This is a genomic window from Proteiniphilum sp. UBA5463 (assembly GCF_002427225.1).
Lineage (GTDB): Bacteria > Bacteroidota > Bacteroidia > Bacteroidales > Dysgonomonadaceae > Proteiniphilum > Proteiniphilum propionicum.
In genome coordinates, this window is sequence record NZ_DIQL01000025.1 from 52397 (window position 1) to 110067 (window position 57671).

Sequence of the window (57671 nt, forward strand, 5' to 3'; positions counted from 1 at the left end):
TTTTTTTATAAGCCAAAAAAACAGTTTGATATTGTTTTTCATCCTTTACAAGAAAAGATTTTCTCAATAATACCACTATTTATAAATATAATGATTACTTTTGCAGTCCGATGAAAATGTTATTTAAACATACACACTTCCGTAAAGCAACAGACTTAGTCCGACGATGCTTTTAAATTATACAGGCAATATCTTGTCTGTATCCTCTCCTTTTATCTTTTTTCGCCAAAAGGTTACTTGTAACAACAAATATCAATTTATTTTATTATTATTATTATTGTTTTAGGATGAATGTAGAAATTCATATAGCAAACAGCAACTTCATAGGTTATGCGCAGGAGATTTGCGATTTAATTTATGAATCGGCACAAGCCCGGGGTACAGGCATTGCAAAACGCAGTGCAGAATATGTTGCTGAAAAGATTGAAGCAGGCAAGGCAGTAATCGCCCTCGATGGCGATAAACTGGTGGGATTCTCATACATTGAGACGTTTAGCCACAAACGGTTTGTGGCAAATTCGGGGTTGGTGGTGCATCCCGACTACCGTAATCAGGGGCTGGCAAAGAGGATCAAACGTAAAATCTTCGATCTATCACGAAGGCTTTATCCAAACGCCAAAATATTCAGTATAACCACCGGCCTGGCGGTGATGAAAATGAATACCGAGCTGGGATTCAAACCAGTCACTTTCTCAGAACTAACCGACGATGAAGAGTTTTGGAAAGGATGCCAGGGTTGCAGGAACTACGATATCCTGCAACGCAACAACTATAAAATGTGCCTTTGTACCGGACTTCTTTACGATTCGAAGACACAGCCGGCGGTGCAGGCGAGCCCCTTCGCAAAAAAAGTGGTGAAACCGGTTATTAAGAGAAGAAAAGCAAATAAAATGTTTAAAAAATGAAACAAAAAGTAGTTTTAGCATTCAGCGGCGGCCTGGACACGTCGTTCTGTGTACCATGGCTCATTAACGAAAAAGGGCTGGAAGTACATACGGTAATAGTTAATACCGGAGGCTTCTCCGATGATGAGTCGAAACGCATTGAAGAGCGTGCTCTCACACTGGGTGCCACATCACACACATGCATTGATGCTGTTGATGATTATTATGCAAAAGGCATCAGGTACCTGATATTCGGGAATGTGTTAAAAAACAACACTTATCCTTTGTCTGTAAGCTCGGAGCGATTCTTTCAGGCTATGGCAGTAATGGAGCATGTAAAAAAACTGAATGCCGATTTCGTTGCACACGGGAGTACCGGTGCCGGAAACGACCAGATACGTTTCGACCTGGTGTTTGAAGTGCTTGCACCTGAAGTAAAAATAATTGCTCCCATCAGAGAGCTGGCACTTTCGCGCCAGCAGGAGATAGATTATCTGAAAGAGAAGGGATTCGACTTCTCCTGGGAGAAATCTAAATACTCAATCAACCAGGGTATATGGGGAACAAGCGTAGGAGGTGTGGAGACTCTTAAATCGTCGGGAGTACTGCCCGAAGAGGCCTACCCGTCGCAGGTTACCGACTGGGGTACTGAACGAATTACAATTGGTTTTGAAAAGGGAGAGCCTCTCATTCTGAACGGAGAGAAGATGAATCCCGTAAATCTGATACACGCCTTGCATCAGAAAGCTTCGAAATATGGTATCGGTCGCGATGTGCATGTGGGCGACACCATTATTGGAACAAAAGGGCGCGTAGCCTTCGAAGCGCCGGCACCACTGATTATTGTAAAGGCTCATCACCTGCTCGAGAAGCATGTTCTTACCAAGCAGCAGCTCTACTGGAAAGATCAGCTTTCCAACTGGTATGGCCAGCTGATGCATGAAGCTCAGTACCTGGAGCCGGTTATGCGTAATATTGAAACATTCCTCAACGATACACAGAAATTTGTCTCGGGTGAAGTGGAGGTGGAACTGCGCCCCTATCATTTCGCGGTTTTAGGCTGCTCAAGTGATTATGATCTTATGAGCCCAAGATTCGGTGAGTACGGAGAGACAAACAAATCGTTTTCGGGAGAGGATGTAGTGGGATTTACGAAAGTTACTGCCAATCCGTTAAAAATATATTATACCATTCACGACAATGATTAATGTAAGTATTGCAGGAGGAACTGGTTATACGGCAGGTGAACTGCTGCGTATCCTGCTGCGCCACCCTGAAGCGAACATAGAATCGGTTATAAGCACCACCTCGGCGGGTATGCAGGTTGCGGAGATCCACCGCGACCTGCTAGGTGAAACCGATATGGTGTTCAGCCATACTTTTATCAACCCAGATCTAATTTTTCTATGCCTGGGACATGGATTGTCGCGAAACTTCTTGGAAATGAACAATGTACCTAAACGGTGCAAGATTATTGACCTTGGAAACGATTTTCGCAACAAGCCACTGTTTAAAGACAGGGAGTTCGTTTTCGGGCTGTGTGAACTGAACAGGGAGAAACTGCGCAAAGCAGGCAATGTTGCCAACCCAGGTTGTTTTGCTACGTCAATCATGCTAGCTTTATTGCCGCTAGCATCAAAGCAGCTGTTAACAGACGAAATTCATGTACATGCCATCACTGGCTCTACAGGCGCTGGCAAAAGGCCAGGTGAAACAACCCACTTTAGTTATCGGGATAGCAATATTTCTGTTTACAAACCTTTTACTCACCAGCATCTGGAAGAGATCAGAAACACGTTGATTAACGCCGGCAGCCAAGGATTGCCACAGATCAACTTCGTACCCATGAGGGGAGATTTTGCCAGAGGCATCTTTGCCAGTGTTTACACAAAATTCAACAGCACAACAACTGAATCAGAAGTAATCAGGTTGTACAAAGAGTTTTACAAAACATCTCCCTTTGTGTTCGTTTCTGATGTGCCGGTTTCTCTCAAAGAGGTTGTAAATACCAATAAGGGGCTGTTACATATTGAGTTTCACAACGGATATATCCATATCACCTCCATAATTGACAATCTGGTTAAGGGTGCTTCGGGACAAGCGGTACAGAATATGAACCTGATGTTCGGATTGGAAGAGACAATGGGGCTGAAGTTGAAAGGAAGCGCATTTTAATATGCCAGCATAATTATTTGCTTTTTAGTGCAAAATTGTAATATCTATTTTATGAGTCTCCTCCTGAAAGTCTCTTTCATTGTAAGAAGGCAAAAGATGATACTGTTATTCAATGTGATATAAATAATCATTTCTGATTTTCAGTTTTTTGGGAGCATACTCTTATTATTATAAAACGAAATGAACTTATTTAACGTATATAGTTTGTGGGATATTGAGCCTGTACGGGCGCAAGGATGCCGTGTATGGGACAATGAGGGAACAGAGTATCTCGATTTTTACGGAGGCCATGCGGTCATTTCAATCGGACACTCCCACCCGAAGTATGTAAAAGCCATCAGTAGCCAGGTTGAGAAGATAGGCTTCTATTCTAACTCCGTACAAAACTCATTGCAGCAGGAGCTAGCTGATAAGCTGGGAGAGATATGCGGATATCCCGGCTATTCACTATTTCTCTGCAACTCAGGTGCCGAAGCTAATGAAAATGCACTGAAGCTGGCATCTTTTCACACAGGTAAAAAGCGCGTGATAGCTTTCAACGATGCTTTCCACGGCCGTACCTCGGGTGCAGTTGCAGTAACCCAGAACACAGCTATTCAGTCCCCGTTCAATTCCGGCCATGAAGTCACTTTTGTCCCGCTTAACAATATTGAAGCGGTAGAGACAGAATTGATAAAGGGCGATGCAGCAGCTGTAATTATTGAAGGGATACAGGGTGTAGCTGGCATCTATACACCTGAGGACTCTTTTCTCAAGGGGCTGCGTGAACTCTGCAACCGGTACAACACCCCGCTGGTGCTCGATGAGATTCAGTCAGGCTACGGCCGTACCGGAGATTTTTTTGCTCATCAGTCATCGGGTATCCGGCCCGACCTTATCACCATGGCAAAAGGTATGGCAAACGGATTCCCGATAGGAGGAGTACTTGTCTCCCCGGCGTTTGAAGCAAAGAAAGGGATGTTAGGAACTACCTTCGGTGGAAACCACCTTGCCTGTGCAGCTGCAATAGCTGTGCTGGATGTAATAAAAGAGGAATCGTTAGTGCGAAATGCCGAAGAGATGGGTAGTTATCTGAAAAAAGAGCTTTCTGCAATTGATGGTATAAAAGAGATCCGTGGACGTGGGCTGATGCTGGGCGTTGATATGCAGCCGCAATATTCCAACGTTCGCAACCGGCTACTGTTCGAAAGCCATATCTTTACAGGCGGTGCCAGGAATAACGTTATGAGGTTATTGCCGCCCTTGACGATATCGAAACCAGAGATTGATATTTTTATTACTGAACTAAAAAGTTATTTATATAAAAACTAATGTCATCACTACTTTCCAAATCACGTGAAAATGGGATTGGACAGACACGGCAGAAGTTAAAAAAATATTCATAAAATGAGAAACTTTACATCTGTTCACGACGTCGGCGACCTTACTGTGGCGCTCCGAAAAGCAAAGCAGGTAAAGGGAAGTCCTTTTGCCGACCAGGAGCTTGGCAAAAATAAAACCCTTCTGATGATCTTTTTCAACTCAAGCCTGCGCACGCGCCTGAGCACACAAAAGGCAGGGTTGAACCTTGGCATGAATGTGATAGTGCTCGACATCAACCAGGGTGCATGGAAACTCGAGACCGGAAAAGGAGTAGTCATGGATGGCGACAAGCCTGAACATATTCTTGAAGCGATACCTGTAATGGGTTCCTACTGCGATGTGATAGGAGTGCGCTCGTTTGCCCGTTTCGAAAACAAGGCAGATGATTACAACGAAATAATATTGAATCAGTTTATTAAATATTCAGGAAAGCCGGTTTTCAGTATGGAAGCAGCCACACGCCATCCACTGCAGAGCTTTGCCGACCTGATTACGATAGAGGAGTACAAAAAGAGAGAGCGCCCAAAAGTGGTACTTACCTGGGCCCCTCATCCACGTGCCCTTCCACAGGCCGTTCCCAACTCGTTCGCCGAATGGATGAACGCTGCCGGTTATGATTTTGTAATTACTCATCCCGAAGGATATGAACTTGATGAGAAGTTCACCGGCAATGCAGTAATAGAATACGACAAGGAGAAAGCTTACAAGAATGCCGACTTTATATATGCGAAAAACTGGGCAGCTTACCGTGATCCCAACTATGGCAGGGTTTTAAGCACCAACCGTGAGTGGACTGTGGACAGCCGGAAGATGGCGCTGACCAACAATGCTTATTTCATGCACTGTCTGCCGGTACGCCGCAACATGATTGTAAGTGACGAGGTAATAGACAGCCCACAGTCTATTGTCATTCCCGAAGCAGCCAACAGGGTGGTTTCGGCACAGGTGGTATTGAAAGAGATATTGCTGGGAATGCTATAAGCTATGCGTGCAGACTAAATTTGCAATGCGATTGAATATCAATACTTATTCTCAAAATATGACGGAAGATAAAAGAGCACCCCTTTCAATAGTTAAGATAGGGGGAAATATTGTTGATAATCCTGAATCGCTGGAAGCGTTTTTGTATGACTTCAACCGGTTGGAGGGACGGAAAGCTCTTGTACACGGTGGTGGCGTGATGGCTTCAAAGATGGCAGAACAACTTGGCATTGAGACGAAAATGGTTCAAGGGCGCCGTATTACTGATGAAGAGACTCTAAAGCTGGTTATCATGGTCTATGCAGGATGGATAAATAAGAATATTGTAGCATCACTGCAAAAGATTGGATGCAACGCCATCGGTCTGTCAGGCGCTGATGGAAATAGTATCCCTTCCGTCAAACGTTCTCCTGTACCGATCGACTTCGGCTTTGTGGGTGATCCGGATCCCGAAAAGGCCAATGCTGAATTTATTTCGCAACTGATCGAAAGCGCCGTCACCCCCGTTTTTTGTGCAATCACACACGACGGGAACGGCTCACTCTTAAACACCAATGCCGACACTGTTGCCTATACTGTAGCAACAGCCCTCTCCAAAAAATACCGCACCACGCTCTATTACTGCTTCGAGAAAGAGGGAGTTCTGCGTGACGTGGACGATCCGGCAAGCCTTGTTAAATCTATGAACAGAGCTGAATGCGAAGCATATAAGCGACAGGGAATAATTGCAGACGGCATGATACCAAAACTTGACAACTCATTCAAAGCAATAGAGGATGGCGTTTTGGAAGTGGTTATTCTGCATGCGAAAAATCTGCTTTCAAAAAAGGGAACAATACTCCTGGGATAAAATAATAGAATGTAACAAATTGCAACCGTAATAAATTTAACTCAAGCTGAATTATGCAGGGTGACTATATACAACATGCGACGGAACTGTTGAGAAAGCTGGTTTCGATACAATCTTTTTCGGGTGAAGAGCATCGGCGAAGCAATTTCCTGACAAAGCTTTTCAGCGAAAAAGGGATAGTACCCGAACGGGCCGGCAACAATCTGGTTGTACGTCAGCCCTTTCATGACAGGTCGAAACCGACCTTAATGCTGAATTCACATATCGATACTGTACGCCCTGGTGCCGGGTACACATTCAACCCTTTCACCCCTCCCCACTCTATCACTCACATTTACGGCCTGGGAAGTAATGATGCGGGTGCAAGCGTTGTATCAATGATTTATACTTTTCTCCATTTTTATGAAATATCGCTACCGTTCAACCTTCTGCTTGCCCTTTCCACGGAAGAGGAAAATTCAGGTTCCAATGGCATGCGGTTACTCTGGCAAAAGCTCTCGGACGAGGTGGATATGGCTATCATAGGAGAGCCCACCGGTATGAGGGCTGCAGTTGCAGAACGGGGACTACTGGTTATTGATGGCGAGGCGACGGGAATAAGCGGACATGCCGCACGGAATGAAGGGATAAATGCCCTGTATATTGCTCTGGATGATATCACCACACTGAAATCTGTTAAATTCGAGAAGGTTTCCCCCTCAATGGGAGAGGTAAAGCTAACCGTAACTCAAATAAGCGCGGGCACACAACACAATGTAATTCCTGGCAAGTGCAGCTTTGTAGTGGACATACGCCCCACAGAGATGTACACCAACCAGGAGATCATGGAAATATTGCAACCGAAAGTGAAAAGCGTACTTCAGGCACGCTCCCTTACCAACAGGAGCTCGGCAACCCCTTCCGGTCATCTTTTGCTGCAGTGCGCTAATAAGCTGGGCATTGAAACATACACCTCACCAACCACATCGGACTGGATGCGCATCTCCTGTCCTGCCCTGAAAATGGGACCGGGAGAATCGGAACGATCACACAAGGCCGATGAGTTTGTTTTGATCGAGGAGCTGGGAGATGGAATCAACGGATATATCAGTTTTATTGAAAACTTAATGGTGTAACATTTACAGTTTTCTACCTTTTTTTAAAAGGGAGGATAAATTCACTACTATACGAAACAGACAATATTGATGTAAATAAGCGATAAAAAAATAAAGGGAGATGGCAAAAATATGGAACAAAGGCTTCGATGCCAATCAGAGAGTAGAAGATTTCACAGTGGGTAATGACAGGGAGCTCGACCTCCGCCTGGCAAAACATGACATCCTTGGATCGATGGCACATATCAAAATGCTTGTGAAGATTGGACTCCTGGAAGCTGGTGAGGAGAAAGTTCTCCGCAATGAACTGCAGAATATATTATCAGAGGTTGATAAAGGAGAGTTCCGCCTCGATGATGATGCCGAAGATATCCATTCACAGATTGAAGCTATGCTTACCCAACGGCTGGGAGATACAGGCAAAAAAATTCACTCGGGACGTTCACGCAACGATCAGGTACTGGTGGATATCAAGCTTTTTCTTAAAGAGGAGATTTTTCATATAAAAGAGGAGGTGATTCAGCTGTTTGAACTTTTGCAATCGCTAAGTGAAAAGCATAAAGATACACTTTTGCCGGGGTATACCCACGCACAAATAGCTATGCCTTCTTCTTTCGGTCTATGGTTCGGTGCATATGCAGAGACATTGGTTGATGACATGCATACGCTTGCAGCAGCATGGCAGGTAGCTGATCAGAACCCTCTGGGATCGGCAGCAGGCTATGGCAGTTCCTTTCCTCTGGACCGTGAAATGACTACCCGTGAACTGGGCTTTGCCACCATGAGCTTCAATGTGGTCGCCGCCCAGATGGGGCGCGGCAAAACAGAACGAATAGTTGCCCAAAGCATTGCGAATATTGCTTCCACACTTAACAAACTTGCCTCTGATAATTGTATGTACCTTTCAGGTAACTATGGTTTTATCTCATACCCTGATGAGTTTACTACTGGATCGAGTATTATGCCTCATAAAAAGAATCCCGATGTGTGGGAACTAATACGGGGACACAGCAATCGCCTGCAGAGCCTGCCCAATGAAATAACATTGATGACAACTAATATGCCGCACGGATATCATCGCGACTATCAACTGCTGAAAGAGGTGCTATTCCCGGCACTGGAAACCCTGCACAAGCTCCTGCAGATGACCTGCTTTATGCTTGATCATATCTCGGTTAACGAGGATATCCTTTCCGATCCACGGTATGAATACCTCTTCACCGTAGAAGAGGTAAACAAACGCGTATTGCAGGGTGTCCCTTTCAGAGAAGCCTATCAGCAGGTAGGAAAAGAAGTACAGGAGGGTTCCTTCCAGGCTCCTAAAAAAGTACATCATACCCATGCCGGGAGCATCGGCAACCTATGCACTAAAGAGATCAGGACAAAGATGGAGAGAGCTGCACAGGCCATAAATTGTGATCCGGGAATTATCTCTTGACCCTATTCAATAAAAGAATTGTATCACATTAAATAATCCGACAAAACTCAGGATTTCAACAATAAAAATGGTTTTCTCCCAACCCTGCTCCCTTAAGGGAGAATGCCAAAATCGGTAACTGCTGCAGCCGTCGGCAGGGACCATAAAACTGTTGCTGATAACATTTATTTAATCCATACACCAGCCTTTATTTATGACACCAAAAACAACTATCCTGTGGATGTTATTGCAGCATAAACATCTGTTTTACTGAAAATATCAAAAGAGGTAACGATCGCGCACTCAGCTGGCCGAATATTTTGGTGTACAGCAACAATCGCTAGCCCGTTCACTTAAAGTGATGGAAGATGAGGAAATAATCCGGCTGAAAGGGCGTGTTGTGAAAGTACTAGAAAGAAACAGGCTTATTGGGGAGTGACAATATGCTGATTCTGTTTTTAAACTATTTTAATATATTTGGTGTGATTTTCTAAACTTCTCGTAACAGCAACTCTTTTGCCTTACAAAATGCCACTTTATCTGCTCTTTTTTTCGTACTTTTGCGGAGATTACATTTTATTTTGAAACGAGGATAAGAATCACTTACAAGCGGATGTTCCATGAGTGTATTTGAAAATAAATAGCTTTAATTGTATGAAATTATATCCTGATCATAATTTGAAAACCAAAACAAATATTAATCTATTTAGTTAAGCAATACAAACAGAGGACAAACATGCTTGAATGTTTTCGACAAACAAAGTGCAGAAAGCAAATTTACCTGTATTTATACCGTTGCCGGGATTTATGCGTTATTCAGTTCAAACAAAGAAGAAGCATGCCGCTATTTTGACTCAGCAGGTTAAAATTGAACTAAATTCAAAACAAACAAGTTTGCTCACAACATTGCAGAGCGCTGATTATTTATTAAAATAGCATACTGCAAACAAGTTTGCATTATTGCCGATAGAATTCTTTTCAGATAGGCGATAAACGAAAAAAGAGTTTAATAGAAAAATGTTATTGCGAAAATCAGGTTGAAAGAAATAGTCAAATATTAATAAACAATGAACTTACTAGAGAGCATGATCGAAAAGGCAAAAACGAATAAACAAAGAATCGTATTGCCTGAAGGGGCCGAAGAACGAACTTTAACGGCGGCCAATCAATTAATTCGTGACGGTATTGCGGAAATCATTCTTCTGGGAGCCCCCGGAGAGATTCAGATACTTGCAAAAAAACTCGGACTTGAAAATATTGACAAAGCTGTTGTCATAGATCCGAAAAAGCACGACAAAAAAGAGTCGTATGCAAACCTGCTGCTGGAACTGCGCAAAAAGAAAGGGATGACACCCGGACAGGCTGCCATGCTGGTAGAAGACCCACTTTACCTTGCATGCCTTATGATAAAGAACGGTGATGCCGACGGAGAAATTGCGGGAGCACAAAACACTACCGGCGATGTACTTCGCCCCGCACTGCAGATTATCAAAACCTCCCCTGGAGTGAAAGTGGTCTCTGGTGCTTTCATCATGTTTACTCAGACTCCGCAATACGGAGAGAACGGAGTCCTGCTGTTTGCCGATTGTGCAGTTGTGCCAAATCCAACTGCCGAAGAGCTGGCTTCAATTGCTGTTGCATCGGCACAGACAATGAAGAGCCTCACTGGAGTTGAGCCACGTGTAGCGATGCTTAGCTTTTCCACCAGGGGAAGTGCTGAACATGAGATGATCGATAAAGTACGCGAAGCAACACGGATAGCCCGGGAGACTGACCCGCGGCTTCTTATTGACGGTGAACTACAAGCCGATGCTGCGCTTGTCCCAGACGTTGGCTCGACAAAAGCACCTGGAAGCCTCATCGCAGGTAAAGCCAATGTGTTGGTATTTCCAACACTTGAGTCAGGTAATATAGGATATAAACTGGTGCAGCGGCTTGGCAACGCAGAAGCTGTAGGGCCCATACTTCAGGGAATGGCTGCTCCGGTGAACGACCTTTCACGAGGCTGCTCGGTGGAAGATATTTACAAAATGGTGGTTATAGCTTCCAATCAGGCAATTGGAATGAAAAACAACATATAAAACCAAACGACAAGCAATCAGTTAAAATGAATCTAGGACTTTACTCTTGCATGTCTGATATTATATAACTAAAGAAATTTACAAAACATATGAATGAAATGATTATAGAACCTATCGAAGAGTACGGGCTTACTATCACTGCAGAAAGCAAAAATAAGCCATTATTCTCAAAGATAGGGGTTGTTGGAGCCGGCAAGGAGGGAAGAACAATTATCGACAAGGCTGCAACAGCAGGAATGGAAGTGGTTTTCCTTGATGAATCTCCTGAAAGGATAGATTATGTGATAAACGAGATAGGGAAAATAATGGATCATAAGATCAGCAGCTGGGGGTTGACACCTTCTGAAAAAAAGATTATTATGAACCGAATCACACCGACTCTGGTATATGAAGACTTTGCCGGATGCGACCTGGTGATTGAATGTACCCGGCATTCGGAAAGCGGCCGCAGGAGTACACCACTACGAAAAAACATTTTTAAAAAACTGGAAGATGTACTCGACACCGATGCCATCATCGCAACCAACGGCTCCACAGTAATCATCAGCGAGCTGGCCGCCGACCTTGATCACAAAGAGCGCTGTGTAAGCCTGTACTTCCCTGTCTTACACCCTGACGCACGAATACTGGAAATTTCGAAGGGGATGTACACATCTGAAGAGGTTTATCAGAAGATGGAGATCTTTGCCAAACTCATTAACTACAAGCCACACCGCATTAACGAAAGCAATGGGAACGTGAGCCTGCGCCTTTTAGTGACAATGCTGAACGAAGCTTGTCAGACTCTCCTTGAGAGAATCAGCTCCATGGAAGATATTGAAGAAACATTTACCATCATTTACGGGCAACGTTACGGAATTTTCCGCATTGCGGACATTGTTGGCATAGAGCGGCTGGTCACGCTAATGGAAGCCATGTTCAGCGATTTTGGCGAAAAGCATTACAAGCCCAACCCTCTTCTTTGGAAACTATACCGCTCCAATCAGCTAGGCGTACGTACAGGAAAGGGCTTTTATATATACGATGAAAACGGGAATCCGGTTTCAACAAATAAAACGGTATTTAATTAAGGAGAATTACAGACATTATGAAGATATTAGTTTTAAATTGCGGAAGCTCATCAATAAAGTACAAGCTTTTTGAGATGGAAAGCAAAAAGGTGGTTGCACAGGGAGGTATTGAAAAAATCGGGATGAAAGGATCCTTCCTCAAACTAACATTACCGGACGGACAGAAAGTAATGCTCGAAGGAGAGATACTGGAACATCGTGCAGGAATTGAATATATACTTGGGGTATTACTCAGCGAGAAATATGGATGCATCAAATCATTGAAAGAAATAAATGCCGTTGGGCACAGAGTGGTTCACGGTGGCGAGCGTTTCAACTCAAGTGTACTCATTACCGACGAAGTGATTGAGATGCTTAACGAGTGCATTGAACTGGCACCGCTCCACAATCCGCCCAACCTGAAAGGTATCTATGCAATTCAGGAGCTGATGCCCGACACGCCACAGGTAAGTGTTTTCGATACTGCTTTTCACCAGACTATGCCAGACTATGCCTATACGTATGGTATCCCCTACTCTCTTTACGAAAAATACAGTATCCGTCGTTACGGTTTTCACGGTACCAGCCACCGTTACGTATCTAAACGAGCGTGCGAATTTCTTGGCGTTCCATACGAGGAGCAGCGCATAATAACAGCCCATATTGGAAATGGAGGATCTATAACAGCTATCAGAAACGGGAAATCCATTGATACAAGTATGGGAATGACCCCCGTGGAAGGATTGATAATGGGTACACGCTCAGGTGATGTTGATCCTGGTGTGATCTCATACATTATGGAAAAAGAAAATATGGGTACGAAGGGTATATCCACACTATTGAACAAATTTTCTGGAGTACTTGGCATTTCAGGCATATCCTCAGATATGCGCGAGATTGAAGAAGCTATTAACAGCGGGAACAAAAGGGCTATCCTGGCAATGAATACTTACAATTACCGCATCAAAAAATATATAGGATCTTATGCCGCCATTCTTGGAGGTGTTGATATACTCGTGTTCACTGGCGGTGTTGGCGAGAATCAGGCTGTTACCCGAAGTTATGCATGCAAAAACATGGAATTCATGGGCATTGAACTCGATGAAAAACTAAATGCCTCAGTACGTGCAAAAGAGGTAATCATCAGCAAACCATCTTCAAAGGTAAAAGTGGTAATCATCCCCACTGATGAGGAGCTTACAATCGCTAGAGACACATTGGAAATCCTTCAAAATAAAAATTAAAGCAGAATAAATACCGTCCCGTGAGATCGCCTCAGGGACGGTGTTTTTTCTATTTGAAATAAATAATCACATAATCAATACTTCGGTAATTATTTTTCAAACACCTTGCAATCAGCTAAAAGTACTACTGGGTTTCGAACAGGCCTATCTTGTTGTTAATTATTTGATTATGCGACCTATGGATGCTTTTTTACCGGACTGTTGATATAATAGTACGCTAAAATTATCTTAATTCCCATATAGTACGGTATTTTTTTAATTTTCTCCGAAAACTAATCAGATGTATAGCCTCTTTCCGGTATCTTTTTAAATCTAAAGCCTGCTTATCTATTATGAAAGAACTATTAACATCATCTTGGTAAACGGCGGTATTGAGAAGGAGTGACGTTTGTTAATTTTTTAAAGGTACGCGAAAAATAGGCCATGTCATAGAAACCGCACTCCTCGGCAATCTGACCGATTGATTTATCCTCTGTTACCAGCTTCTTTTTTGCATGCTCAACTCGAAGTCTGAGAATAAACATCGATGGTGTACAACCTGCAACTGCGCTAAGCTTTCTGTTAAGCTGCGAACTGCTGATGCAGAGTTTTTCAGCAAGCGAAGTTGAAGTAAAACCAGAATTATTAATATCTTTAAAAACAATATCAGTCGCTTTTTTAAGAAAATTAATATTTATGTCGTTTATATTCAAATCATCGCCTTTGAATAAGGATTGCATATATTTCTCCTTAAGCAAGCGCCTGTTTTCAAGCAGAGCTTCTATCTGAATTAATAACTCTTCGTAGTGAAACGGTTTTTTTATATATGCATCGGCGCCACATTTCATACCTTTAAGGCGATCGTCAATTGTTGTTTTTGCCGTTAATAAAATTATCGGGATATGGTTCAGTAGAGCGGATTTGCGAATTTCACGACATAGAGCAAAACCATCCTTATTAGGCATCATTACATCTGAAATAATAATGTCGGGTATCAACTCGTTTGCAAGTTCCAGCCCCTCTGTACCATCCCTAGCCGTAACGGAATTGTATTCAGCAGGCAGCAATGCTTTTATATATAGTACTACGTCATCGTTGTCTTCTATCAGCAAAACTGTAGGGGAAATATCTGATCTTCGCCTGTTGATAATTTTACCTTTAACATCCTGAGACTCTAAAAAGATATTCAAACCTGTATTGACTTTCATGGAAGAGGGTATCCGTTCATTCTCTTTTGGAGTCCACACAGATATATTATTCGTTTCGGACTGTTGCAAAGGAAGTGAAACGATAAAAACTGTCCCTTTTTGTTCTGCACTCTCTACCTCAATTTTTCCGTTCATTATTTCAACCAATTGACGTGTATAACTGAGCCCGATACCACTGCCATTATTTCTTTCGGAATTATTACCCTGATAAAAAAGATCAAAAATATATTCCAGATCCGATTTAGGTATACCATCTCCAAAATCCTGCACCTTAAGGACCGCTTCTTTGTTTTTTATTTTTGATATTACCACGTGAATCTCTTTCCCCGGGCCACTGAATTTTATTGCATTCGACAACAGGTTCTGCAGGATATCATCAACATAATGTGGAATAAAATCCATCTCAATAAGAGGATCACTGCTCGTAAACAACAATTTTATATCTTTTTCTTTTGCGTAGAGGCGAAAAGAATCTATAACCATGTTCAGATAGACAACAATATTGCCTTTTTGCCATTTGGGATTATCAGAGCCTGAATTTATTTTCGACATACTCAGCAATTGATTTGTCAGTGTAAGCAGATGCGCTCCCTGCCTGTCAATCGCCTTCAAATATGCTTTCGATTCATGTTGTGTAAGATTACTCTCCGACTGCATATGATTGCTAAGTCCGAGGATAACGGTCAGCGGAGTGCGGAATTGATGAGTTATATTGGTAAAGAAACTTGTTCGTGCACTATACATGTCCCTGAGTATTTTGTTGCTCCTGGTACGCTCCATATAGGAATAAAAAAGGGCTATAAGCAAAAAGACAAGCAATATTAACGATATTCCTGAAGCGTATATAATGGTCCTCTTTTGTCGCGCTACCATCTCGTTACGAAGATTCAGGCCCGATATGTATTGCATGTTTTTATCACTTTCGTAATTTTGACGTACATCAATCACCTTATTATATTTCTGCATATTCTGAATACTGTCCTGAAATTGTTGGCTTTTCTTATAATTGCTTAATGCTGTAGCGTAATTACCACGTTTAATATTATACTCATGGAGCAAATTATAAACTTCTGCGAGATGTTTTGGCGACTGAATGGCTTTGGCTGCCTTATCAGCAATTCTTATATACCTTATAGACTCAACAGAATCATTTTTAAGCAGCATTATACGAGCAATGGCTAAGGTTGAATTCAGCCAGTGCCATGTATCTGAAATATCGCTCAGTATATTATATGCCATCAGATATTCACGTTCTGCCTTATCATACTCGTTCTTTAGCTCGTAAATATGTCCTAAGTGAATATAACACAAGCCTATTCCCAACTGCGATTTAGCTAGCATGTTCTTTTCCAAGGAACGTTGATAATATGCAAACGCTGAATCATACATCAGCTTTTTTTCAATAACAGTACCAATATTTGCATAATTCATGGCCTGACCAAGATTGCTGCCCAATGTTATTTCCTCCGCCAGTGCTTCCTTGAACATCCTCTCGGCTTCATCAAGATTTCCAAATGAGAGGTGAACATTACCGATTCCATTAATTGCCATGGCACGGCTTTTACGACCAACATATTCATTTTTAGCCGAGAAGGACTCGGCCATCTGAAGTGCCTGATAATGATAATCGGAAGCTTCGGGCAGAGCCTCTATTCTCCTAAAGTTGGTCCCGATATTATTGAGAGCCTGAATAATGCCGATTGTATCATTTATCTTGTAAGCTGCAACTAGACCTTGCTGGTGATATGAAATAGCTTTAGAAAAATCTGAAGCTTCCCGCATCCTTTCCCCCAGCACCTTACAGAGCACGGATACTGCCAAGTTATCACGATCGATAACGCTTTTCCCCAAAAGCAGCCTGATTGAATCTGTAGGAAAACTATCGTCCGAAATCTTCTCTTCCCAGATTTTTTTCTGATCATACATGAGTTGCTGCTGTTTTTCATTTTCCGAACAGAAAAAAAACAAGGAAGCTATCAGCAGGAAAAATCCTGCATTGATAAACAGTTTACACCACACAGCACGTGGGTTTTCCGAACAGTTAATTGTCCTAATTTTCAGCACTGTGACTTTATTTTATTGCAAAAATAACATATAATCAGGAATAACAAAATATCTTAAAATAATGTGAATTTGAAATTAAGCACCCTTCTTAAATATCTCTTATATTATAAATAATTATTTTTTATATTCAGGGTTATCGGGGTAGGCTCAAATTAATATTGTTTAAAGATATGGATCCCTATTTTTTAAGGGATGTCAAGATGGTATAACCTATAAGATTCTCCTTTTTATCATAGCTCTCTGATTTTACCATACCTACTCCGGCAGCATACCATTGAATGTTTTTTCCAGAAGTGGATATTCCCATTGCTTTGCCAGAAACATCTCCCGAAATCTTCATGCAGGAAAATGTACCCGCCGGCACAGTAATATCTTCAACTGCTTCTATGCGGCGATTGGTTATTTTTGTTGCCATTTTCATGGAAATAAATCCCATCTCGGCAGTTATTGTAATGTCAGCATCAGGCAAGGTTTGACTGGCTTCGCCAATTACAGGTATCTCCATGCCATTTCCTTCAATTATAACGGAAGCAGGTATCTCTCCATCCTGTTGAAAAGCAGCCTTATTCACGAAACTGCTCATATCAAAATACATTTTGTCTCCAACCTGTTCCATTGTGATGCGATCTGAAAATGTAAGTTTATCCTTTTCATCGTAAGATGAAACCAAATAAGTGACTGAAATTTTATTACCGGAGTCAGCTATTGATTCAAGCAGATAAACGTTCTTCCCTACAGACTTACCCTTTTTGTCGAAGTTCTGATAAGTCATCACTGTTCCCTGAGCAGGGAACAGTCCCTTTTGAGCTGACAGTACAAAACTAATACAAAGCACAATGTTTAAAACAACTATTCGTTTCATAATTTATTTCAATTATATGTTATGACGGTTCAGAATATTTAAACTGTAAAAACTAAAATTCATATAGTTCGGTAATATTATATGAATTGTAGTCATATATTTTCATCAACTCACCAGTATGCATCATGATGTAATCTAGCCAGAGTCCGTAGCTGGTTTTAACATTATATGACTGATAAGCAATTCTGTTTGCCTCGTCCTGAAGCTCATTAATCTTTACTCCACAGGAAACAAGTTCACCAAGCATGTTACGATATTTGACAAGGAATTCTCTGCATATCATTCCCAACTCCAGGCACCTTTCTGCTACAAGGTTCTTAATCTTATCCCTAACATTGCTAGTGTCCTTTCCCTGGGCAATAGCATTTCTAAGCTCATTATTCAACGGTTCTAATATTTGCTGGTACTTGGTTTCCACCGAAATTATGTTTTTAGACTTATCCAAAAGTATCTCATTCAGTTTGGATTCGGCCTGCCTCTCTGTAAGTTCAATCTCTTTCAATAATCCAAAGTACTTCCTCTGAAGTTCACCACCTGATGGTTCAAACAAAGCCATGTTCGACTTAGCATCTTTAAGAGCATCATCTTTTTCCCATTTTTCTTTGACCTGAAGTTCCACCATCCTGTCCTTCAGTGCAGACAGTCTTTCTACCCATTTTGCAGCAACATCAAGCCTCTCACCGCATATATTCACAGGGATGGGAGGCAACTCTTTAATAAATGACCAGGGATCATCGCCTGCATCAGCGTAACCGGGAACCATCATAAATGCACATAACATCAATATGTTAACTATCTTTAATTTATACGGTAAAATGCTATTCTTCATATGATTAATTTATTTATTTCGCAACGGTTTAAGAAACATTTTCATTATTAAAACAACAATTGCAAAAACGGATTAATGACCATATTAATCATTTTATTATCAAAAAATTCTGTAACTCACGGAAATTTTAAGATACAGGAATTTTGATGCTCTCAGTAATGGCTGTTGTCTGTATCAACGCCAATAACTGCCAGTGCCAATCAGCTGAGCAAGAATTAAACCCAAAACCAGCGAAATAACTATCATCGCCAATAGTGAAACAACAAAATAGGTGGTAGCCTTTTCATCAGTTACCTTCATCATGGGTTTAACACCAAAGTATAAAAGAAACAGTCCGTAAATTCCCGCCACTCCTGCCAACATGCTCAAGCTGTAGTGAATATAAAATATTCCGCCAACACAAACCGGGGTATAGCAGTAAGCAGCAAGCTGAAATGCTCTATTAAAATCTTTTACACCACCGTATTTAGGAGCCATAAAATTAAATACAGCTGCAGTAAGGTATGCTCCTCCTATTACTGAAATAAAATGCTGTATTGCATATCTAACTCCCCAGAAGATACCTCCCCCCACTCTAACTCCAAGAAAGTGGTAACCGATCAGTCCATAACCTATAAAAGATGCGACCACAGGAATTAAAGACAGCCAGATCAAATATGTCATCAACACTTTAGTATGGGAGTCATTTTCAGATTCAATCACGCTCCATTCATCTTTGGGAGTGAACAAAATTTTTCTTGCTCTTTCAATCTGATTCATATTTTTATTAATTTTAAATAAATTATTTTCGATTTCTTTTTTTCGAGTCCCCTCCATAAAATCTCTTTTATTAAATATGGACCAAAGCAGATGTTGATTTTCAATGAAATATGAATAATCATTTCTGATATTTTGGATTATATGAGCAGGCTCTTTTCTGATAATTCAATATAATAATCAAGTTAAATACCCAGAGCCAACTCTGTTGGCAAGCAAGTTAAATGTCAGGAATCAACTCTGCCGGCAAGCAAGATGTTGGCTACGAAAGATTCATGACTACTCCATGAATTTAATATCACCTGGTATCTCAAACTTTTCAGCCGGCGGCGCTACCTCTTCAACCGATATCACCCTGGTGTTAGACTTAACTCCCATAGCCTCACCTTCCATACTCATCATCACATTACCGAACATAATATATTCCATCTCGGTACCCTTGTCGCTTTTTATCCTCATCTTTTGACACTTGTACCCAAGATAGTCCACATCGCCCAATTTCTCAATATTCATCTTACCCGATAACTCAGCTGACATACCCTCTACATCAACACCCATTGGATTTACTGATCTAGTCATTACATAATGCTCACCGGTTCCTTGGTCGAGATCTATTCTCCAATGTTCGTCACCTTTAATGATCTCAAGGGTGTGTGAGGAGTAGTCCTCTCCCATTATCTCCATTGGAACTGTTGTCTCGATAGCTTCCCAGTCACCCCATTTATCGAAATAGGTAACGGTATTAACCTCAACACCCATTGTTTCAGAAGTTGAATGAATTATTCCCTGTGCCAAGGGGTATCTCTTTTTGGAAGCGTCCCCTGCAAGCTCTTTCATTGTTGTTTCATCCTCCGGCTTGCTTTTTCTGTCGCCTCCGCATGCTCCCAACAACAGAGAAAACATTATTACAAAAATTATCTTTCTCATGCGTAAATAATTTAAATATTAAAATTCTCAATAACAGTTCGGTAAAAATTCATTTAATATCAATATAATCTAACAACTACGCTGTTCGCATTAAAAAGCATATTAAACACCAATAATAAATTAACAATCTGCATTCTGTCAGCCCTTCTGCAAATTAAATAATTTTATATCTTTACAAACTCAACACGTCTGTTTTTAGCCTTATTCTCAGGTGAGTCATTAGGAGCAATTGGCTCTCCCTCTCCAGCTCCTGACGTTTCCAGCCTGGCTGGCTCAACGCCGAAAGATGTAACCAGTTCATTTTTAACCGACTCTGCCCTTTTGGCTGATAGTGTCTTGTTGAGATTATCATCGCCGTCACTGTCGGTATGGCCAATAATTCTAACCCTTACTCCGGGATTATCACTTAGGACACCGGCAATACTCTTCATGGTGGCATAAGACTCTGGTTTTACTTCGGCCTTGTTCACATCAAAATAAATACCGTAACTCACCAATTTACCTTCAGTAATAAGTTTACTGCGCGTATCGGGAGAAGCTGTAGTTATCTTAAGATTGGTAATATACGGAAAGCTGTATGAATCCCAGGCTGAAAAGCGGAAGCGGTTAAAAAGGGTACCCTCGTAAATGTTGGTAGGTATGTCCAGTACTTTCTGACCTTCGTGATAGATGCGAACACGACGCTTTTGTATCCACACAATCACATGGTTCACTCTTTCAAGTCTTACCGGTTTAATTGTCGATTTCCCATTTATCCACTCTTTGTCATCACTGTATCCTTTGGTCTCCCAACAATCACTCATCAGCCTGATATGCAAACCTCCAATACCGGGATAAAGATCATCGTTCATCTCTTTGTGCTCTTGCTGATCCTCCTGATAAAATGTGAGCTGTGTCCCATATTTGTATTCATTGTCAGGAATAATGTCGAATTCCATAATAAAATTATCAGGGAATTTAACGGAATGCATATAACAATAGGTGGCATCCTCTCCATACATATGAAACCAATGGCCATCGGCTATATTAACCGTTTTTACCTCACCACCACTATTGGAAGTCCAAGTTGCAGGAAAATCTCCGATAGCATCACTGGAAAAATCTTCAAAATATAAAATCTGATCGCCCGGAACAAAATCATAACTAGAAAAAGATTGCAACACCGTAGATCCTTTTTCATCGGAACCAGATACTGTCTGATCATGCTCAGATGCATCATCGTTTTCATCCGATTCCCGTTTACGTACATCCGTGTTATCCTCATCACCTTTCTTAGTGACAGACTCTTCAGCCCTGTCCATCACCTTGTTAGTCACTTCATCTGATTTTCTTTCCACCTTCTCCTCTACAGCACGCTGAGCAGCATCTTTGGCAGTATTGCCCAGTTTCTTGATCCAGCTCTGTGCATTTGAAGTAAATGATAGCATAAATATCATGCTAAGGAATAAAAGTAATTTTCTCATGACGCTCATTTTTTGTTATAAAGTAAATGTATTTACAAAAATATATGGTTATGTGTCTGATAAATACCCCCAAAAAGGGGTATTTTAAAATATGTTACTTAATTTAAATTTGTATTCATTAAATTTCCCTATTTTTGGAGAAAAATTGAATTACTATGAAACCAAAAAGGAAAATTCCGGCTTGCATTGCTCATCTTATCCTGATATTATTGTTATCAACAGGATGCAACTTAAAAAATGGCTCTTATCTAAAAGCAACAGATCCGGAACACAATCCCGATACACTTCTTTCACATTCACAAAATCTACTTTATACTTATCCCGACAGTGCTTATATGCTTGCAGTAAAAGCCGGGGAGCTGGCAAAAAGCCACCAAAACCCCCTTGCATTAGCCAGGGCTTACAAGTTACAGGGAAGTTTTTATTCTGATATCAAACAGGATTTTGAGATGGCAACAAAGAGTTGTGAGCGTGCCGACAGCATTTACCGGAAGCATTCAGGTAGCGATTTTGTCCTTGGGAGAGGTACTATATACCATAACCTGGGTACAATAGAGCTGCGCAAGGGTAATTACCTGTCCGCCATCGAGCTGTATATAAATGCGATGCGACTTTTTGATACTGTAAAAGACACTAAAATCCTCCCACGAACTTTAAATAACTTATCCACTCTCTACTCTTTTCTAAAGGATGACAAAAAATCGGAAGAATATGCACGAGCATGTTATGCCATGGCAAAGAAAAATAGGGATGAGTATCTGCTCTCGGTGAGCAGTACCACACTTGCGGCATCATTGATTAACCAGAGAAAATATGATGAAGTCCCGCAAATGCTTGAAGAAGCCAAAGCCATTGCTTTAAAAAGAAAAGATTATTACATTTTAGACCTGGTACATTTGAACTACGGAGGATATTACAGGTATTATAAAAATGATTACGGGCAGTCGGTTAAGCATCTTCTTAGTGCATCTGCCTTTGCCGACAGCCTGAGTAACGAATATGAACAAATGCGCGTTTCAATCAATCTTTCTGAGGCATATTTCTCAAATAATCAACTCATGGAATCGCGTAATGAAGTTCAAAAGGCATTAGCGTGGGCAGAAAAATTCCAAACCGGAGATATAGTACAGCGAGCATTGTGGCTTCTATCAAAAATTGAAGAGCAAAACGATAGTTTTGCCACAGCATACAATTACCTGGATTTATCATACAGTATGCGTGACAGCATACTTAATGAGAACAACAGGCAACATCTGAACTTACTGGAAGCCACCTTCCAGAATGAAAAAAAAGAGATGAAAATCAATTCATTGCAAAAAGATCAGAAAAATTACCAAATTATTGTTTTGTTAATTGTAATTTCACTGTTATCAATGATTTTACTTCTACACCTCCGCAATAAAAACACCAAAGCAAAAAAACAGCTAGCCGACAACAAAGTTATTCAGCTCGAACAAGAGAAGCAGCTTGTAGCCACTCAGTCAGTGCTGGAGGGAGAGACAGCCGAACGCACACGCTTGGCCAGGGATCTTCACGATGGATTGGGAGGAATGCTTTCTGCAGTAAAACTAAACCTTTTTGATATGAAAAAAGATGTTATCATTGAAGAAGAAGATGTGTTCCGATTCAACAAAGTGCTGGAGATGTTAGATAAGTCTATGCGGGAACTGCGTCGCGTGGCACACAATATGATGCCAGAATCATTGTCACGCTACGGATTGAACATAGCACTGTCTGATTTTTGCGATAGCCTCCCCAACGTAAAATTCCATCGTTTCGGCAACAATGAACGTTTGAATCAAAAACTGGAAATAATTGTTTACCGTACGGTTCACGAACTGGTAAATAACGCCCTTAAACATGCTGAGGCGACTGAAATAAATGTCCAGTTATTGCAGGAAGAAGACCGGGTTTCCGTTACCGTTCAGGACAACGGAAAGGGTTTTGACCCTACTGTAAAGACAGATGGGATAGGTTTGATAAGTATTCAGAACAGAGTCACCTCATTTAATGGCACAATGAACATCTGTTCAAAAACAGGTGAGGGGACAGAGGTAAATGTTGACTTTAAAGTATAAAACATTATGATACAGGTACTGATTGTAGATGATCACAAAATACTGGTCGAGGGGTTAAAAAAGCTGATAGATGAATCAGAATTTGCCACTGTTTGCAGTACAGCCTACACAGGCAAAGAGTGTTTACAACAGCTCACCCTGAAAAAGGCAGATGTAGTATTGCTGGATATAAACCTGCCTGATATCAGTGGTATCGACCTCTGCAAGGAGATTCACCAACGCTATCCCGACCTTAAGATTGTCGCGTTGACCAGTTATGGTGAATACGCAATGGTGCGCCGTACACTGGAGAACGGCGCCATGGGCTATGTTATAAAAAACGCTATGCCCGAAGAGATTCTCCTGGGCATCAGAACAGTAATGGACGGAGAGCGTTTTCTGAGTGAAGAAATAGATATGCTTATGCGCAAACGATCACGCAACCCAGTGTGGCTCACACCACGGGAAAAAGAACTTTTACAATTCATTGTTGAAGGTTACACAAACCCTGAGATTGCCGATAAGATGTGCCTGGGGAACCAGACCATCAACAGTTATCGAAAAAACTTACTGCTCAAGTTGGGCGCCAAAAACACAGCAGTGTTAGTGCGAATGGCGCTTGAAGAAAAACTTGTATGAGAACAATGCAAAAACCCCAGGCTTTTACCCGAGGTTTTTGCATATCATGTTGCGTAAAAATCTTATTCGGCAACTACATCAAACGGAATTTCAACAGAAACCTCTTTATGCAGTTTTACTGTTGCCACGTAGTTACCAACCTCTTTTACCTGTCCTTTTATCACAATTAACTTTCTGTCCACTTCAAAGCCTTTTTCCTGAAGTGCATCAGCAATCTGAATGTTGGTAACAGAACCGAAAATGGTACCGGTAGTACTGGTTTTGGCTCCTATGGTCAAAGTAACGCCTTCCATCTTGTCAGCTAGAGCCTGTGCATCGGCTTTAATCTGTGCAAGCTTGTGGGCACGCTGCTTTTGATTCTCAGCCAGCACTTTCTTTGCTGATTCACTGGCAATAACAGCTTTTCCCTGAGGAATAAGGAAATTACGTGCATATCCTTTTTTTACATTCACTACATCATCTTTGTAGCCTAAATTCTGTACGTCTTCTTTTAAAATTACTTCCATCTCCTATTCCTCCTTTTATTTCATTAAATCGGTTACGTATGGAAGCATGGCAATATGACGTGCTCTCTTTACTGCCTGTGCAATACGTCGTTGAAACTTCAATGATGTACCGGTAATTCTCCTCGGTAAAATTTTCCCTTGTTCGTTAAGAAACTTTTTCAAAAACTCAGGATCTTTATAGTCAATATATTTGATACCGTTCTTTTTGAAGCGGCAATATTTTTTCTTCTTCACATCCACCGACAGTGGTGTCAAATATCTGATTTCTGTTTGCTTAGCCATCTCTTAATCCTCCTTTTCGTTTAATTCTACATCTTCAACCGCCACAGCAGTCTCTGTCTTTCTGGTCTTTACAGTTTCAGAAGCCTGGGGACGGGCTTCATGCCTTTTGCCTCCTTTGTTGTTTCTTCTTTTTTCGGCATACTCCAGCGCAAATCTGTCTTGTTTAACTGTCAGGAAACGGATAACCCGTTCATCACGACGGAAATTAACTTCCAATCGTTCAATCATCGAAGGATCTGCTTTGAATTCCAGAAATGCATAAAATCCGGTAGTTTTCTTGTCAATAGGGTAAGCCAGTTTGCGCAAACCCCAATCCTCTTCGTTTACAATTTCAGCTCCTTGGTCCGTAAGGAGTTTCTTGAATTTTTCAACCGCTTCCTTCATCTGTACATCAGACAAAACGGGAGTCAAAATGAAAACGGTTTCGTAATTATTCATACTAAATTAATTATTAAAGCGTTAATTGGAAAAAATATTTTTCGAGCGGCAAAGATACAACAAATTATAATACATTCAAAACGACAACAATGATTACTTTCTATTGGCAGTCGATTTTTTCTTTGAGAGCTGTAGATTCAACTTTTTTGCTCTACATTTGTTGCATATTTATCTTAACTGCTAACTCAATTTTTAAAATGAAAAAAATATCCAATCAGGCGCTGGTAATTTTCGGCGCCTCAGGAGACCTGACATATCGCAAACTTATTCCTGCCGTATTCGACCTGTATATGAACGATTCTCTGCCTGAAGGATACGCCATTCTTGGAGTAAGCCGGTCGGAATTAACCAATACCCGGTTTAGAAAAAAAATGAAAGAGGGGATCTTGCAGTTCTCACACTATAAGGATGCAGCCTCAGATAAGATAGAGAGCTTCCTTTCCATGGTCTTCTACATGAGCATCGATACCGGAAGGGGAGAAGAGTATATACATGTGAAAAATAAACTAGGAGAGTTGAATAAACAGTTTGTCCTCGGATCTAACTATATTTTCTACCTATCCACACCACCTTCTCTATACACCATAATACCTAAGTTTTTATACGGACAGGGACTCACGATGCAACAAAAAGGGTTCAGAAGAATTATTATCGAAAAACCCTTCGGACATGATTTTTTTTCGGCTGTTGAGCTTAACAAGCTGCTGCTTGAGTTTTTCAGTGAAGATCAGATCTACCGCATCGATCACTATCTGGGCAAAGAGACCGTGCAGAATCTAATGGTTACACGCTTCGCCAATGGCATTTACGAGCCGCTATGGAACAGAAACTACATCCAGCATGTGGAGATTACTGCCGCGGAAAGTATAGGTGTTGAGGACCGAGGTGGGTATTACGACCAATCGGGAGCACTTCGCGACATGGTGCAAAACCACCTTTTGCAGGTATTGTCATTGGTAGCGATGGAACCACCAAGCAAAATAACACCGGAAGAGATTCGCTACGAAAAGATGAAGGTTTTCCGTTCATTGCGCCCTTTTAGTGAAACAGATCTTAAAAACAACGTAATACGCGGGCAGTACACTGAAGCCACTGTACGGGGCAAACATTACAAAAGTTATCGCGATGAGAATAATGTGGATAAAAACTCCCGAACCGAGACCTATGCAGCGATAAAAGTATATATCGACAACTGGCGCTGGGAGGGCGTACCATTTTATATACGTACAGGTAAACGGCTTCCCACACACGTATCGGAGGTAGTAATTCACTTCAGGCCATCGCCCCAAAAACTATTCAGATCGGCCGACATGATGGATCAGTCTGACAATCAACTTATACTGAGAATTCAACCCGATGAGGGTATACTGCTAAAAACAGGTATGAAGGTTCCCGGCAGTGGATACGAAGTAAAAACTGTCAATATGGATTTTCACTACTCTGAACTGAACGACCATTATATACCAAGCGCATACGAGCGGTTGATTCTCGATTGTATGGCCGGCGACAACATGCTCTTCATGCAGGGTGAGGCTGCCGAAGAAACGTGGAAATTTGTGCAGCCTATCCTCGATTACTGGGCGAATGACAAGAATATACCTCTTCATGGATATCCTTCCGGTTCATGGGGGCCCGATGTAGCTGATGACCTTATTGAGGGAAAAGAGAACACATGGCGATACCCATGCAAAAATCTGGCGGAAGACGGAATATATTGTGAACTATAGAACTACAAAAAAATCATTTACTTGCATGAGAAAAATTAGAATTTATAATACTGCTGAAGAATTAAACATATCATTTACCGGGTGGCTTACAGATATATTAGCTGAAAAGGAGCTTGCAACAATAGCTCTCTCTGGTGGTTCCACACCCAGGTCGCTGTTTGATTATTGGGCCAGACTGCCCGAGGGTGCAATAGATTGGACAAAGGTCAAATTTTTCTGGGGAGACGAACGCTGCGTTCCTCACACAGATGTTGAAAGCAATTACGGGATGACGAAAGAGCATCTGTTTAACTTTATACATCTGGCTGACAAAAATATTTTTCCTGTTCAGGGGGATAACGACCCTGAAGCTGAAGCCAAAAGATATGGCGAACTGCTGAATAGAGAGCTGGAATCAAAAAATGGGATACCCGTTTTTGACATAATGATGTTGGGTATGGGCGACGACGGCCATACGGCCTCCATCTTCCCTCATGAAATGAAACTCTGGTACAGCGACGAAAATTGTGTTGCTGCGACTCACCCCGTAAGCGGCCAAAAGCGTATCTCTCTCACTGGAAAAGTGATCAACGCCTCTAGCAACATAGCTTTCCTTATAACCGGCGAAAATAAGGCACAAAAGGTGAAGGAGATAATTGAACAATCAGAAAATGCAGAGGATAAGTATCCAGCCGCTCTTGTGCAGCCTGATTCGGGAAATCTTTTCTGGTTTCTGGACAATAAGGCAGCGGCCAGGCTCACCAAAGGAGAGTGATAGCAGAACTATATCACTTTACGGTTCTGATCTTATATTCGCAAGCAACCTTTCCCTTTTCCATGTTTGAGAGCTTACCCTTCACCATACGCTTACGCAGCGGTGATATTCTGTCGACAAACATTATCCCGTCCAAATGATCATACTCATGCTGGATGACCCGTGCCATAAAACCCGAGAATGTAATATCTTGCTGAACAAGGTTTTCATCAAGATACTTTATGCGTATCTCTCCTTCACGGGGTACTTTTTCATGAATCCCCGGGATACTCAGGCATCCCTCTTCAACAGCCTCAATTTCACCGCCGCGCTCAGTGATATGAGCATTTATAAATACCTTTTTAAAATCTTTGAATCCGTTATGTTCCTCACTCGCAAGCGGAGAAAGGTCCACTACAAAAATCCTATCCTCTAGCCCCACCTGCGGAGCGGCAAGCCCAACTCCATCAGCATTATACATGGTTTCAAACATGTTCTCAACAAGCTCACTCAAATTGGAATAATTAAGGGGATCGATATCTTTTGATACCTTGCGCAACACAGGGTGTCCGTATATATATATTGGTAAAATCATAATCTAATCTTCAGCTTACCCGGCCTTGTCGCACTGCCGGGTATAAAAGCCTCGGGTACACTTCTCTCAACTGCGTAATAAAACTGATAAACTTATTTTATTCTTTTGCTTTCCATGTATCCCTGCAGGATAATGGTAGCGCTTATTTCATCTACTAACTCTTTATTCTGACGGCTCTTCTTTTTGAGTCCCGCATCTCTCATTGTCTGTTGTGCCATTCTGGATGAAAACCGCTCATCGTAATACTCCACGGGAATATCAGGGTATAGCTTTCTAAGACGATTCACAAACGGCTCTACTCTTTTCATATTTTCCGAAGGTTCGTAATTCATCTGCCTGGGGAGGCCAACAACGATACATGAGACATCCTCTTTTTGAAGATATTCACTCAGAAAATCGAAAAGTTTTGAGGTCTCCACTGTCGTCACCCCGTTGGCAATGATCTGCAGCGGATCGCTCGCAGCTATTCCGGTACGTTTTTTGCCGTAATCTATAGAAAGGATTCTTGCCATACAGCGTTTATAAAGTTTCGAATACACGTTTTCTGAGTTCAAAATCACGTCCCAGGTATTTTTCACGCACGATTGTATTGGCTGCCAGCTCTTCAGCTGTGCCCTGAAACAACACCTTCCCTTCAAAGAGGAGATATGCGCGATCGGTGATACTTAATGTTTCATCTACATTGTGGTCTGTGATAAGAATTCCAATATTTCTATATTTTAATTGAGCTACAACAGATTGAATATCCTGCACTGCAATAGGATCAATTCCGGCAAAAGGTTCGTCCAGCATAATAAATTTCGGGTCAATAGCCAGGCAACGTGCAATCTCTGCACGGCGCCGCTCTCCACCCGAAAGACGATCACCCGGATTTTTACGCACTTTCTCCAGCCCAAACTCATTAATCAGTGACTCCAGCTTGTCGAGCTGCTCTTCGGGCGACTTATCAGTAAATTCCAATACCGATTTGATATTATCCTCTACCGTCATCTTTCGAAAAATAGATGCCTCCTGTGCAAGATAACCGATACCACTCTGGGCGCGTTTGTAAACAGGATAACGTGTAATATTCCGGTTACCGATAAATATTTCACCTTCATTCGGAACAATCAGCCCCACCGTCATATAAAAAGTGGTAGTTTTACCAGCTCCATTAGGTCCCAGCAGTCCTACTATCTCTCCCTGCTTCACATTTATGGAGACATGGTTTACCACTGTGCGCTTACCGTATTTTTTAACAAGATTTTCGGTGCGCAACATCAGCGGCCCGTCCTGTTGCTCAACAGGGCCGGCATTTTGTAAAGTGGTGTCATCTTCTGCAACGGCAGTTAATGTTATTTCATCTAAGCGCTGGTCCATTTATAAATAATTTATGCAAAGGTAGAAAAAAGTTGCGAGATAAGCAGGATGGTTGCAATGAGATCTGTCTCATCACTCCATAAAAAACATTAGCAGGTTATTATAACCTCAGCACTTTCCATCTCACCATTGACAGGGGGATGCATCTTTTTCACACTCACCTCCACTGCAGATAGCACAGGGTAATATTCCCTTATCTTTCTGCATATTCTGCAGGCAACATGCTCAATAAGGTTTGAAGGGATTTTCATTTCCTTGTTTACCAGATCATACACATCTGAATAGTTAACGGTATCTGATACATCATCAGACATGCTGGCTGCCTCAAGATCTGCTTTAAGAGTAATATTCACTTCAAATTCATTACCTATAACCTTTTCCTGCTGCATCACTCCGTGAAATGCATAAAAATGCATCTTGTTAAGTCTTATTTTTGTTTCCATTTTTATTCTCAATTAGCTGACACATTGATGAATATCTGCCCAAGTCTTTACTTAATATCAATATCATCATGCGATTATGCTGTTAACTTTAAAAAAGGGCATTTGATACAACAATTAATTATGAGTGATCGACTGAAAAAAATACCGGAATACAGGAATACATGATAAACCAACTTCATAATTGATTTATATTGTCCTGATCTGTTTTCAAGATCACCGGATAATAGATTGCCAGTTTTTTATCGTTCCTATCATCCATGCCAGTTTGACATTTAACAGAACAGTAATTTTATTATGCACTGTTTACTCTTTATCCTGTTTTGAAGCCCAAAAATAAGAACAAATTATTATATTTGTTGTTTAAAAAATAAATTCATATTGTAAATATAATGAAAACAAACGAAATTCCCGAAAGGCTCGCTGCCCTGAGACATTTCATGGAGGCAAAAAAGCTTGATGCCTTCATCATCCCAACTACCGATGCTCATTTGAGTGAATATCCGCCCAAACATTGGGAATCCAGAAAATGGATAAGCGGTTTCACCGGATCAGCCGGCACAGCGGTAGTTACCAAAGAAAAAGCAGGAGTGTGGACCGATTCGAGGTATTTTCTGCAAGCGGCAGATGAATTGAAAGATACGGGATTCGAACTTTTCAAAATGGGGCAGCCCGGCACTCCGGATATGACGGACTGGATTATTGAACAGACGGGTCAGAGCGCCACTGTAGGCATAGATGGAATGGTATATGCCGCTTCTGATGCAATAGCACTGAAGAACAGACTCAATGCAAAAGGGATTAGTCTTGATTCATCATTCGACCCTTTTACTGAAATAAGGGCCGATCGTCCCGAGATTCCCAAAAACCGCATTTTCATACTTCCTGATGATATTACCGGAGAATCTGTGACAAGCAAGATCGGCCGAATCAATGCCAGGCTGAAGAAGCTGGATGCGGACGGTCTAATAATTGCCACGCTCGACACCATTGCATGGACTTTCAACCTGCGGGGAAACGATGTTGAATACAATCCCGTGGCAGTTGCCTATGCATACGTTTCAGAAAATGAGACGGTACTGTTCATCGATCAGGTAAAATTGACCGGTGAAGTGGCGGGCTTTTATAAGGAACGGGGAATCAAGATTGACGATTATCACAAAATCTTTGAATATGTATCCAGGCTACCGGAGAACAGTTCTGTTTGTGTTACAGGCAACAAAATTAATTACAATCTGCTTCTGACAATTCCTGCTTCATGCAAAATTGTGGATGTTCCATCACCGGTAGACCTGATGAAGAGCGTAAAGAATGAAACCGAACTTAAGGGCTTCCGCAATGCAATGGTAAAAGACGGGGTGGCACTCGTGAAATTTTATATGTGGCTTGAAAAAGCAGTCCCTACAGGGGAGGTAGCCGAAACAGACATCGAAAAAAAGTTGCGAGAATACCGCTCCCGGCAGGACCTGTTTGTTGGAGAAAGCTTCGGAACTATTGCAGGATATGGTACTAATGGTGCCATCATTCACTACCATGCTTCGCCGGAGACATGCCTGAAATTGCAGCCTGAAGGATTGTTGCTGATAGATTCCGGCGCCCAGTACAAAGACGGCACCACCGATATCACCCGCACGATAGCATTAGGGGAGGTAAGCAAACAGATGAAGGAAGATTATACCAATGTGCTTAAGGGTCATATCGCTCTTGCTACAGCCATATTCCCAGAAGGCACGCGTGGTTCCCAACTCGATATTCTTGCCAGAAAAACTTTGTGGAACAACGGCCTTACCTACTGGCACGGAACCGGTCACGGCATCGGACATTTTCTCAACGTACACGAAGGTCCCCAGAACATCCGCCTTGAAGAAAATCCGACCCCACTACAACCTGGAATGGTCACTTCAAACGAACCCGGGGTATATCGTGCCAATCAATATGGCATACGAATTGAGAACATGATTGTGACCCGGGAGTACAATAAAACTGAAGAGTTTGGCACATTCTATAATTTCGAGACCATCACTCTTTGTCCCATCGACACCAGGCCTATAGCCGTTGAACTCCTTACCGCAGAAGAGATTAAATGGATAAATAACTATCATAAGATGGTGTACGATAAGCTAAATAATCATCTTGATAAGGATGAAAAAATTTGGTTGAAAGATAAGACAAAACCCATTTAAGAAATGGTATTACAGATAATTGAGCTGTCGCATATATTGTGATGACAGTACCAATACAAGCAATTGTTAAATAAATAATTCAGGGCACGTGTACCTTCTCGTGTACCTTCTATTCCAAAAGCGATACCTGCCCTTGAATTATAAATATAAAGCCTCAAATTCAAAAGATCAGATCCAAATAAAGACAATGGCCCTTATAAAATCAGTTCGCGGCTTCACTCCCGTGATCGGCGAAGATACATACCTGGCAGATAACGCCACCATCATCGGTGATGTGGTTATCGGCCGCAATTGCAGCATCTGGTTCAATGCGGTGCTTCGTGGCGATGTAAACTCCATCCGTATTGGCGACCGTGTGAACATTCAGGACGGCACTGTTCTTCACACTCTCTACCAGAAATCCGTATCAGTCATTGGAAACGATGTCTCCATTGGGCACAACGTGGTTATTCACGGTGCTGAGATAAAAGATGGCGCACTTATTGGGATGGGGGCAATAGTCCTCGATCATGCAGTGATTGGTGAAGGGGCAATCATTGCAGCGGGCTCAGTAGTGCTGAGTGGCACTCAGGTGGAGCCTGGCAGCATCTATGCCGGTGTGCCCGCCAAATTTGTAAAAAAGGTAGATCCTGAACAATCCAAAGGGATGAATCAGAAGATTGCCAACAACTACCTTATGTATTCCAGCTGGTTCAAGGAGGAGGGATAAATAAGTTGATTCTTTCAATTTACTTCAGCAAAGTACCATTCCGTACACTGATTCAGCGTTCATGCGACGTTCCCTTTCTGTTGGCAGCAACCATTTTGTAGAGCTGGTCGTTGGGGCGGATCTTTTCGTTGACTTTAATGGAAAAATGATCTCCCTTGAACGCCTCCGGCACAGTGGCCAGATCCACGCGAATATCGTCGGCCGTGACAAAGACAGCTCCGGTGGTAGGGCCTGTGATCAACAGTTCGTCACCCTGTCTGACCGATTGTGTCTCTACCAGAAACTCTGTCACGCCAAGGTTTCCAAAATGCTTGATGGCTTTACCCACATACACCTTCCTCTTTGTGGCGCCTGATCCGTAGCGGTGTGTCCACTCACCCAGCCGTTGTCCAAGATAATAACCGTTCCAGAATCCGCGGTTAAACACGGTTGAAAGGCGTTCGTTCCAGTCGCTTATCTTCTCTTCCGTATATATGTCACTGCAATAAGCCTGTACCGCTTCCTTGTAGCACGACGTTACAATACGTACATATTCGGGGCCCCTTGCACGCCCTTCAATTTTAAACACCTGCACACCAGCATCCATCATCTTGTTCATAAAATGAATGGTTTTAAGGTCTTTGGGTGACATAATATACTCATTGTCTATTTCCAGTTCTATCTCGCTATCTTTATCCTTCACTATATATCCTCTACGGCATATCTGGTTACATGCCCCCCGGTTGGCGGAAAGATTTTTTTCGTGCAGGCTCAGGTAACATTTTCCGGATACGGCCATGCACAAGGCACCGTGTGCAAACATCTCTATTCGAATCAGCTCTCCCGAGGGCCCTATAATCTGCTGCTCCACAATATCGCGATGGATGGAAGCCACCTGTTCGAGGGTGAGCTCCCGTGCCAGAACCACCACATCGGCAAACTGTGCGTAGAACTTCAGCGACTCGGTATTGGTTATATTCAGCTGGGTGGAGAGATGCACCTCAACGCCGATGCTGCGGGCGTACATCAACACCGCCACATCGGCTGCTATGATGGCTGACAGGTTTGCCTCCCTTGCCGCATCCACAATCTTGCGCATCAATGTCATGTCATTATTGTAAATGATCGTGTTCACCGTGAGATAACTTTTCAGGTTGTTCTCCCGGCAGATGCGGGCAATGTTGTGCAGATCGGCTATTGTGAAGTTATTGGAGGATTTGGCTCGCATATTCAGCCCTTCAATACCGAAGTAGATTGAATCTGCCCCTCCCTGTATGGCAGCCGTCAGTGACTCATAAGACCCTGCCGGCGCCATTATCTCGTAATCTTGTATCGAATTCATTATCCAGCTGTAATTTGGAAGTACAAATGTACAAAAAATCGGGTAATAGAACGAGGGTGAAATCACGTTGTGATACACCCTCGTTCCTTATAACAAATAATAATTGTAACAATTATTGTTCCTTTACTATTTTCTCTACAAATTTTTCGGCATCGCTGTACGCACCAGACATTACATCCAGCACCGGGCCTCCTATATGCGAGGCGGGAATTGCCGGGTTCATACGCGACACATAGGTGCCTCCATCGTCTTTTTCATAAACAGCAATACGGCAGGGCATCATGTTTGAATAGAGCCGCAAATGATCGTCCGACAATAAGCGATAGGCATGATCGGGTTTGCACAGCTCTATCACTTTCACAGGAACAACATCTTTCCCGTTTTTTCTCATTGTCTCCTGCAAGTCGTGAATATGTAAAACTCTCCACCCACCCTCTACAATGATTTCAGATAGTCTGTCCACAGTCTCTTCAAACCCGAATCTGCTCCTGTTTTCAAAAAAAATCTGTTCCATAGCCTCTCTTATAAATTTATATTAATTTTTCAGCAGCACCTCATCTATTGCTTGTTTAAAAGCATCTTTCGGAAGAGCTCCCTGAGCCATTTGCGGGGATTCCCCCATAGGACAGAATAGCAATGAAGGAATACTCCTGATACCGAATTCAGCGGCAAGCTGCTGCTCTGCCTCCGTATCTACTTTGTAAATATAAATATCATCCTCATATTCAACTGCCAGCTCTTCCAGGATAGGAGCAATCATTTTGCATGGCCCGCACCAGTCTGCATAGAAGTCGATGATACAAGGTTTGTCTCCAAGATAAACCCATTTATCGGGGTTCTCTTCTAAATTTGCCACTTTCTCCATAAAGTCGGCTCTTGTCAAATGAATCGTTTTCATACTATTTTCAGTTTTAATTGTGTTTGTTTCCTGTTTTGTTTCTGTTATGGTTGCAGCTGATTTTTGTTTCATGTTATTGCATGAAACAATAGCAACAGTCAAAGCAGAAGCAAATAAGATTTTTTTTATAATCATAATTTTTGATTTATATCATTTTTTTTTGAAACCTCTTTATATTTTTTACGTGAACTGTCTCCGGTAAACAGCTCGAAAAGGAGATAACCTACCACTGCTCCATAAAGCATCATTCTGTAGGGATTGGAGGTTATCGGACATGTCCCCTGCAGACATCCTACGTAATGGTAATAAAGGTATCCGCCAAGTGTTCCTGTTGCTATTCCGGCTATTTTAAGCCAGTGCTTTATAAAAAAATCACTTATCTTTTGCATTGTCATCATATCTAAATTACAAAGATGTTATTTTACTTAATTGTTATTGCTACGGCCGCAACCCATCACACATTTCAACACATTGGAAATTCGTTTATCTTTAATAGAGTAGAAGCTGTTTTTACCGCTTCTTCGGCAATTAAGAATTCCTTTTGCCCTCATATCTGTGAGATGATGAGATAAGAGTGATTGCTCGCAATCCATATTTTCCAGTAACTCCGAAACAGACTTCTCATCAGTCTGCGAGAGCTGTAATATAACGCATAAACGAGTTTCATTAGCTAGCGACCTCAATAGATAAGCAGCTTCTTCAAATTGTGATTTATCAATTTTCTGATCTTTACCTATTTCTATTTCTAAATCTTCCATATTTTACCAGCTTTCAAATTAATGAATCTATATATGAACATGTATTCATCTAAATTTGTTCAAAAGTAGTACATTTTTCTTTATGTACAAAATTTTTTATCTGATTTTTACGTAATAGGTCAGCTTTGCCTCAATTGCACGATGCGCTGACCGTGAGAAGAAGGCATTTTCGCTTCTACGGCTGGTAAAGAGGTCACCCAAACCAAAATAATAACGCCCTTCAAGATCGAAATCGCCAATGGGAGTTTTCAGAGCAACTCCTGCTCCTCCAATCAGGCCATAATCCACAACACTCATTTCACTTCGCGGACTGTACTGAACACCGATACGGGCATCGGGGCTGGCCGACCTGCGGGCTTCAAGGTCATCGGCAAGTGCCTGGCTCATTTTCTGTTTATCCCCAATAAGAAAACTTATTTGCGGACCGACATTAATTATAAAACGGAAGCTATTACCAAAATAGATATGAGTCATAAAAGGCACCTCAACATAGTTTAGCGTTCTGGAATAATCAAACCCTGATTCCGGGTCGAACTCCTCTTTCCATCCTCTTTGTGCAAAATTCAACTCTCCAATCAATCCCAAATGTTTTTCAGAGATCAGTTTAGCAGCAATGCCACCATGAAAACCGATATTCAATTTCTGCTGAATGCCTGGCACGAAGTCCATGCTTGATGAAGCAACGCCTCCACCGGCTCCAATATAAAGCTCACTTTTAAAAGTCTCCTTTTGCGCATAGATAAAACTACTGCACATTAAAATAACAGAGACAATGGAGAAGAAACGTTTCATCTGCTTTTGTCAGTTTTAATAATCCTTCCGTTCGTGTCATATAGAACCAGATACTGTCCGGTATTAATGAAACCGCCCCAATTGTTTGGTCTTTCGAAATTGAAAGTAAACTGAAGGGGGGCTAAACGCACCTGCCTCATATTTTGCTCAAAACTAGATCCGTACCGGTGCATAGCGGTCAGAAAAAACAGTGCTGTATCGTACCCCCACATAGCATAATTAGGATAGGTATCCATCAGTTTTCTGTCATACCATCTTCGGAAATCATCAATGAAAGCCTTTGTACCGGGATCACTATCATCAATAAAGAATGGTGTAAAGATATAGGTGCCGAAAAGATGGTAGTCATCTTTCAGGTTCGAATATGTCTGCCACTCAGGATACCCGTACAGACGTGTCATAAATGCTGAATCTGAATCACGCACCTTTTTCAGTTCATCCATTATCTGGCGGATGGTACCTGCATCACCGCTAACAGGCACAATAACATTCTCCCTGTCGCTGCTCAACAATGAAAGGATAGAACTGCTGAGTGTGCTTGTCAAAGCAATAGTTTCGTATTTTATTTTATTACTCCGTAGATTATTCTGCAACATTGAAACGAACTCAATTTTATCGTTCAGCCCGCCATTTACAAAAATAATATTTGAATTTCTGAATGTCTGCAAAAAAGCTGAAGATGCTTTGTTGTATGATGAACTCAGCATCGGATTTACCTGAAAGATATTCCCGTTGTTCAATACTTCGCCGTTGCTTTGAGAGAATGGTACTACATACTTTATATTAAAGGCTTTTGAAAAATCGGATAAGACCTTTATCTGTGCATCGTTTACTCCTCCTACGATAAGGTTAAGCGACTGCATCTCCATTGTTCCCAGCAAGCTTTGCAGTTTTTTTGTGTCATTATCTTTTCCGATCTCAAAAACATATAACTCTATATTGGCACCAATGTTTTTCATTTTTTCAACTGCAAGCAGAAACCCTTCATAGTACTCCTGCAATCGTAGATGCGCCCTACCAGTTTCATCCAAAAATGGTAACAGCAACCCCACCCTGATCATATCTACCCTTTGTGAGCGGACACTCTGTGACAGAAGCCGGTTAGCTTCGTTGATTGCAGACCGTGAATTTTCGTCTAAAGCACTTTTTTTCACTGGTACAATAATCTCCATATTGGTTTTCAAGCCCCTTTGAAGAGATGAATTATAACGTTCAATATCCTCAATGTCAACACCGTAAAGAATTGAAATACTGTACAGAGTTTCTCCTTTCTGAACCTTATGTACTATGTTGGTAGTCTGATTCTCATATGGAGTGATCACCTCATACGACTCGAAGAAAGGTATCCGTATTGTTTTACCTATCTGAAATGTCTCTACAGACAAACCGGGGTTGGCTCTCATTACATCTTCCGGTTTGAGAGAGTAGGTTCTGGAAACAGAATAAAGCGTCTCTTTCGGGAGGATGGTATGATAACGATAGTTATCTTCTTTAACCTCGCTAATGACCCTTCTCTGAGGGATTGTAAGAATCTGGCCTTCAGAGATTGTTTGGCTGGAACCTGGATTTAGCCGGTATATCTCATCAACTGTAGTATTGTACATTTTAGAGATACTATACATGGTTTCCCCACTCACAACAGTATGGCTGAAGGTTGAATTCTGATCTACAGGGCGTGACGGCCCTGAGCTTATTTCGTTGGTGCCGGCAGACAACAGCCCTGAATTATCCTTAGTGACCGGGATAAGCAACTTCTGGCCTCTTTGCAAGCCGCTGCTTGCCGAGGGATTGTTACGAATAATCTCTGCAACAGAAACCGAGAAGGTGCGCGAAACAGCATATAGGCCCTCACCGGGTTGTACACTGTACTCGTAGTACTTCTGACCGTTAACGGTAACGGTTTGGTAATGCAGATTCTGCGCCAGAAGTGAAATGAGTCCTGTGTTCAAAAAAAGAACAATAGCAATAATTTTGCTTATCCTAAGCATGTTACCCATCTTTATCTGTTTTTAATGTGAGGTCACTTATACAACTTTTAACGGACAAAAGTACGAATATTATTTTGAATTGTACCTTATAACATCATGAGCGGCCTGTAGTTTGACAGTAATTAAAACAATTTAAACACAATTATAGTTATAATCTTTTATTTACTCTTTACACGTAACTGTTTCACAGGATTATACAGGAAAACTTCAGTGTTAACATATTAAGTTTAATAACTGTATGAAAACAGTATGACACAGAATCTATAATGCAGTCACACTTTCTATTAGAACGGGAGAGGATCTTTATTTTGTGAAATAAAATCGGATGAAGAGAACGATGATTCACCCGAAGGTTCTGCCTGTTTTGAATTTTTATTCATCTTTGAAGGGCGTTCCACATATCTCTTACCTACAGCATACTCGTCAAGATTCTGAAAACGCGCGTATTCACTATCGAATCTCATGTTGGCTATGCCCGTAGGACCGTTACGATGTTTCGCTACAATGATCTCCGCAATACCAACCAAAGAGTTTCCGCGATCATCTTCAGTGATACGGTAATATTCCGGCCGGTGGATAAAGCATACTATATCGGCATCCTGCTCAATTGCTCCAGATTCGCGAAGATCGGCAAGCTGCGGCCTCTTCCCTTCGGTCCCCTGGCGTGTTTCCACACCCCTGTTAAGCTGTGAAAGAGCAATAACAGGAATATTAAGCTCTTTTGCCAGCCCCTTCAACGATCGCGATATCATGCTCACCTCCTGTTCGCGGCTGCCAAAACTCATTCCACTGGCATTCATAAGCTGCAAGTAGTCGATTATAAGCACTTTCACATCATGCTCACGTATCAGGCGGCGCGCTTTTGTACGCAACTCAAACACCGACAGGCTGGGTGTATCATCTATATATATGGGTGCATTATATAAAAACTTGTGATTTTTGTCAAGCCTCTCCCACTCGTCTTCCGAGAGTCGCCCACTTTTAATGCTCTCACCTTTTATCTGGCATACATTAACAATTAAACGATTCACCAACTGCACATTAGACATTTCCAAAGAAAAGATGCCGACAGGCTGTTCATAATCGAGTGCAATATTTTTTGCCATTGAAAGGACAAAAGCCGTCTTTCCCATAGCAGGCCTCGCAGCGATAATAACAAGATCAGACTTCTGCCAGCCTGAAGTAAGCTTATCCAACTCCTTAAAACCGGTAGGCAAGCCACTCATACCATCCTTCCGGTTTGCAGCCAGCTGAATATTCTGCATCGCCTCCTTGATAATAGGATTGATCTGTATTACGTCTTTCTTTACGTTCCTTTGCGAAATTTCAAACAGCCGCCCTTCGGTTTCTTGCATCAAGTCATCCACATCAACAGTTTCATCAAAAGCCTGTTGTGAAATCTCAGAGGAGAAAGAGATAAGTTCTCTAGCCAGATATTTCTGGGCAATGATGCGAGAATGATACTCGATATGCGCTGCAGATGCAACTTTTTCTGACAGCTCGGCAATATAAACTGCGCCACCTACCGTCTCAAGTTCTCCTCTCCTCTTCAGCTCCTCTACCACCGTAAGCACGTCCACAGGCTTCTGTTGCATGGCGAGTCCCTGAACTGAACCGTAAATAAGCTGATGAGCAGGGTCATAGAAACTTTCAGGTTTCAATATCTCACTAACTACCGAATAGGCATCCTTTTCGAGCATCAGCGCACCAAGCACTGCCTCTTCTAGTTCTTTGGCCTGTGGAGGCAATTTACCTATATCAGGGGCAACAACTGTTTTTTCTACTACTTTTACAGAGGGTCTTCTTTTTTGTTTTTCCATTTCAACAAATATTTACTTAATGAGTGTAAAGTTAGGGAGTAATTTATTCCTTTGAGAATTTTGTGCTCCATTCTTCCCCAAAAGTTATTAACAAGGTGTGTTGAAAACTTTTCTTCAATACAGTTAAACAAATAAGGCATGCTAAAATAAAATTTACCTGCCAATCATTAAAGCATAGACAAGCACCATTGCAACGGCAACAATTAACCATCGTTTCAATTCTTTCAGGAAAGCATTTAAAAGATTGGCCAAGTTTACGTATCTTTGCCGTTAGGTAACAAAAAAAATCGACAAAGTGCTTTCATATGAAGAGAGACTGCAAATCAGACTACTGATGCAGCAAGAAATTATTCCGGCTATAGGGTGCACAGAACCTATTTCAGTGTCGTTATGTACTGCCAAAGCGACTGAGATTTTAGGTGAAAAGCCAGAGAGAATAGTTGTACATCTAAGTGCGAACGTTTTAAAAAATGCCATGGGCGTCGGCATTCCCGGTACCGGGATGAACGGGCTCCCTATAGCAATAGCTTTGGGTGCGATTCGAGGTAAATCTGCTGATTGTCTGGAACTGCTTAAAGATTTAACACCTGATGAAGTTGAAAGCGGAAAGAGTTATATTAACGAGAAGAGGATAAATGTAAGATTAAAGGAAGATGTCTCCGATAAATTATTCATCGAAGTGCATTGCAGTAGAGGCAACAATTATGCCAAAGCAATCATCAGCGGAAACCACACGGCTTTTTCTTATCTCGAGAAAAACGGAGAAGTACTCCTGGATAAGAAAACAGATGGCCCGGAAGTATCAGATATCGCCGTTCAGCTCTCTTTCAGAAAATTATATGATTATGCAACAGAATCCCCTATTACAGAATTAAACTTTATACTCGATGCAGCTGAGATGAATAAAAGAGCAGCTGAGATTTCTGGTAAAAGGCACTTTGGACACAACGTTTCAAAAAATATTAAGGGAGCAAAAGGGAAAAAAATTTTTGGGGATAATCTGCACAGTAGAATGGTAGCCTCAACTGCAGGAGCCTGCGATGTTAGAATGGCAGGTGCTGCTGTTCCGGTCATGAGCAATAGCGGCAGCGGAAATCAGGGAATTGCAGCAACACTTCCGGTACTGACATATGCCGAGAACGAAAATTGTTCTAAGGAACAGCTTGTCCGGGCACTTATATTAAGTAATCTGTCAATGATTTACATTAAACAGCATCTGGGACGACTATCTGCACTTTGTGGTTGCGTGGTTGCTTCTACCGGTGCCAGTTGCGGAATTACCTACCTCATGGGAGGGAATTATGAACAGGTTACTTATGCTGCGAAAAATATGATAGCCAACATCACCGGCATGATTTGCGATGGTGCCAAACCCAGCTGTGCACTTAAAATTGCGAGCGGTGTCTCTACCGCAACACTTTCCGCATTAATGGCAATTGAAAATGAAGTTGTTACCTCGCAAGAAGGAATAATAGATGACGGGATTGACAAAACAATTAAAAATCTGGCATTGATTGGAACAATTGGAATGACAGAGGCTGACAAGATTGTGCTAGATATACTAACAAGCAAATAGTTTCAAGCTACAATGGTGTACAACCTGTCAACAAAAAATCACATATTCAACTATACCCTCATAGAGTTGATACATGTAAAAAGCTCAACAATCTACAATTTAACCGTAAAACAGTAACTGTTTATTTAATGATGAAAAAAGAGTTTTAACTCAACAAAATTGTTTATAACCGATATTAACCTAAGATATTAAGTTCCGTTTATTAACTTTGCCGATTAAACTCAGAAAAATCATTTTAAATATGAAATCAGTAACCACCCTCTTTGGCTTTCTGTTTCTTTTTACCTCCCTCATATTAGCCCAGGACGAGGTGAAATGGAACTTTTATCTTGAAGATAAAGGAAACGGAGAAATAGATCTGGTTGCCGAAGCAAAAATTAAAAAAGGATGGTATCTTTATGATACAGATATACCGGACGGAGGCCCTACACCCACTCAACTCAGCATCGATAAAATTACTGGAGCGGAGCCTTCGGGTAAATTTCATGCCGATGGTAAGCATGCAACGGTAAAGTACGATGCCATCTTTGGTATGGAAATAGGTAAATTTCAGGATAATGCAAGGTTTGCACAGCGACTGAGAGTAACTGATAAGGACAACTTCTCTATTCAGGGCGATGTCCGTGCTCAGGCGTGTGACGACTCAAGCTGCACTCCTCCCCTACCTCACGATTTTTCGTTTACTTCTGCTCAACTGCCGGTAACATTTACAGAAGCCCGCTCTCCCGTAAAAGAGAACAGTGACGCAACATTTTTTCCGGGATTGTCACCAGTTTTGGTTAATGATGCTCTGAAAGAATCTACGGCTGACACCTTAACGTCAACGAAGTCGGCTGAGATTGATAGTGATATTTTGTGGGCTCCTGTTATTGAAGAGTTACAAAATTTCGGGATGAAGGGCAGCACTGCAGGAATGTCGTTGCTCTGGATATTTTTTGCCGGTTTCATCGGCGGCCTAATTGCTTTGGTTACACCCTGCGTATGGCCAATGATCCCTATGACGGTAAGTTTTTTCCTTAAACGTAATAAAGCAGAGAAGAAAAATGCTATCACCGAAGCAATGGTATATGGAAGCGCCATAATTGTTATATATTTAATCCTGGGACTTCTAATTACCGGAATATTTGGCGCCAGTGCGCTGAATAATCTGGCTACCGGCGCACTGTTCAATCTGATCTTCTTTGCCCTTCTGGTTTTTTTTGCCATCGCCTTTTTTGGCGGCTTTGAGCTGGTGCTGCCATCAAAATGGACAAACAGGATGGATGAAAAAGCAGATAAGACATCAGGTGCTATAAGCATATTCTTCATGGCTTTTACATTGGTATTGGTGTCATTTTCCTGCACAGGGCCCATCATAGGAACGCTACTGGTGGAAGCTGCAGTATCGGGCAGCATACTTGGGCCGGCTATCGGTATGCTTGGATTTGCCATTGCCCTTGCAATTCCTTTTGTGCTTTTTGCCATATTCCCTTCATGGCTGGCCAATATGCCGAAATCAGGAGGTTGGCTCAACTCTGTGAAGGTTGTACTGGGATTCCTTGAGCTGGCACTGGCACTGAAGTTTTTGTCTGTTGCCGACCTGGCTTATGGATGGGGGATTCTCGACCGGGAGGTATTCCTTGTGTTGTGGATTGTAATCTTTTTTATGCTTGGGATCTACCTTCTTGGGAAGATAAGGTTCCCCGGCGACAGTGAACCGCAGCATGTAACCATACCACGACTTTTCCTTTCCATAATATCAATCGCATTTGCCATTTATATGATCCCCGGGTTATGGGGCGCTCCATTAAAGGCTATCAGCGCCTTCTCGCCTCCTTTGTACACCCAGGACTTTAATCTCTACAAAGGGGAGGTACATGCCAAGACTTTGGATTATGAAACCGGCATAAAAATGGCAAAGGAACAGGATAAGCCAGTTCTTATAGATTTTTCCGGTTATGGATGTGTAAATTGCCGCAAAATGGAGGCATCGGTATGGACCGACCCGCGTGTAAAAAATATCCTTGACAATAAATATATACTCATTACTTTAATGGTAGATGATAAAGCCCGCCTTCCGGAAATCATTGAAGTGAATGAAAACGAAAGGAATACGCGACTGAAAACTATTGGCGATAAATGGAGTTACCTGCAGCGGCACAAGTTCGGAGCCAATGCGCAACCATATTATATAGCACTTGATCATGAGGGCAAACCGCTAAGCCCTTCATATGCCTACGATGAAAATGTAGAGAAATATTTAGAATTCTTGCAGACAGGATTGACAAACTTTAAAAAATAGTTTATCTGCATAGGCGCCTCCAAGGCGTCTATGCCGTTTCAATTATGAACAGAAGAGAACAAAAACTGGAGGCATTCGGCCGATTGTTGGATATTATGGATGAGCTTCGCGAAAAATGCCCATGGGACAGGGTACAGACCAATGAAAGCTTACGGGCAAACACAATAGAGGAAACCTATGAACTGGCTGAAGCAATTATCAACAATAATAACAACGAAATAAGAGAGGAGCTTGGCGACCTGCTCCTGCATGTTGTCTTTTACTCTAAGATTGGAGAGGAAAAGAAAGCTTTTGATGTTGCCGATGTTTGTAACGCCATATGCGACAAGTTGGTCTTCCGCCATCCGCACGTTTTCGGAGATAAGAATGCCGATTCTCCCGTCACTGTAGAAAAATCGTGGGAGCAAATAAAACTTAAAGAAAACGGGGGAAACAAAACTGTTCTGGAGGGCGTCCCATCGTCACTTCCTTCATTGGTGAAAGCCTACAGGATACAGGACAAAGCCAGAAACGCCGGATTCGACTGGAACCGGCGCCATGATGTATGGGACAAAGTGAAAGAAGAGATAGGAGAGCTGGAAGTTGAAATCGAAAATATGGACCACGACAGGATGGAAGATGAATTCGGCGACATGCTCTTCAGCATCATCAACGCAGCCCGTTTGTATAAGGTGAATCCCGACAATGCACTGGAACGTACCAATCAAAAATTCATCTACCGGTTTAACTACATGGAGAAGAAGGTGAAGGCATCAGGACGTTCACTCAAGGATATGTCACTTGAAGAGATGGAGTCTATCTGGCAGGAAGCTAAAAGATGAATTACTTGCCAATACGCCAGCGCGAAAGAATAGTTTTTCTTTTCGGAAATATCCCGTTCTGTTTGGTACGTACATCCTCCACCACATAGAATATGTTGTTGTCGAAATCGGTTAGCAACTGCTCCAGATTTTTCATCTCTTTGCGGTCGACAACAGTTTCAATAATATCCACCTCTTTGGTTGAACCCACTCCATGAGTCAACGTTGCTCCAAAGTCGAGCTTATTAAGTGATTGAACCAGTTCTTTGCCATTCTTCTGAGTATAGATACGACATAATACAATACCGTATGCAATTCTGTTCTCAATCAAAATACCTACATAATTCCCCGTCGCATAACCGGCAGCATACGATAAATAAGATACCAGATCGTTTGCACGGGTAAGTATCTGAGAGATTACAACAATCCAGATAAACACTTCAATAAAACCGATGACAGGAGCTATATTTTTTGCACCTTTCGATACAAAGATTATACGCAGTGTGCCCAGTGTCACATCAATAATGCGACCGAAAAAAATGATGACAGGCAATAGCCAGGGATAAACGTCTAAAAAATCGAACATTATATTATATATTTATGATAATCAGGAGAAAGTATTTCAATTGAAAGGGGACATTCCCTTATGCTTTTTTTAAATCAGCAAGTTGTTTCAGATAACTGACAAACTGCTCAATATCCTCATCAGTGGTATCCCATGAACATACAAGTCGCATTTCATTGCGGCTCTCATCCCAGTCGTAGAAAAAGTAGCGCTCCCTGAGCTTGTCTGTTATCTCTTTAGGAAGAATAAAGAACAGGGCATTCGATTGTACCGGTTGTGTAATTTCTATTCCCTCAATTCTGCTCATTTCGCCATGTAGCTTCTGTGCTGCATTATTTGATCTCTTAGCATTATCCAGCCAGATGTTTTCATTCAAATATGGAATAAACTGTGCAGAAATAAATCGCATCTTGGAATAAAGTTGAGTAGTTTGCTTCCGGTAATATTTTAGATTCTCCGCCAACTCTTTACGCAATGGCACCAAGGCTTCACCAAACATCAACCCGTTTTTGGTACCTCCCAAAGTGAAAATATCAACACCGCAATCTACAGTTATCTCCTTAAGTGAAATATTTAACCAGGCACATGCATTGGCAATTCGAGTTCCGTCAACAAAGAGATACATATCATGCCGGTGAGCCAGATCAGCAAGTGCCTTCACTTCCTGCGGTGTATAAGCGGTACCCAGCTCTGTAGTTTGAGAGATAGCTATCACTTTCGGCTGAGAGTGATGTTCAAATCCAAAACCATGCAAATATGGAAGAACCAGGCTGGGGGTCAGCTTGCCGTCAGGCGTTGGAATCTCTTTGAGAGATGCCCCTGTAATCTTAACGGGCGCACCGCATTCGTCCACGGCAATATGGGCAGTCGAAGCACATAGGATAGAATGGAATGGCATTGTACAAGCCTGTAATGCAACAACATTAGCTCCCGTTCCATTAAACACAAAACAGGAAGCCACCTTTTTATCCCCAAGGATAGAGCAGATAATCCTTTCTGCTTCACAAGTCCACTCATCATCGCCATAGGCAATTGCGTGTCCTGTGTTCACATCTGCCAAAGCCTCCATTATTCGCGGATGAACACCTGAATTATTGTCGCTTCCAAAGCTTCTCATAATAGTCTTTCCATTTTTGATCCAAATATTTTTGGATAATTCGTTTAAATAATTTTTATACGAGCCCACTTAAAAGAAGTCGTTTTTCAATAAAACAGCCCTGAATAACTGTCAGTTGAATTTTAAAAACTCTTATTCCTACATTTTTTCAAGTAGGCTCTTATATTATATTTTGAAATGAAAGCGTTTTCATTTACAAAATCATGCGTTTACAATTTATATGTTGTTTACCTCAGGTTTTTTCTCGTTCATCATCGCTATATAACAGATTAGCTTACAATTTATATGTTGTTTACCTCAGGTTGGCAAGCAGGAACTTCCTAATCTCTTCCGGCTTCATTCCTTTACGTTGTGCATAGTCGGCCACCTGCTCTTCCGATATCTCACCTATTGCAAAATATTTCGAGCAGGGATGTGCGAAAAAGAACCCGCTAACCGAAGCATTGGGATACATTACGCCATTCCCGGTGAGAGAGATGCCAATATCAGCTGTTGAAAGCATATCATGCAGCTTAAAATTCACCGTCTGATCAGGTATGGACGGGTACCCCACCGCGGGGCGAATACCATTATACTTACAAGCAAACATCTCCGCGATGGATAGTTCCTCATCAGCTGCATACCCCCAGTAATAGCGTCGTACTTTTGCATGCAACCATTCTGTTGCCGCTTCCGCCAGACGGTCTAACAGCGACTTCATAAGCAGAGAAGAGTACTCATCTCCATCGTCCTTATATCTGAGCAGCAGATCATCAGCACCGCAGCCGGCCGTAACCGCGAAAGCACCAACGTAATCTTTCTTACCCGAACTGTATGGAGCAATAAAATCGCTTAAGCAAAGATACTCATTTTTTTCATTCTTCTTTTGTTGCCGCAGAAATGGGAACTGCACCCCGCCAATATTAATAGTGTCATTTTTGCTGTAAGCTTCATAAATACCAAAAACAGCTCTTATATAATCCACATTATCCGACACAAACCTTTGCAGCATTTCCAGGGCATCGTAATACAGCTTCGCGGCTTCCTGCCCTTTCTCGCGATCATCGTCACGATACGACTCAAGCCACATGGCACGAGCATTAATGCTGTTATTAATTTTGGTTATAGTATGAAATTTTGCCGGCAGATTCCATGCATGAAAGAAAAATTTCCAGTCTATATAGGGAATAACCCATGCAATCTTTATATCATCAAGCTTCACTCGCCCCAAGGTAACCGGGGCAACCGCTTTAAAATTGCTCCAGTCCATAGAACAGGCATTGAGCCTTGCCTCATCAAGAGAGACCAGCTCAGAAACTTTACGGGACTGGTTTTCACGAAGCAATGTATACTCATTGCGTACCTTATGAATATAATCGCTCCTGTTTTCCTCACTCATCAGATTGGCAACTGCCAAAGGGCTCTGCGATGCATCTTTCACGTAAACGACCGCACCCTGTGTATATCTGGGTTCAATCTTGAGTGCCGTGTGAAGCTTAGAGGTGGTAGCTCCTCCTATCAACAGAGGGATGGTAAATCCGGCTTTTTCCATCTCTTCGGCTACAATCGCCATCTCTTCAAGAGAGGGTGTGATCAGTCCGCTTAACCCTACAATATCAGGCTTTTCCTTGATCACTGCCTCAATGATTTTACCGGGAGGGACCATGACGCCCAGGTCGATGATCTCGTAATTGTTGCATGCAAGTACAATAGAGACAATATTTTTACCAATATCATGCACATCTCCTTTTACAGTAGCAAGCATTACAGTACCTGCTTTACGCGCCTTGCCACCGGACGATTTTTCAGCTTCAATGGCTGGTTGCAGGATGGCTACGGCATTTTTCATTGTACGTGCAGCTTTCACCACCTGGGGCAGGAACATTTTACCTTCCCCGAAAAGATCTCCCACACGATTCATACCTGCCATTAGCGGTTTATCAATAATATCCACCGCTCGAGGGTATTTCTTCAGTGCTTCGTCAAGATCCTCTTCCAGATAATCCCCTACTCCTTTTACCAACGCATATTTCAACCGTTCTTCTATCGGTAGGATACGCCACTCCTCTGTTCTTGATTGTTCCGGGTTAAATGTCTTTTCACTCTTTATCTTCTCTGCATAGGCCATTAGCCGGTCAGTGGCATCATCACACCTATTCAGCACCACATCCTCCACCAGCTCTTTTACATCATAAGGAATATCTTCGTAGATAACCGATTGAGAAGGATTCACAATCCCCATATCCAATCCCGCATTGATGGCATGATAAAGAAAAACTGAGTGCATTATCTCCCGTACATTTTCATTGCCACGGAATGAAAATGAGAGATTGCTAACCCCTCCGCTCACTTTGGCATAAGGCAAATTATCTTTAATCCATTTAACAGTATTAATGAAGTCAACCGCGTAGTTCCTGTGTTCATCAATGCCGGTAGCGACAGAAAGGACATTGGGATCGAAGATTATATCTTTTGCATCGAATCCGTGCTCCGTAAGCAATTTGTACGCACGGCTACAAATCCCGATACGTCGTTCAAAGTTATCTGCCTGGCCCGTTTCATCGAAAGCCATCACAACAACTGCCGCACCATATCTCTGCACAAGCCCGGCCTGTCTCAGAAACTCCGCCTCACCATTCTTCAGAGAGATGGAGTTGACAATCGCCTTGCCCTGAATACATTTCAGGCCGGCTTCAAGCACCTCCCATTTTGAAGAGTCAATCATTACAGGTACTCGAGACACATCGGGGTCGGAAGCAAGCATGTTGAGAAAACTCGTCATCTCCTGCACTCCATCAAGCAGTCCATCGTCCATATTGACATCCAGCACCTGTGCTCCATCCTCCACCTGCTTTCGGGCTATATGCAGGGCTTCATCATATTTCTTCTGCTGAATAAGCCTCAGGAATTTTCTTGATCCTGCCACATTGCATCGCTCTCCTATATTCAAAAACCTGATCTGTGGCGACACCTCCAGCATTTCCAAACCCGACAGTTGTAAATATTTCGGCGGGGCCGATTTCCGGTGCGGCACGGCTCCCTCTACCAATTGCACATACTCTGCAATATGAGCGGGAGTGGTACCGCAACATCCACCCACAATATTTACAAGACCCTCATCAATAAACTCTTTAATCTGTGCTGCCATCTTTTCAGGTGTCTCATCATATTCACCTAACTGATTTGGCAGCCCGGCATTGGGATAGGTAGAGATATAACATGGTGCAATACGTCCCAACTCTTTCACATACGGCTTTAGTTCAACTGCACCGAATGAACAGTTCAGGCCTAATGCCAGAGGTTTGGCATGACTCACGGAAGTAACAAAAGCATTCAGTGTTTGGCCTGAGAGGGTACGCCCTGCCTTGTCAGAGAGAGTTGCGGAGAGAATGAGTGGTATTTTCCTGCCTGTCTCAGCAGCAGCCTCTTCGGCAGCAAAGATTGCGGCTTTAGCATTAAGAGTATCAAAAATGGTCTCTATCATCAGCAGATCCACACCTCCCTCAACAAGTGCCAAGATCTGCTCTTTATATGCAGCTTTGAAGCCGTCGAACGTAACAGAGCGATACATTGGGTTCTCCACCTGCGGACTCATTGATGCTGTCTTGTTGGTAGGCCCGATGGAGCCGGCAACAAAACGGGGCTTGTCTGGCGTTTTCAGTGTATATTCATCTGCAGCTTCTCGCGCAAGCCTGGCAGCAGAGAGATTTATTTCGGTAGCCAGGTGGCTCATATGGTAATCGTGCAAAGATATCGCAGTTGCGTTAAACGTATTAGTCTCTATGATATCGGCTCCTGCAGCAAGGTATTCCCTGTGAATCTCGCCAATTATATCGGGACGAGTGATCGAAAGCAGGTCGTTATTGCCTTTAAGCAGCGATTGAGATCCTTTAAAACGTTCACCACGAAAATCTGCTTCAGTTAGTTTGTAGCACTGTATCATTGTACCCATTGCACCATCGAGAATCAGGATGCGATCGGATAATATTTCTTCAATATTCATTGATTTTGTTTATTCTTGTTTTTAATAAACGCAAAATTAATTGTTATCTGCCATCCGGCACATAGAAATCGGCACAAACTGCCTTAAATGTCCAGATCTCTTTGTTAATACCAGATCTCTTTGTTAATAACTGTAATCTGTTGTTCGGCAAAATACAATCATCGCTATAAAACAGCACAACCAAACAGTTGTCAGACTCTTATAGTTTCAAAATTAAACATTAAAACTGATATTCAAACACCTTCAATCTTTATGCCAATATCCCCATACCTTAATTTCATGATAACCCTTCTTATCCATACTACCAGCCAGGCAGCCACAAATCTGACTCCAAGTATCCACCAGATTGAAACACCAAGTGCAACGAACAAAAGATTGTCTTCCAGAACAGAGTGAGATACAGCAAGGTGATAATTCAGCAGGCTTGCATCGGTTCTTGTCACCTTTCCCTCCCTCATCTGATCCATCATCAGCGCCCCGCCATAAGCCAGACCCACTATATAGCCGATAAGCCACAGGAATCCTGTACTCTCCGGCAATCCAAAAAACTTCAATATGGGTGCTATTCCCCTGCTTAGTTTGGGAATAAGTTTATAAGCCTCTAGAATGTTATACAGCAGATTCAACATAAACACTATAGAGGTTATAAGCAGCGCAATACTCATCGAACTCTTCAGCCACGCAAGCAACACATCTGCCACGGAGTTCATGGCTTTTACGCCGACATGTGAGAAAACAGGCATACCCATGTTTTGAGGGAGAATAAGGTTCAGCACCACACCGGTAATTATACTCATTGCAATCCGCAATATTGACATAGACCAGAACGAAGTACCTGTCTTTGCCTGAATAGCACTCTCCACGGGAAGGTTATGAGATATCTGGCACATCAGCGCAAGTATGGTCAGTTCCCTCAGCGTAAGGGGCATTGATGTAATAATTGCCAAAGGGGCATAGAGAGGTAGAAAAATACTTGTAATGAAAACAATGGCCGTACTTCCGGGCAAGCCCATATATACAAAAACCGGGTCAAGAAATTTGGCTAAATAGGCAAGGGCTCCAAAATAGTCCAGGAATCTGACTGCCAAGGATATCGGAAGAATTATTTTAAGCAGCCACAGGGTTGTGTAGCCCGATTTTTTTACAGCAGGGAAAAATATATCGTTTCTAAACTGCATTGATAAATACGAAAATTAAGTAAATAAAAACTCTACAAGTATAAAGCTATGAAATATGGTAATAAGTGATTCTTGTGATGATACACAACTCTCAGTTGTGCGTGCATTAAAACATAAAATTTGTCAGTAAGAGCTTATTACTTTTTAAACATCCTGTCCATATCCCTCTTATCCTCCTTCTCTTTCAGTGACTGCCGTTTGTCGTACTGCCTTTTTCCTCTGGCCACTGCAATCACCAGCTTTGCCAGTCCTTTCTCGTTAATGAACAAACGAACGGGAATAATTGTAAATCCTGTCTCCTTGGTCAACCGTGAAAGTTTTCGCAGCTCGTTCCTGTTAAGCAACAGTTTCCGGTCGCGGCGAGCATTGTGATTATTATAGGTGCCGTAAAAATATTCCGATATATGCATATTACGCACCCATAATTCGCCATTTTGGAACAAACAATAGGTATCCACAAGGCCAGCCTTGCCTAAACGGATCGATTTTATCTCAGTACCTGTAAGTACAATACCTGCAGTGAAAGTCTCAACCAGTTCGTAGTCGAACGTGGCACGCTTGTTCTTTATATTTATTGGAGCTTGCTTCATACGATTATATTATTTTTTACATCAAGGTGAACAGCACTCGCTGCAATAATGTAGCCTTTCCTGGAAACATTTTGCCTGCAAGTTTCATTATTGAGTTCCCTCCGAAAAGTCTCTATTATTAAAATAGGATCAAAATAGCTGTTGATATTCAATACATTACGAATGGTCATTCTTTATATTTTGATTTCAGGAACGGACTCATTATTTTATCAGGAATGAAAAGATAATATTCACAAGTGCAGGCGTCAGCATTACCAGCGCCGATGCCATAACGGTAAAATTTGTACGTTTATCCTCCGGAACTTTAATATAAAGCTGTGCCCCGGTGTTCACAAGATGTATAGTGTAAAATGCAAGTAACCATAAAATGAAAAAACCTGGAAGAAAAGGAATAATGATGTACAGCAGATAAATCACCACTGAAGAATATCCTACAAAAAATTGGAACTCTGCTAAATTTTTTTTCAGCCCAAACCGGGGAGCTGTTTCATTCAGGATATATGACACTACAAAATACCCCCCATACACAGCTACTATGTTAATAATAGTGTTTTTCAACGCATTCTCAAGACCTCCGTTGCGCGTAAACCATAAACCGCCAACAAAAGAGGCAAGTGCAATTATCCCAAAAACAGGGTGCAGGAAGCGGTAGAGGAAGTCATTCTGCGTTCTCTCTTCCCTTTCAATATATTTCCATTCTTCGGGAGACGCAACAATCAACTGCACGATAGTTACAAAAATATCTCTCCACATTACTTTTTGATTTTGGATTGCAAAGGTAACGAATTCCGATTAATATTTAGAATGAGAGAGAGATAAAAAAAGCAGCAACTACTTTTTTTCAGAGTAGTTGCTGCTGATTAGACGAGGTTGTTCGGCTTAATCTCCGGCAACTCTCATTTTGTAAACATTTGAATCTACAATGTCGTTGCGGTTCTTCAAATAGTATCTGAACTGAATCTTTATATCTTTAGTATTGGTTTGGCTTGTTCCTTCATACATAGCACGTATAGGTGCCATATTCAAAGCAATGATATCCGAACCTGAAGTTGTTGAAGCGCCTGCTTCAGGTGTTCCGTCTATAACAAGATGAATTTCAATAAATACTTCATCGTCATTAGCTCCTTCCTTGTTAATTTTATAGAACTCCAGTGAGACAGTCTGTCCCTTTTTGTACTCATAGGCATATTGAAACAGCCAGTGATCACCCAGGTATATCTCGTCTGCAGCATAATAAGGAGGGTCTATAGCTAAAAACTTATCAGGTGTTTCCACTACAGGTGGATCGGCCATTATCAGATCTGCACGACTTATCAGCTTTGGATCGCCTGAAATCACCACCTTATCAGCATACTTATCTCCAATTTTTTCTTCTCCATACTCCTCTTCCCAGCTATAGCGAAGAAACTGAAAAGTACCCGGAGTCATCCCCTGCATTTGTGCAGAGGTTATTAAGCGCCCGGTAAGGGTTCTTCCATAAATTTTTGATGATGCGTTATCCATAGCAATATAGGCTACGGAAGCTTCTGAATAGTTACTGTTTCCATCCCCAAGGCAGGAAGTCAACAGAAGAGTCATGCCGATTATGGCAAGAAATAAATTCGTTTTTTTCATTTTCTAATCTTTCAATATTTTGTTAATTCGTATATTAAAACTCATACCTGAGCCCTATGTTCAGATCCATCACGATCTTGCTGTCGGAATAGATAGTCTTGTATTCATTTTTTGCATCGAAATAGTATGCTCCGCCTATTTTTCCATACAGCTTCAGAGAGTTATATATAGGAAATGAAACTCCAACACCGGCGTTGACCGAGATCTGTGGATTGTGTTGTGAAATTTTCTTAACCTCTTTCTCTTGAGATGAACTGTTGAGATCCAACGCCTGCCCCTCTCCTGTTCTCCGGAATTCACCATATATATCTTTCTCTATTATGCCGCCTACAGAGGCATAAACATCTAACTTACTTAAAGAGAAAAGATTGTAATTCACGTTTAAAGGTATCCCCAGATAGTGAAGGCGCTGCGTTTCATGTACCTGAAAATTTGAGTTTTTATTTCGTGTTTTGGAGTAAAGAGAGGTATATATCAGGCCGGTCTCAATAGATAGATTATCTAACAAGGATTTAGATACCGTAATACCAAACGATACCGGCTGGTCGTGCTCCATTTCCGAAATATTATCGGCAGTATTGTTTGCCTGCAATAACATCTTATTGGGTTCGCCGGAATATTGGCTTTCAGGGGCTACGGCCGCACTTCGCAGGGTCATGGGCGAATTCACCGTTTGATGAAAAGAGGTTAACCCGCCCCTTCCGCTAAGTGTCAGCACAATATTTCCATTATCATTGTGAGATGACACATTTTCTGCAAACAACCCTTTTTGTCCTTCCACCACAATAAGCTCATCAACCAACAACCTTTTTCTCTGATTTTCCTCTGATTGACGCAATACCCGCAATGCGTCTGAGTCAGGCACTCTTGCCATGCCGCTGCGGGTTGAACTCTCACGGCGCAGCATGGACTCAATAATCCCTGATGGATCGGATGGGCGAACGGGGTTAATTCCCTTTCTTATTGCTGAACCCGATACATACTGCTTCACTTTGCCAGGGTGAGTAACAATAGCCTGTTTCAATGTTTCGGGCTGTTTTTTAATTTCTGCACCGCTACCGGGTTTTATATCTATTTCCGGAGTTGTTAAAGCAGATTCCGAAATAAGGGAATTACTTTGATCAACCTGGTTCCGGAAGAAAAGCACAGTACCTATCAACAAAACAAGGACAGCAGCAGCAGTGCAGGTGTACCATCTGCGCCGTACTGCAACCCTGGCTGCAGCATCAATCTTCAGCGATTGTTCCAGCATGCTCCATCCATCATCAGGGACTGATGCCCGGAAATCACTGAATTTCGACTGAAACTCCCTTCTAATATCGTTATCTGAATTCATTTATAGTTACTGTTGCTTTTTTAATATGGCTGAAATCTTCTTCTGTAATATGCTCTTTGCCCTAAATAATTGTGACCGTGACGCTGCCTCTTTTATGCCCAGCATGCGGGCGATCTCTTTATGTGACAACTCCTCAAAAATATACAGGTTAAAGACTGTTCTATATCCGGCAGGAAGATCCCTTATCATCTCCAGAACCTTCTCACGTGGAATATTTCCTATATCAAGAATATCATCCTCCGGCATGTTGGCTTCTCCACCATGTATATATCGATATTCTTCCATAAACCGGTATTTTTGCTTCTCTTTCCTGTAGTTTTCCAACGCCAGATTTACAAAAATCCGCCTCATCCAGCCTTCAAAAGAACCCCTGCCCGAATATGAGCATATCTGCGTAAAGACCCGGATGAATCCATCATGCAAGAGATCGCGGGCTGTTTCCTCATCGCCGCTGTAACGCATACATACCGCCATCATTATAGGTGCATATTGCTCATACAACATTTTTTGAGCATTACGATCCTGTTTCTTACATGCAATTATCAGTTGCGAATCATCCATCATTATCGCAGTTCATTAAATAGATGAGAAAAAAGAAAAAACGCTGCACTGACAGCCCTGTTTTTACCTCTATTTAGCTTTTTTTAAGTAATTATTTACCCCACTTATGATTAAAATTATTTTTAATCATCAAAATTAGTACCACGCCAAGGAAATACCAAGTGAAATTAATTAAGAATATGTAATTTTAAATTGTAGAGTAACTCTTTTTTCTTTATTTTTGTCCTGTTAATCAACTAAAAATTATTTCTATGAAGGATTTTCTAAAAATCATGCTCGCGTCTGCTTTGGGATTTATCATCGCAAACGTAATCTTTTCTTTGATTGCAATGATCTTCTTTTTCGGAGCAATGGGATCAGTTATTGATTCTATATCTTCGGAAAAATTCTCTCTTCAGGATAATTCGGTTTTAAACCTGCGATTAAGCGGCCCTATAAATGAACGTACCCCCGAGCAGGACCCGTTCACATCGATGATCAGTCGCGACGAAACCCAGCCAATTGGCCTGAACGACATTGTAAGTGCTATCCGAAAGGCCAAAAGCAGCGATAAGATCAAAGGCATCTACCTGGATTCGCGCATGATGTCGGCCTCCATGGCTACACTGGCCGAAATCCGTCAGGAACTGCTTGATTTCAAGGAGAGCGGCAAATTTATCGTTTCATACGCCGACATATATACACAGAGTGGTTATTACCTTGCCTCCGTAGCCGATAAAGTAGCAATCAATCCCAAAGGGATGCTCGACCTGCACGGGCTGGCCGCCACACCCATCTTCTTCAAGGATGCCCTTGACAAGCTGGGAATAGAGATACAGATCTTTAAGGTCGGCACCTATAAATCGGCCGTGGAGCCGTACACACAAAACGAGATGAGCGAAGCAAACAGAGAACAGCTGACCTCCATTCTGAATGACGCCTGGAGTTTCCTTAAAAACGATTTTGCCGAGTCGCGTTCACTCACTCCTGCCGGTATAGATTCTCTTGCCAACTTGCTGCCGTTGATCCGGGAAACCGATTTTCTACTTTCTTCCAATCTTGTAGATACGCTTCTTTATGAAACAGAGATGAAGGATTATCTTCGCTCGTTACTGAATATCGAAAAAAACAAAAAAATTCCATCGGCAACGGTAGCAAACATGAAATCGGTAAAAACTAAAACAGTCAAGAAAACCGATAATACAATTGCTATCCTCTATGCAGTTGGAGAAATCATTTCCGGTAACGGCTCATCCGGTATCCAGGATAAATATATTGTGGATCAGATTGAAAAACTGAGGATGGATGAAGAAATAAAGGCAGTGGTATTCCGCATAAATTCAGGTGGAGGGAGTGCCTATGCTTCAGAGCAGATCTGGAAAGCGATCAACGACCTGAAGTCAGAAAAGCCGGTAGTAGTTTCCATGGGCGACATGGCTGCCTCCGGAGGGTATTATATCGCCTGCAACGCCGACAAAATAGTTGCCCAGCCTACAACCCTAACCGGATCGATAGGGATATTCGGCACCATACCTAATTTAGAAGGTACATCCAAAAAAATAGGAGTAAATATCGATGAAGTAAAAACAAACGAGTTTTCAGATTTCGGGAATATTTCACGT

51 protein-coding genes and 1 pseudogene (1 of these 52 cut by a window edge) are annotated in these 57671 nt (G+C 41.9%); 22 read left to right on the forward strand and 30 right to left on the reverse strand.

Features of this window, described 5'->3' with window-relative positions; all coding sequences use genetic code 11:
- Nucleotides 1-287: 287 nt before the first annotated feature.
- From B3B27_RS04155 to B3B27_RS04205, 12 genes are all read left to right on the forward strand, one after another.
- The gene (locus B3B27_RS04155; protein ID WP_238867858.1) at nt 288-905 is read left to right on the forward strand and encodes a GNAT family N-acetyltransferase; all 618 of its coding nucleotides are present in this window, start codon (nt 288-290) and stop codon (nt 903-905) included.
- Entirely contained in the window at nt 902-2092 is a 1191-nt protein-coding gene (gene argG, locus B3B27_RS04160) for an argininosuccinate synthase (RefSeq protein ID WP_238867859.1), read from the forward strand. The genes B3B27_RS04155 and argG overlap by 4 nt, the downstream gene beginning before the upstream one ends.
- Nucleotides 2085-3059 carry an N-acetyl-gamma-glutamyl-phosphate reductase gene (argC, locus tag B3B27_RS04165; RefSeq protein WP_286834380.1) on the forward strand — a complete coding sequence of 325 codons (975 nt, stop codon included), beginning with the start codon at nt 2085-2087 and terminating at the stop codon, nt 3057-3059. Before argG ends, argC begins: the two co-directional genes overlap by 8 nt.
- A gap of 180 nt (nt 3060-3239) precedes the next feature.
- The gene (locus B3B27_RS04170) at nt 3240-4370 is read left to right on the forward strand and encodes an aspartate aminotransferase family protein (protein WP_238867861.1); all 1131 of its coding nucleotides are present in this window, start codon (nt 3240-3242) and stop codon (nt 4368-4370) included.
- A gap of 75 nt (nt 4371-4445) precedes the next feature.
- Nucleotides 4446-5402 (forward strand): N-acetylornithine carbamoyltransferase, encoded by a 957-nt coding sequence (locus B3B27_RS04175; protein ID WP_238867862.1) that lies wholly within the window; start codon nt 4446-4448, stop codon nt 5400-5402.
- A gap of 58 nt (nt 5403-5460) precedes the next feature.
- Nucleotides 5461-6252 carry an acetylglutamate kinase gene (gene argB / locus B3B27_RS04180; RefSeq protein ID WP_238867863.1) on the forward strand — a complete coding sequence of 264 codons (792 nt, stop codon included), beginning with the start codon at nt 5461-5463 and terminating at the stop codon, nt 6250-6252.
- Nucleotides 6253-6305: 53 nt separating this feature from the next.
- Entirely contained in the window at nt 6306-7367 is a 1062-nt protein-coding gene (locus tag B3B27_RS04185; protein ID WP_238867864.1) for a M20/M25/M40 family metallo-hydrolase, read from the forward strand.
- Nucleotides 7368-7467: 100 nt separating this feature from the next.
- Nucleotides 7468-8784, forward strand: coding sequence for an argininosuccinate lyase (gene argH / locus B3B27_RS04190; protein WP_238867865.1), 1317 nt, complete (start codon nt 7468-7470; stop codon nt 8782-8784).
- A gap of 286 nt (nt 8785-9070) precedes the next feature.
- A complete protein-coding gene (locus tag B3B27_RS11810; protein ID WP_407681800.1) occupies nt 9071-9202 on the forward strand; it encodes a helix-turn-helix domain-containing protein in 132 nt (43 codons plus the stop codon).
- Nucleotides 9203-9830: 628 nt separating this feature from the next.
- Nucleotides 9831-10844 (forward strand): phosphate acetyltransferase, encoded by a 1014-nt coding sequence (gene pta / locus B3B27_RS04195; RefSeq protein WP_238867866.1) that lies wholly within the window; start codon nt 9831-9833, stop codon nt 10842-10844.
- Between the two features lie 89 nt (nt 10845-10933).
- The gene (locus B3B27_RS04200; RefSeq protein WP_238867867.1) at nt 10934-11914 is read left to right on the forward strand and encodes a 3-hydroxyacyl-CoA dehydrogenase family protein; all 981 of its coding nucleotides are present in this window, start codon (nt 10934-10936) and stop codon (nt 11912-11914) included.
- A 17-nt stretch (nt 11915-11931) separates the two neighbouring features.
- Nucleotides 11932-13137, forward strand: a complete 1206-nt coding sequence (locus tag B3B27_RS04205) for an acetate kinase (RefSeq protein WP_238867868.1) — start codon at nt 11932-11934, stop codon at nt 13135-13137.
- A gap of 350 nt (nt 13138-13487) precedes the next feature.
- Here the strand turns inward: B3B27_RS04205 and B3B27_RS04210 are convergent, their stop codons facing one another.
- The 6 genes from B3B27_RS04210 to B3B27_RS04235 form a co-directional block, all read right to left on the reverse strand.
- Nucleotides 13488-16388 carry an ATP-binding protein gene (locus B3B27_RS04210; protein WP_286845761.1) on the reverse strand — a complete coding sequence of 967 codons (2901 nt, stop codon included), beginning with the start codon at nt 16386-16388 and terminating at the stop codon, nt 13488-13490.
- 178 nt (nt 16389-16566) lie between these two features.
- Nucleotides 16567-17250, reverse strand: coding sequence for a hypothetical protein (locus B3B27_RS04215; RefSeq protein WP_238867870.1), 684 nt, complete (start codon nt 17248-17250; stop codon nt 16567-16569).
- A 52-nt stretch (nt 17251-17302) separates the two neighbouring features.
- A complete protein-coding gene (locus B3B27_RS04220) occupies nt 17303-18079 on the reverse strand; it encodes a hypothetical protein (protein ID WP_286834394.1) in 777 nt (258 codons plus the stop codon).
- A gap of 174 nt (nt 18080-18253) precedes the next feature.
- Nucleotides 18254-18895 carry a YIP1 family protein gene (locus B3B27_RS04225; RefSeq protein ID WP_286845192.1) on the reverse strand — a complete coding sequence of 214 codons (642 nt, stop codon included), beginning with the start codon at nt 18893-18895 and terminating at the stop codon, nt 18254-18256.
- A gap of 219 nt (nt 18896-19114) precedes the next feature.
- Nucleotides 19115-19762: a hypothetical protein gene (locus B3B27_RS04230; protein WP_238867873.1), complete on the reverse strand. Its 648-nt coding sequence runs from the start codon at nt 19760-19762 to the stop codon at nt 19115-19117.
- Nucleotides 19763-19926: 164 nt separating this feature from the next.
- Nucleotides 19927-21225, reverse strand: coding sequence for an OmpA family protein (locus B3B27_RS04235; RefSeq protein WP_286846931.1), 1299 nt, complete (start codon nt 21223-21225; stop codon nt 19927-19929).
- A 155-nt stretch (nt 21226-21380) separates the two neighbouring features.
- On the opposite strand from B3B27_RS04235, the gene B3B27_RS04240 reads away from it, so the two are divergent.
- Both B3B27_RS04240 and B3B27_RS04245 read left to right on the forward strand, forming a co-directional pair.
- On the forward strand, nt 21381-23303 hold the full coding sequence (locus B3B27_RS04240; RefSeq protein ID WP_238867875.1) for a sensor histidine kinase: 1923 nt from the start codon (nt 21381-21383) through the stop codon (nt 23301-23303).
- Between the two features lie 6 nt (nt 23304-23309).
- Nucleotides 23310-23921: a response regulator gene (locus tag B3B27_RS04245; protein ID WP_238867876.1), complete on the forward strand. Its 612-nt coding sequence runs from the start codon at nt 23310-23312 to the stop codon at nt 23919-23921.
- 62 nt (nt 23922-23983) lie between these two features.
- Here the strand turns inward: B3B27_RS04245 and rplI are convergent, their stop codons facing one another.
- The 3 genes and pseudogenes from rplI to rpsF all read right to left on the reverse strand — a co-directional run.
- Entirely contained in the window at nt 23984-24427 is a 444-nt protein-coding gene (gene rplI / locus B3B27_RS04250; RefSeq protein ID WP_238867877.1) for a 50S ribosomal protein L9, read from the reverse strand.
- 15 nt (nt 24428-24442) lie between these two features.
- The gene (rpsR, locus tag B3B27_RS04255) at nt 24443-24709 is read right to left on the reverse strand and encodes a 30S ribosomal protein S18 (RefSeq protein WP_238867878.1); all 267 of its coding nucleotides are present in this window, start codon (nt 24707-24709) and stop codon (nt 24443-24445) included.
- 105 nt (nt 24710-24814) lie between these two features.
- A pseudogene (rpsF, locus tag B3B27_RS04260) lies at nt 24815-25147 on the reverse strand (30S ribosomal protein S6); the annotation flags it as partial.
- Nucleotides 25148-25344: 197 nt separating this feature from the next.
- On the opposite strand from rpsF, the gene zwf reads away from it, so the two are divergent.
- Nucleotides 25345-26874, forward strand: a complete 1530-nt coding sequence (zwf, locus tag B3B27_RS04265; RefSeq protein WP_238867879.1) for a glucose-6-phosphate dehydrogenase — start codon at nt 25345-25347, stop codon at nt 26872-26874.
- 25 nt (nt 26875-26899) lie between these two features.
- The gene (pgl, locus tag B3B27_RS04270; RefSeq protein ID WP_286834412.1) at nt 26900-27628 is read left to right on the forward strand and encodes a 6-phosphogluconolactonase; all 729 of its coding nucleotides are present in this window, start codon (nt 26900-26902) and stop codon (nt 27626-27628) included.
- Nucleotides 27629-27641: 13 nt separating this feature from the next.
- Here pgl and def read toward each other — a convergent pair whose 3' ends face one another.
- From def to folB, 4 genes are all read right to left on the reverse strand, one after another.
- Complete coding sequence (def, locus tag B3B27_RS04275; protein ID WP_238867881.1) at nt 27642-28202, reverse strand: peptide deformylase; 561 nt, start codon at nt 28200-28202, stop codon at nt 27642-27644.
- Nucleotides 28203-28294: 92 nt separating this feature from the next.
- A complete protein-coding gene (gene ruvX / locus B3B27_RS04280; protein ID WP_238867882.1) occupies nt 28295-28714 on the reverse strand; it encodes a Holliday junction resolvase RuvX in 420 nt (139 codons plus the stop codon).
- A 7-nt stretch (nt 28715-28721) separates the two neighbouring features.
- Nucleotides 28722-29462 (reverse strand): LPS export ABC transporter ATP-binding protein, encoded by a 741-nt coding sequence (gene lptB / locus B3B27_RS04285; RefSeq protein WP_238869517.1) that lies wholly within the window; start codon nt 29460-29462, stop codon nt 28722-28724.
- Nucleotides 29463-29650: 188 nt separating this feature from the next.
- Complete coding sequence (gene folB / locus B3B27_RS04290) at nt 29651-30004, reverse strand: dihydroneopterin aldolase (RefSeq protein ID WP_238867883.1); 354 nt, start codon at nt 30002-30004, stop codon at nt 29651-29653.
- A gap of 389 nt (nt 30005-30393) precedes the next feature.
- On the opposite strand from folB, the gene B3B27_RS04295 reads away from it, so the two are divergent.
- Both B3B27_RS04295 and B3B27_RS04300 read left to right on the forward strand, forming a co-directional pair.
- Nucleotides 30394-32184, forward strand: coding sequence for an aminopeptidase P family protein (locus tag B3B27_RS04295; protein ID WP_286845763.1), 1791 nt, complete (start codon nt 30394-30396; stop codon nt 32182-32184).
- 187 nt (nt 32185-32371) lie between these two features.
- A complete protein-coding gene (locus tag B3B27_RS04300) occupies nt 32372-32893 on the forward strand; it encodes a gamma carbonic anhydrase family protein (protein ID WP_286845764.1) in 522 nt (173 codons plus the stop codon).
- Nucleotides 32894-32945: 52 nt separating this feature from the next.
- Here the strand turns inward: B3B27_RS04300 and B3B27_RS04305 are convergent, their stop codons facing one another.
- The 8 genes from B3B27_RS04305 to dnaB all read right to left on the reverse strand — a co-directional run bounded on the left by B3B27_RS04305 (nt 32946) and on the right by dnaB (nt 40470).
- Nucleotides 32946-34214: a peptidase U32 family protein gene (locus B3B27_RS04305; protein WP_286834420.1), complete on the reverse strand. Its 1269-nt coding sequence runs from the start codon at nt 34212-34214 to the stop codon at nt 32946-32948.
- A 112-nt stretch (nt 34215-34326) separates the two neighbouring features.
- The gene (locus B3B27_RS04310; RefSeq protein ID WP_238867887.1) at nt 34327-34728 is read right to left on the reverse strand and encodes a DUF302 domain-containing protein; all 402 of its coding nucleotides are present in this window, start codon (nt 34726-34728) and stop codon (nt 34327-34329) included.
- A 21-nt stretch (nt 34729-34749) separates the two neighbouring features.
- Nucleotides 34750-35244 carry a thioredoxin gene (gene trxA / locus B3B27_RS04315; protein WP_238869518.1) on the reverse strand — a complete coding sequence of 165 codons (495 nt, stop codon included), beginning with the start codon at nt 35242-35244 and terminating at the stop codon, nt 34750-34752.
- Entirely contained in the window at nt 35244-35501 is a 258-nt protein-coding gene (locus tag B3B27_RS04320) for a DUF6132 family protein (protein WP_238867888.1), read from the reverse strand. The genes trxA and B3B27_RS04320 overlap by 1 nt, the downstream gene beginning before the upstream one ends.
- 36 nt (nt 35502-35537) lie before the next feature.
- Nucleotides 35538-35870, reverse strand: a complete 333-nt coding sequence (locus B3B27_RS04325) for an ArsR/SmtB family transcription factor (protein WP_238867889.1) — start codon at nt 35868-35870, stop codon at nt 35538-35540.
- 96 nt (nt 35871-35966) lie between these two features.
- Nucleotides 35967-36662 carry a porin family protein gene (locus B3B27_RS04330; protein WP_238867890.1) on the reverse strand — a complete coding sequence of 232 codons (696 nt, stop codon included), beginning with the start codon at nt 36660-36662 and terminating at the stop codon, nt 35967-35969.
- Nucleotides 36659-38659, reverse strand: coding sequence for a muramidase family protein (locus B3B27_RS04335; RefSeq protein WP_238867891.1), 2001 nt, complete (start codon nt 38657-38659; stop codon nt 36659-36661). The genes B3B27_RS04330 and B3B27_RS04335 overlap by 4 nt, the downstream gene beginning before the upstream one ends.
- A 275-nt stretch (nt 38660-38934) precedes the next feature.
- Nucleotides 38935-40470 (reverse strand): replicative DNA helicase, encoded by a 1536-nt coding sequence (gene dnaB / locus B3B27_RS04340; protein WP_238867892.1) that lies wholly within the window; start codon nt 40468-40470, stop codon nt 38935-38937.
- Nucleotides 40471-40804: 334 nt separating this feature from the next.
- On the opposite strand from dnaB, the gene B3B27_RS04345 reads away from it, so the two are divergent.
- The 3 genes from B3B27_RS04345 (at nt 40805) to mazG (ending at nt 45148) form a co-directional block, all read left to right on the forward strand.
- Nucleotides 40805-42046, forward strand: a complete 1242-nt coding sequence (locus B3B27_RS04345) for a serine dehydratase subunit alpha family protein (protein ID WP_238867893.1) — start codon at nt 40805-40807, stop codon at nt 42044-42046.
- A 241-nt stretch (nt 42047-42287) separates the two neighbouring features.
- Nucleotides 42288-44327: a protein-disulfide reductase DsbD family protein gene (locus B3B27_RS04350; RefSeq protein ID WP_286834432.1), complete on the forward strand. Its 2040-nt coding sequence runs from the start codon at nt 42288-42290 to the stop codon at nt 44325-44327.
- Nucleotides 44328-44371: 44 nt separating this feature from the next.
- Nucleotides 44372-45148 carry a nucleoside triphosphate pyrophosphohydrolase gene (gene mazG / locus B3B27_RS04355; RefSeq protein ID WP_286846934.1) on the forward strand — a complete coding sequence of 259 codons (777 nt, stop codon included), beginning with the start codon at nt 44372-44374 and terminating at the stop codon, nt 45146-45148.
- A gap of 1 nt (nt 45149) precedes the next feature.
- Here mazG and B3B27_RS04360 read toward each other — a convergent pair whose 3' ends face one another.
- The 9 genes from B3B27_RS04360 to B3B27_RS04400 form a co-directional block, all read right to left on the reverse strand.
- Nucleotides 45150-45713, reverse strand: coding sequence for a DUF2179 domain-containing protein (locus tag B3B27_RS04360; protein WP_238867896.1), 564 nt, complete (start codon nt 45711-45713; stop codon nt 45150-45152).
- Between the two features lie 58 nt (nt 45714-45771).
- On the reverse strand, nt 45772-46809 hold the full coding sequence (locus tag B3B27_RS04365; RefSeq protein ID WP_238867897.1) for a threonine aldolase family protein: 1038 nt from the start codon (nt 46807-46809) through the stop codon (nt 45772-45774).
- A 292-nt stretch (nt 46810-47101) separates the two neighbouring features.
- Nucleotides 47102-50791, reverse strand: a complete 3690-nt coding sequence (gene metH, locus B3B27_RS04370) for a methionine synthase (protein ID WP_286846937.1) — start codon at nt 50789-50791, stop codon at nt 47102-47104.
- Nucleotides 50792-51024: 233 nt separating this feature from the next.
- On the reverse strand, nt 51025-51969 hold the full coding sequence (locus B3B27_RS04375) for a nucleoside recognition domain-containing protein (RefSeq protein WP_238867899.1): 945 nt from the start codon (nt 51967-51969) through the stop codon (nt 51025-51027).
- Nucleotides 51970-52106: 137 nt separating this feature from the next.
- A complete protein-coding gene (gene smpB, locus B3B27_RS04380) occupies nt 52107-52559 on the reverse strand; it encodes an SsrA-binding protein (RefSeq protein WP_238867900.1) in 453 nt (150 codons plus the stop codon).
- 201 nt (nt 52560-52760) lie between these two features.
- Nucleotides 52761-53312: a YIP1 family protein gene (locus B3B27_RS04385; RefSeq protein WP_286846939.1), complete on the reverse strand. Its 552-nt coding sequence runs from the start codon at nt 53310-53312 to the stop codon at nt 52761-52763.
- Between the two features lie 126 nt (nt 53313-53438).
- Nucleotides 53439-54173 carry a hypothetical protein gene (locus B3B27_RS04390; protein ID WP_238867902.1) on the reverse strand — a complete coding sequence of 245 codons (735 nt, stop codon included), beginning with the start codon at nt 54171-54173 and terminating at the stop codon, nt 53439-53441.
- 34 nt (nt 54174-54207) lie between these two features.
- A complete protein-coding gene (locus B3B27_RS04395) occupies nt 54208-55509 on the reverse strand; it encodes an outer membrane beta-barrel protein (RefSeq protein WP_238867903.1) in 1302 nt (433 codons plus the stop codon).
- A gap of 6 nt (nt 55510-55515) precedes the next feature.
- On the reverse strand, nt 55516-56070 hold the full coding sequence (locus B3B27_RS04400; protein ID WP_286849233.1) for an RNA polymerase sigma factor: 555 nt from the start codon (nt 56068-56070) through the stop codon (nt 55516-55518).
- A gap of 251 nt (nt 56071-56321) precedes the next feature.
- On the opposite strand from B3B27_RS04400, the gene sppA reads away from it, so the two are divergent.
- Nucleotides 56322-57671: the 5' portion of a signal peptide peptidase SppA gene (gene sppA / locus B3B27_RS04405; RefSeq protein WP_238867905.1), read on the forward strand. The gene runs 426 nt beyond the window's last position; the window shows 1350 of its 1776 coding nt (coding positions 1-1350); the start codon lies at nt 56322-56324; its stop codon lies beyond the right edge, outside the window.

Excerpts from the sequence above, each read along its gene's own strand:
- B3B27_RS04155 (WP_238867858.1), top strand. The coding sequence starts at position 288 with ATGAATGTAGAAATTCATATAGCAAACAGCAACTTCATAGGTTATGCG.
- argG (WP_238867859.1), top strand. The coding sequence starts at position 902 with ATGAAACAAAAAGTAGTTTTAGCATTCAGCGGCGGCCTGGACACGTCG.
- argC (WP_286834380.1), top strand. The coding sequence starts at position 2,085 with ATGATTAATGTAAGTATTGCAGGAGGAACTGGTTATACGGCAGGTGAA.
- B3B27_RS04170 (WP_238867861.1), top strand. The coding sequence starts at position 3,240 with ATGAACTTATTTAACGTATATAGTTTGTGGGATATTGAGCCTGTACGG.
- B3B27_RS04175 (WP_238867862.1), top strand. The coding sequence starts at position 4,446 with ATGAGAAACTTTACATCTGTTCACGACGTCGGCGACCTTACTGTGGCG.
- argB (WP_238867863.1), top strand. The coding sequence starts at position 5,461 with ATGACGGAAGATAAAAGAGCACCCCTTTCAATAGTTAAGATAGGGGGA.
- B3B27_RS04185 (WP_238867864.1), top strand. The coding sequence starts at position 6,306 with ATGCAGGGTGACTATATACAACATGCGACGGAACTGTTGAGAAAGCTG.
- argH (WP_238867865.1), top strand. The coding sequence starts at position 7,468 with ATGGCAAAAATATGGAACAAAGGCTTCGATGCCAATCAGAGAGTAGAA.
- pta (WP_238867866.1), top strand. The coding sequence starts at position 9,831 with ATGAACTTACTAGAGAGCATGATCGAAAAGGCAAAAACGAATAAACAA.
- B3B27_RS04200 (WP_238867867.1), top strand. The coding sequence starts at position 10,934 with ATGAATGAAATGATTATAGAACCTATCGAAGAGTACGGGCTTACTATC.
- B3B27_RS04205 (WP_238867868.1), top strand. The coding sequence starts at position 11,932 with ATGAAGATATTAGTTTTAAATTGCGGAAGCTCATCAATAAAGTACAAG.
- B3B27_RS04215 (WP_238867870.1), bottom strand. The coding sequence starts at position 17,250 with ATGAAACGAATAGTTGTTTTAAACATTGTGCTTTGTATTAGTTTTGTA.
- B3B27_RS04220 (WP_286834394.1), bottom strand. The coding sequence starts at position 18,079 with ATGAAGAATAGCATTTTACCGTATAAATTAAAGATAGTTAACATATTG.
- B3B27_RS04225 (WP_286845192.1), bottom strand. The coding sequence starts at position 18,895 with ATGGAGGGGACTCGAAAAAAAGAAATCGAAAATAATTTATTTAAAATT.
- B3B27_RS04230 (WP_238867873.1), bottom strand. The coding sequence starts at position 19,762 with ATGAGAAAGATAATTTTTGTAATAATGTTTTCTCTGTTGTTGGGAGCA.
- B3B27_RS04235 (WP_286846931.1), bottom strand. The coding sequence starts at position 21,225 with ATGAGAAAATTACTTTTATTCCTTAGCATGATATTTATGCTATCATTT.
- B3B27_RS04240 (WP_238867875.1), top strand. The coding sequence starts at position 21,381 with ATGAAACCAAAAAGGAAAATTCCGGCTTGCATTGCTCATCTTATCCTG.
- B3B27_RS04245 (WP_238867876.1), top strand. The coding sequence starts at position 23,310 with ATGATACAGGTACTGATTGTAGATGATCACAAAATACTGGTCGAGGGG.
- rplI (WP_238867877.1), bottom strand. The coding sequence starts at position 24,427 with ATGGAAGTAATTTTAAAAGAAGACGTACAGAATTTAGGCTACAAAGAT.
- rpsR (WP_238867878.1), bottom strand. The coding sequence starts at position 24,709 with ATGGCTAAGCAAACAGAAATCAGATATTTGACACCACTGTCGGTGGAT.
- zwf (WP_238867879.1), top strand. The coding sequence starts at position 25,345 with ATGAAAAAAATATCCAATCAGGCGCTGGTAATTTTCGGCGCCTCAGGA.
- pgl (WP_286834412.1), top strand. The coding sequence starts at position 26,900 with ATGAGAAAAATTAGAATTTATAATACTGCTGAAGAATTAAACATATCA.
- def (WP_238867881.1), bottom strand. The coding sequence starts at position 28,202 with ATGATTTTACCAATATATATATACGGACACCCTGTGTTGCGCAAGGTA.
- ruvX (WP_238867882.1), bottom strand. The coding sequence starts at position 28,714 with ATGGCAAGAATCCTTTCTATAGATTACGGCAAAAAACGTACCGGAATA.
- lptB (WP_238869517.1), bottom strand. The coding sequence starts at position 29,462 with ATGTTGCGCACCGAAAATCTTGTTAAAAAATACGGTAAGCGCACAGTG.
- folB (WP_238867883.1), bottom strand. The coding sequence starts at position 30,004 with ATGGAAACAAAAATAAGACTTAACAAGATGCATTTTTATGCATTTCAC.
- B3B27_RS04295 (WP_286845763.1), top strand. The coding sequence starts at position 30,394 with ATGAAAACAAACGAAATTCCCGAAAGGCTCGCTGCCCTGAGACATTTC.
- B3B27_RS04300 (WP_286845764.1), top strand. The coding sequence starts at position 32,372 with ATGGCCCTTATAAAATCAGTTCGCGGCTTCACTCCCGTGATCGGCGAA.
- B3B27_RS04305 (WP_286834420.1), bottom strand. The coding sequence starts at position 34,214 with ATGAATTCGATACAAGATTACGAGATAATGGCGCCGGCAGGGTCTTAT.
- B3B27_RS04310 (WP_238867887.1), bottom strand. The coding sequence starts at position 34,728 with ATGGAACAGATTTTTTTTGAAAACAGGAGCAGATTCGGGTTTGAAGAG.
- B3B27_RS04320 (WP_238867888.1), bottom strand. The coding sequence starts at position 35,501 with ATGCAAAAGATAAGTGATTTTTTTATAAAGCACTGGCTTAAAATAGCC.
- B3B27_RS04325 (WP_238867889.1), bottom strand. The coding sequence starts at position 35,870 with ATGGAAGATTTAGAAATAGAAATAGGTAAAGATCAGAAAATTGATAAA.
- B3B27_RS04330 (WP_238867890.1), bottom strand. The coding sequence starts at position 36,662 with ATGAAACGTTTCTTCTCCATTGTCTCTGTTATTTTAATGTGCAGTAGT.
- B3B27_RS04335 (WP_238867891.1), bottom strand. The coding sequence starts at position 38,659 with ATGGGTAACATGCTTAGGATAAGCAAAATTATTGCTATTGTTCTTTTT.
- dnaB (WP_238867892.1), bottom strand. The coding sequence starts at position 40,470 with ATGGAAAAACAAAAAAGAAGACCCTCTGTAAAAGTAGTAGAAAAAACA.
- B3B27_RS04345 (WP_238867893.1), top strand. The coding sequence starts at position 40,805 with ATGCAGCAAGAAATTATTCCGGCTATAGGGTGCACAGAACCTATTTCA.
- B3B27_RS04350 (WP_286834432.1), top strand. The coding sequence starts at position 42,288 with ATGAAATCAGTAACCACCCTCTTTGGCTTTCTGTTTCTTTTTACCTCC.
- mazG (WP_286846934.1), top strand. The coding sequence starts at position 44,372 with ATGAACAGAAGAGAACAAAAACTGGAGGCATTCGGCCGATTGTTGGAT.
- B3B27_RS04360 (WP_238867896.1), bottom strand. The coding sequence starts at position 45,713 with ATGTTCGATTTTTTAGACGTTTATCCCTGGCTATTGCCTGTCATCATT.
- B3B27_RS04365 (WP_238867897.1), bottom strand. The coding sequence starts at position 46,809 with ATGAGAAGCTTTGGAAGCGACAATAATTCAGGTGTTCATCCGCGAATA.
- metH (WP_286846937.1), bottom strand. The coding sequence starts at position 50,791 with ATGAATATTGAAGAAATATTATCCGATCGCATCCTGATTCTCGATGGT.
- B3B27_RS04375 (WP_238867899.1), bottom strand. The coding sequence starts at position 51,969 with ATGCAGTTTAGAAACGATATATTTTTCCCTGCTGTAAAAAAATCGGGC.
- smpB (WP_238867900.1), bottom strand. The coding sequence starts at position 52,559 with ATGAAGCAAGCTCCAATAAATATAAAGAACAAGCGTGCCACGTTCGAC.
- B3B27_RS04385 (WP_286846939.1), bottom strand. The coding sequence starts at position 53,312 with ATGTGGAGAGATATTTTTGTAACTATCGTGCAGTTGATTGTTGCGTCT.
- B3B27_RS04390 (WP_238867902.1), bottom strand. The coding sequence starts at position 54,173 with ATGAAAAAAACGAATTTATTTCTTGCCATAATCGGCATGACTCTTCTG.
- B3B27_RS04395 (WP_238867903.1), bottom strand. The coding sequence starts at position 55,509 with ATGAATTCAGATAACGATATTAGAAGGGAGTTTCAGTCGAAATTCAGT.
- B3B27_RS04400 (WP_286849233.1), bottom strand. The coding sequence starts at position 56,070 with ATGGATGATTCGCAACTGATAATTGCATGTAAGAAACAGGATCGTAAT.